At 69.6% G+C, this 56,381-nt stretch carries 56 protein-coding genes and 2 tRNA genes (2 of these 58 running past the window's edge); 22 read left to right on the top strand and 36 right to left on the bottom strand.

Annotated elements, in window-relative coordinates:
- Positions 1-1,559 carry the 5' portion of a long-chain fatty acid--CoA ligase gene (locus VFI59_00925; protein HET6712264.1) on the bottom strand. 178 nt of this gene lie to the left of the window's left edge, so 1,559 of the gene's 1,737 nt are visible here — the first part of the coding sequence; it begins with the start codon at positions 1,557-1,559; its stop codon lies beyond the left edge, outside the window.
- A gap of 59 nt (positions 1,560-1,618) precedes the next feature.
- Positions 1,619-2,566 (bottom strand): YafY family protein, encoded by a 948-nt coding sequence (locus tag VFI59_00920; GenBank protein HET6712263.1) that lies wholly within the window; start codon positions 2,564-2,566, stop codon positions 1,619-1,621.
- 123 nt (positions 2,567-2,689) lie between these two features.
- On the opposite strand from VFI59_00920, the gene VFI59_00915 reads away from it, so the two are divergent.
- The 6 genes from VFI59_00915 to VFI59_00890 all read left to right on the top strand — a co-directional run bounded on the left by VFI59_00915 (position 2,690) and on the right by VFI59_00890 (position 11,083).
- Positions 2,690-3,691 (top strand): ATP-binding cassette domain-containing protein, encoded by a 1,002-nt coding sequence (locus VFI59_00915; GenBank protein ID HET6712262.1) that lies wholly within the window; start codon positions 2,690-2,692, stop codon positions 3,689-3,691.
- On the top strand, positions 3,688-4,473 hold the full coding sequence (locus VFI59_00910) for an ABC transporter permease (protein HET6712261.1): 786 nt from the start codon (positions 3,688-3,690) through the stop codon (positions 4,471-4,473). Before VFI59_00915 ends, VFI59_00910 begins: the two co-directional genes overlap by 4 nt.
- 437 nt (positions 4,474-4,910) lie before the next feature.
- On the top strand, positions 4,911-6,695 hold the full coding sequence (locus VFI59_00905; protein ID HET6712260.1) for an ABC transporter ATP-binding protein: 1,785 nt from the start codon (positions 4,911-4,913) through the stop codon (positions 6,693-6,695).
- Positions 6,692-8,512: an ABC transporter ATP-binding protein gene (locus tag VFI59_00900; GenBank protein ID HET6712259.1), complete on the top strand. Its 1,821-nt coding sequence runs from the start codon at positions 6,692-6,694 to the stop codon at positions 8,510-8,512. The genes VFI59_00905 and VFI59_00900 overlap by 4 nt, the downstream gene beginning before the upstream one ends.
- A complete protein-coding gene (locus tag VFI59_00895) occupies positions 8,509-10,821 on the top strand; it encodes a penicillin acylase family protein (GenBank protein HET6712258.1) in 2,313 nt (770 codons plus the stop codon). The genes VFI59_00900 and VFI59_00895 overlap by 4 nt, the downstream gene beginning before the upstream one ends.
- A gap of 1 nt (position 10,822) precedes the next feature.
- Positions 10,823-11,083 carry a cell division protein CrgA gene (locus tag VFI59_00890; GenBank protein HET6712257.1) on the top strand — a complete coding sequence of 87 codons (261 nt, stop codon included), beginning with the start codon at positions 10,823-10,825 and terminating at the stop codon, positions 11,081-11,083.
- 189 nt (positions 11,084-11,272) lie between these two features.
- Here the strand turns inward: VFI59_00890 and VFI59_00885 are convergent, their stop codons facing one another.
- From VFI59_00885 to VFI59_00865, 5 genes are all read right to left on the bottom strand, one after another.
- Complete coding sequence (locus VFI59_00885) at positions 11,273-11,536, bottom strand: hypothetical protein (GenBank protein HET6712256.1); 264 nt, start codon at positions 11,534-11,536, stop codon at positions 11,273-11,275.
- A gap of 40 nt (positions 11,537-11,576) precedes the next feature.
- Complete coding sequence (gene gdhA / locus VFI59_00880; GenBank protein ID HET6712255.1) at positions 11,577-12,956, bottom strand: NADP-specific glutamate dehydrogenase; 1,380 nt, start codon at positions 12,954-12,956, stop codon at positions 11,577-11,579.
- Positions 12,957-13,047: 91 nt separating this feature from the next.
- Positions 13,048-13,947 (bottom strand): NAD(P)H-binding protein, encoded by a 900-nt coding sequence (locus VFI59_00875; protein HET6712254.1) that lies wholly within the window; start codon positions 13,945-13,947, stop codon positions 13,048-13,050.
- Between the two features lie 58 nt (positions 13,948-14,005).
- The gene (locus tag VFI59_00870; GenBank protein ID HET6712253.1) at positions 14,006-15,814 is read right to left on the bottom strand and encodes a prolyl oligopeptidase family serine peptidase; all 1,809 of its coding nucleotides are present in this window, start codon (positions 15,812-15,814) and stop codon (positions 14,006-14,008) included.
- Entirely contained in the window at positions 15,811-18,165 is a 2,355-nt protein-coding gene (locus VFI59_00865; GenBank protein ID HET6712252.1) for a xanthine dehydrogenase family protein molybdopterin-binding subunit, read from the bottom strand. The genes VFI59_00870 and VFI59_00865 overlap by 4 nt, the downstream gene beginning before the upstream one ends.
- A gap of 251 nt (positions 18,166-18,416) precedes the next feature.
- Between VFI59_00865 and VFI59_00860 the strand changes: the two genes are divergently transcribed.
- Positions 18,417-19,631, top strand: a complete 1,215-nt coding sequence (locus VFI59_00860; GenBank protein ID HET6712251.1) for a PQQ-dependent sugar dehydrogenase — start codon at positions 18,417-18,419, stop codon at positions 19,629-19,631.
- Here the strand turns inward: VFI59_00860 and mshD are convergent.
- Positions 19,628-20,560: a mycothiol synthase gene (gene mshD, locus VFI59_00855; GenBank protein ID HET6712250.1), complete on the bottom strand. Its 933-nt coding sequence runs from the start codon at positions 20,558-20,560 to the stop codon at positions 19,628-19,630. The two genes, VFI59_00860 and mshD, sit on opposite strands and share 4 nt — an antisense overlap.
- A gap of 133 nt (positions 20,561-20,693) precedes the next feature.
- Between mshD and VFI59_00850 the strand changes: the two genes are divergently transcribed.
- Both VFI59_00850 and VFI59_00845 read left to right on the top strand, forming a co-directional pair.
- The gene (locus VFI59_00850; protein ID HET6712249.1) at positions 20,694-20,843 is read left to right on the top strand and encodes a hypothetical protein; all 150 of its coding nucleotides are present in this window, start codon (positions 20,694-20,696) and stop codon (positions 20,841-20,843) included.
- Positions 20,840-21,415 (top strand): hypothetical protein, encoded by a 576-nt coding sequence (locus VFI59_00845; GenBank protein HET6712248.1) that lies wholly within the window; start codon positions 20,840-20,842, stop codon positions 21,413-21,415. The genes VFI59_00850 and VFI59_00845 overlap by 4 nt, the downstream gene beginning before the upstream one ends.
- Before the next feature lies 1 nt (position 21,416).
- Here the strand turns inward: VFI59_00845 and VFI59_00840 are convergent, their stop codons facing one another.
- Positions 21,417-21,917, bottom strand: coding sequence for a hypothetical protein (locus VFI59_00840; GenBank protein ID HET6712247.1), 501 nt, complete (start codon positions 21,915-21,917; stop codon positions 21,417-21,419).
- A 184-nt stretch (positions 21,918-22,101) separates the two neighbouring features.
- Here VFI59_00840 and VFI59_00835 point away from each other — a divergent pair, with 184 nt between their 5' ends.
- A complete protein-coding gene (locus VFI59_00835) occupies positions 22,102-22,887 on the top strand; it encodes a M23 family metallopeptidase (GenBank protein HET6712246.1) in 786 nt (261 codons plus the stop codon).
- A gap of 14 nt (positions 22,888-22,901) precedes the next feature.
- Here the strand turns inward: VFI59_00835 and VFI59_00830 are convergent, their stop codons facing one another.
- From VFI59_00830 to VFI59_00820, 3 genes are all read right to left on the bottom strand, one after another.
- Entirely contained in the window at positions 22,902-23,555 is a 654-nt protein-coding gene (locus tag VFI59_00830; GenBank protein HET6712245.1) for a M15 family metallopeptidase, read from the bottom strand.
- Between the two features lie 2 nt (positions 23,556-23,557).
- Complete coding sequence (locus VFI59_00825; protein ID HET6712244.1) at positions 23,558-24,340, bottom strand: Bax inhibitor-1/YccA family protein; 783 nt, start codon at positions 24,338-24,340, stop codon at positions 23,558-23,560.
- 31 nt (positions 24,341-24,371) lie between these two features.
- Positions 24,372-24,447: transfer RNA gene (locus VFI59_00820), tRNA-Ala, on the bottom strand.
- A 127-nt stretch (positions 24,448-24,574) separates the two neighbouring features.
- Here VFI59_00820 and VFI59_00815 point away from each other — a divergent pair.
- Both VFI59_00815 and VFI59_00810 read left to right on the top strand, forming a co-directional pair.
- Positions 24,575-25,312, top strand: a complete 738-nt coding sequence (locus VFI59_00815; GenBank protein ID HET6712243.1) for a class I SAM-dependent methyltransferase — start codon at positions 24,575-24,577, stop codon at positions 25,310-25,312.
- A gap of 4 nt (positions 25,313-25,316) precedes the next feature.
- Positions 25,317-25,964 (top strand): DUF2461 domain-containing protein, encoded by a 648-nt coding sequence (locus tag VFI59_00810; protein HET6712242.1) that lies wholly within the window; start codon positions 25,317-25,319, stop codon positions 25,962-25,964.
- Positions 25,965-25,977: 13 nt separating this feature from the next.
- On the opposite strand, the gene VFI59_00805 is transcribed toward VFI59_00810, so the two are convergent.
- Positions 25,978-28,029 carry a serine hydrolase gene (locus tag VFI59_00805; protein ID HET6712241.1) on the bottom strand — a complete coding sequence of 684 codons (2,052 nt, stop codon included), beginning with the start codon at positions 28,027-28,029 and terminating at the stop codon, positions 25,978-25,980.
- A gap of 78 nt (positions 28,030-28,107) precedes the next feature.
- On the opposite strand from VFI59_00805, the gene VFI59_00800 reads away from it, so the two are divergent.
- Entirely contained in the window at positions 28,108-28,746 is a 639-nt protein-coding gene (locus tag VFI59_00800) for a hypothetical protein (GenBank protein ID HET6712240.1), read from the top strand.
- Here VFI59_00800 and VFI59_00795 read toward each other — a convergent pair.
- The 11 genes from VFI59_00795 to VFI59_00745 all read right to left on the bottom strand — a co-directional run bounded on the left by VFI59_00795 (position 28,729) and on the right by VFI59_00745 (position 35,860).
- Entirely contained in the window at positions 28,729-29,346 is a 618-nt protein-coding gene (locus tag VFI59_00795) for a hypothetical protein (GenBank protein ID HET6712239.1), read from the bottom strand. The genes VFI59_00800 and VFI59_00795 overlap by 18 nt on opposite strands.
- On the bottom strand, positions 29,343-30,467 hold the full coding sequence (locus VFI59_00790) for a MauE/DoxX family redox-associated membrane protein (GenBank protein ID HET6712238.1): 1,125 nt from the start codon (positions 30,465-30,467) through the stop codon (positions 29,343-29,345). The genes VFI59_00795 and VFI59_00790 overlap by 4 nt, the downstream gene beginning before the upstream one ends.
- A gap of 107 nt (positions 30,468-30,574) precedes the next feature.
- Complete coding sequence (locus VFI59_00785; protein HET6712237.1) at positions 30,575-31,111, bottom strand: hypothetical protein; 537 nt, start codon at positions 31,109-31,111, stop codon at positions 30,575-30,577.
- Positions 31,099-31,608, bottom strand: a complete 510-nt coding sequence (locus VFI59_00780) for a hypothetical protein (GenBank protein ID HET6712236.1) — start codon at positions 31,606-31,608, stop codon at positions 31,099-31,101. The genes VFI59_00785 and VFI59_00780 overlap by 13 nt, the downstream gene beginning before the upstream one ends.
- 48 nt (positions 31,609-31,656) lie before the next feature.
- The gene (locus VFI59_00775) at positions 31,657-32,217 is read right to left on the bottom strand and encodes a hypothetical protein (protein ID HET6712235.1); all 561 of its coding nucleotides are present in this window, start codon (positions 32,215-32,217) and stop codon (positions 31,657-31,659) included.
- 239 nt (positions 32,218-32,456) lie between these two features.
- Positions 32,457-33,569: an o-succinylbenzoate synthase gene (gene menC, locus VFI59_00770; GenBank protein ID HET6712234.1), complete on the bottom strand. Its 1,113-nt coding sequence runs from the start codon at positions 33,567-33,569 to the stop codon at positions 32,457-32,459.
- Positions 33,566-34,399, bottom strand: coding sequence for a hypothetical protein (locus tag VFI59_00765; GenBank protein HET6712233.1), 834 nt, complete (start codon positions 34,397-34,399; stop codon positions 33,566-33,568). Before VFI59_00765 ends, menC begins: the two co-directional genes overlap by 4 nt.
- A gap of 139 nt (positions 34,400-34,538) precedes the next feature.
- Positions 34,539-34,730 carry a hypothetical protein gene (locus VFI59_00760; protein HET6712232.1) on the bottom strand — a complete coding sequence of 64 codons (192 nt, stop codon included), beginning with the start codon at positions 34,728-34,730 and terminating at the stop codon, positions 34,539-34,541.
- A 23-nt stretch (positions 34,731-34,753) separates the two neighbouring features.
- Positions 34,754-34,828: transfer RNA gene (locus tag VFI59_00755), tRNA-Ile, on the bottom strand.
- A 74-nt stretch (positions 34,829-34,902) separates the two neighbouring features.
- Positions 34,903-35,259, bottom strand: coding sequence for a DUF3566 domain-containing protein (locus VFI59_00750; protein ID HET6712231.1), 357 nt, complete (start codon positions 35,257-35,259; stop codon positions 34,903-34,905).
- A gap of 343 nt (positions 35,260-35,602) precedes the next feature.
- Entirely contained in the window at positions 35,603-35,860 is a 258-nt protein-coding gene (locus VFI59_00745) for a hypothetical protein (GenBank protein HET6712230.1), read from the bottom strand.
- Between the two features lie 140 nt (positions 35,861-36,000).
- On the opposite strand from VFI59_00745, the gene VFI59_00740 reads away from it, so the two are divergent.
- Positions 36,001-36,786 carry a peptidoglycan DD-metalloendopeptidase family protein gene (locus VFI59_00740; protein HET6712229.1) on the top strand — a complete coding sequence of 262 codons (786 nt, stop codon included), beginning with the start codon at positions 36,001-36,003 and terminating at the stop codon, positions 36,784-36,786.
- A 39-nt stretch (positions 36,787-36,825) separates the two neighbouring features.
- Here the strand turns inward: VFI59_00740 and gyrA are convergent, their stop codons facing one another.
- From gyrA to dnaA, 6 genes are all read right to left on the bottom strand, one after another.
- Positions 36,826-39,273 carry a DNA gyrase subunit A gene (gene gyrA, locus VFI59_00735; GenBank protein HET6712228.1) on the bottom strand — a complete coding sequence of 816 codons (2,448 nt, stop codon included), beginning with the start codon at positions 39,271-39,273 and terminating at the stop codon, positions 36,826-36,828.
- A gap of 52 nt (positions 39,274-39,325) precedes the next feature.
- Positions 39,326-41,260, bottom strand: a complete 1,935-nt coding sequence (gyrB, locus tag VFI59_00730) for a DNA topoisomerase (ATP-hydrolyzing) subunit B (GenBank protein ID HET6712227.1) — start codon at positions 41,258-41,260, stop codon at positions 39,326-39,328.
- A gap of 158 nt (positions 41,261-41,418) precedes the next feature.
- Positions 41,419-41,760 carry a DUF721 domain-containing protein gene (locus VFI59_00725; protein HET6712226.1) on the bottom strand — a complete coding sequence of 114 codons (342 nt, stop codon included), beginning with the start codon at positions 41,758-41,760 and terminating at the stop codon, positions 41,419-41,421.
- Complete coding sequence (locus tag VFI59_00720; GenBank protein HET6712225.1) at positions 41,760-42,878, bottom strand: DNA replication/repair protein RecF; 1,119 nt, start codon at positions 42,876-42,878, stop codon at positions 41,760-41,762. The genes VFI59_00725 and VFI59_00720 overlap by 1 nt, the downstream gene beginning before the upstream one ends.
- A gap of 26 nt (positions 42,879-42,904) precedes the next feature.
- Entirely contained in the window at positions 42,905-44,017 is a 1,113-nt protein-coding gene (dnaN, locus tag VFI59_00715; protein HET6712224.1) for a DNA polymerase III subunit beta, read from the bottom strand.
- A gap of 233 nt (positions 44,018-44,250) precedes the next feature.
- Positions 44,251-45,687, bottom strand: coding sequence for a chromosomal replication initiator protein DnaA (gene dnaA, locus VFI59_00710; GenBank protein HET6712223.1), 1,437 nt, complete (start codon positions 45,685-45,687; stop codon positions 44,251-44,253).
- 279 nt (positions 45,688-45,966) lie between these two features.
- On the opposite strand from dnaA, the gene rpmH reads away from it, so the two are divergent.
- Genes rpmH through VFI59_00670 form a run of 8 tightly spaced genes read left to right on the top strand, consistent with a single transcriptional unit; the run spans position 45,967 to position 51,408 of the window.
- Positions 45,967-46,110 carry a 50S ribosomal protein L34 gene (gene rpmH, locus VFI59_00705; GenBank protein ID HET6712222.1) on the top strand — a complete coding sequence of 48 codons (144 nt, stop codon included), beginning with the start codon at positions 45,967-45,969 and terminating at the stop codon, positions 46,108-46,110.
- 13 nt (positions 46,111-46,123) lie between these two features.
- Positions 46,124-46,438: a ribonuclease P protein component gene (locus VFI59_00700; protein HET6712221.1), complete on the top strand. Its 315-nt coding sequence runs from the start codon at positions 46,124-46,126 to the stop codon at positions 46,436-46,438.
- On the top strand, positions 46,425-46,739 hold the full coding sequence (yidD, locus tag VFI59_00695) for a membrane protein insertion efficiency factor YidD (GenBank protein ID HET6712220.1): 315 nt from the start codon (positions 46,425-46,427) through the stop codon (positions 46,737-46,739). Before VFI59_00700 ends, yidD begins: the two co-directional genes overlap by 14 nt.
- 1 nt (position 46,740) lies before the next feature.
- Complete coding sequence (locus VFI59_00690; GenBank protein HET6712219.1) at positions 46,741-47,868, top strand: YidC/Oxa1 family membrane protein insertase; 1,128 nt, start codon at positions 46,741-46,743, stop codon at positions 47,866-47,868.
- Positions 47,858-48,358: an RNA-binding cell elongation regulator Jag/EloR gene (jag, locus tag VFI59_00685; GenBank protein ID HET6712218.1), complete on the top strand. Its 501-nt coding sequence runs from the start codon at positions 47,858-47,860 to the stop codon at positions 48,356-48,358. Before VFI59_00690 ends, jag begins: the two co-directional genes overlap by 11 nt.
- Positions 48,291-49,034: a 16S rRNA (guanine(527)-N(7))-methyltransferase RsmG gene (locus VFI59_00680; protein ID HET6712217.1), complete on the top strand. Its 744-nt coding sequence runs from the start codon at positions 48,291-48,293 to the stop codon at positions 49,032-49,034. Before jag ends, VFI59_00680 begins: the two co-directional genes overlap by 68 nt.
- A complete protein-coding gene (locus tag VFI59_00675) occupies positions 49,031-50,515 on the top strand; it encodes an AAA family ATPase (protein ID HET6712216.1) in 1,485 nt (494 codons plus the stop codon). Before VFI59_00680 ends, VFI59_00675 begins: the two co-directional genes overlap by 4 nt.
- The gene (locus VFI59_00670) at positions 50,515-51,408 is read left to right on the top strand and encodes a ParB/RepB/Spo0J family partition protein (protein HET6712215.1); all 894 of its coding nucleotides are present in this window, start codon (positions 50,515-50,517) and stop codon (positions 51,406-51,408) included. Before VFI59_00675 ends, VFI59_00670 begins: the two co-directional genes overlap by 1 nt.
- Positions 51,409-51,425: 17 nt before the next feature.
- On the opposite strand, the gene VFI59_00665 is transcribed toward VFI59_00670, so the two are convergent.
- The 6 genes from VFI59_00665 to trxB all read right to left on the bottom strand — a co-directional run.
- Complete coding sequence (locus tag VFI59_00665) at positions 51,426-52,370, bottom strand: D-alanine--D-alanine ligase (GenBank protein HET6712214.1); 945 nt, start codon at positions 52,368-52,370, stop codon at positions 51,426-51,428.
- Entirely contained in the window at positions 52,367-53,596 is a 1,230-nt protein-coding gene (locus tag VFI59_00660; GenBank protein ID HET6712213.1) for a PLP-dependent aminotransferase family protein, read from the bottom strand. The genes VFI59_00665 and VFI59_00660 overlap by 4 nt, the downstream gene beginning before the upstream one ends.
- A 53-nt stretch (positions 53,597-53,649) precedes the next feature.
- Positions 53,650-54,633, bottom strand: a complete 984-nt coding sequence (locus tag VFI59_00655) for a TIGR03560 family F420-dependent LLM class oxidoreductase (GenBank protein ID HET6712212.1) — start codon at positions 54,631-54,633, stop codon at positions 53,650-53,652.
- Between the two features lie 148 nt (positions 54,634-54,781).
- Positions 54,782-55,810, bottom strand: coding sequence for a peptidoglycan-binding protein (locus tag VFI59_00650; protein ID HET6712211.1), 1,029 nt, complete (start codon positions 55,808-55,810; stop codon positions 54,782-54,784).
- Between the two features lie 95 nt (positions 55,811-55,905).
- The gene (gene trxA, locus VFI59_00645; GenBank protein ID HET6712210.1) at positions 55,906-56,223 is read right to left on the bottom strand and encodes a thioredoxin; all 318 of its coding nucleotides are present in this window, start codon (positions 56,221-56,223) and stop codon (positions 55,906-55,908) included.
- Between the two features lie 104 nt (positions 56,224-56,327).
- Positions 56,328-56,381, bottom strand: partial view of a thioredoxin-disulfide reductase gene (gene trxB, locus VFI59_00640; protein HET6712209.1) — the final stretch only. Its footprint extends 885 nt past the window's final position; 54 of the gene's 939 nt are visible here — the last part of the coding sequence; its start codon lies off the right edge, out of view — the gene reads right to left on this strand; it ends in the stop codon at positions 56,328-56,330.

Here is a 56,381-nt window from a genome sequence, read left to right as displayed (position 1 = left end):
TCGTCTGCTGTCGCGGTCTCGCCGGGCTTCAGCACGATGAACGCCTTCACACGCTCGCCGGTCGTGTCATCGGGCACGCCCACGACCGCGCACTTCAGGATCTTCGGATGGTGGAAGAGGACGGCTTCCACCTCGGTGGGGTACACGTTGAAGCCCGACACCAGGATCATGTCCTTGATGCGGTCGACGATCTTGAAGTAGCCCTGCTCGTCCATGATCGCGACGTCGCCCGTATGCAGCCATCCGTTGCGGATCACGAGACCGCTCTCGTCGGGACGGTTCCAGTAGCCGAGCATCACCTGCGGGCCCTTGATGCACATCTCGCCACGCCCACCCTGAGGCACCTCGCGGTCGGGCTCGTCGAGGTCGACGAGCTTCACGTCGGTGTCGGGCAGGGGCAAGCCGATGAAGCCTTCCTTGCGCTCGCCGACCAGGGGGTTCGCGTGCGTCACCGGCGAGCACTCGCTGAGCCCGTAGCCCTCAACCACCGTCGCGCCGCCCGTGATCTCCTCGAACCGCTTCGCCACCGCCATCGGAAGGGGCGCTGCGCCGGAGATGCAGGCCTTCAGCGAGGCGAGGTCGTGCTTGGGGGTCCGCGGGTCCTGGTTCAGCGCGATGTACATGCGAGGCACGCCGGGGAACAGCGTCGGCTTCTCCTTGGAGATCGCCTTCAACGCCATGTCGATCTCGAAGCGAGGCAGCAGGATCAGCTTCGCGGCCTTCGTCATCGAGAAGTTCATCACGAGGGTGCCGAACGAGTGGAAGAAGGGCAGCGCCGCGACGATGCCGTCCTCGCCCTGCCGCACGACGTTCAGCCAGGCCGACGCCTGCAGGGCGTTCGAGACGAGGTTCGAGTGCGACAGCATCGCCCCCTTCGAGAGACCGGTCGTGCCACCCGTGTAGACGAGGGCCGCCACGTCGGAGGCCGGGTCGTCGACGACCGCCTCGGGCGGCACCGGACCAGCCTGCTTCATCACGTCAGCCCACCACCGCACCCGATGATCGGCCGGGATGAAGGGCAGGGGGGTGCCGTGCTTGCGAGCATCCGACTTGAACTTCAGCGGCGCCAGCCACTTGATCGGGGGCTTCATGTACCGGTTCAGCCTCACCGCGATCACGTCATGCACGCTGACGTCGTCGCGGATCTGCCCGAACCGACGATAGATCTGGTCGAGCACGATCATCACCTTCGCGCCCGAGTCCTTGACCTGGTGCTCGAGCTCGCGCTCGGTGTACAGCGGGTTGTTGCCCACGGCGACGGCCCCGAGGCGCTGGCAGGCGAAGAACGCGATCACGTACTCGGGGCAGTTCGGCAGGATCATGCCGACCCGGTCGCCCTTGCGAATCCCGAGCCCCGCGAGCACCGCCGAGAACCGCTCGACCTCGGCGAGCAGCGCCGCGTACGTCATGTGCGCCCCGAAGAACGCGAGCGCTGGCTTGTCGGGGAACCCGGCAGCCGCGTTGCGCAGCAACGTGTACACGGACTCTCGGGGGAACGGTTCGAGCGAGTGCGGCACGTCGGACGGGTACGAGTCGAACCACGGACGGTGGCTGGTCATGTCGCGCATCATCCCCGGGCGGCTGCGAGCAAGCAAGCCGACCCGCTGGTAGACCGGCGTCAGCCTGCGCCGTAGAGCCGCGTCAGGTGGGCGCCTCGTTCCGCCAGCTCTTCGCGGACCTCGTCGGGCGAGAGCACCTCGACCCACGGCGCGAACGTGACGAGGTCCGAGGCCGCAGCATGGGCCGACCAGCTCCTGATCCGCACCTCGACACGGCCGTCGGAACGTTCCTCGCCGACGGTGAGACGTCGGTCGAACGCGCCGCGCAGCCAGCGCAGCGCCTCGGGCTCGGCGGCCGCCTCGACCTCGAAGGTCGCCCGCTCCCGGTCGAGCCGCGCGACGGTGTCGTTCCAGGCGGCGGCGAGATCGAACCCCACGGGGCGGACGACCGGCTCGTCGAGCACCTCGGCCGACGTGACGCGGCTCACCCGGAACGTGCGCATGCCCGCGTCGGTGCCGGCGAGCAGATACCACACCGATGCCTTCGACACGAGGCCGAACGGGTGCACGACGCGCACGCTGCCGGGACGATCCGGACCCTGATATCCCAGCCGTACCTGACGATTCTCCACGGCCGCGTGCTGCAGCACCTCCAGGTGCTCCGGTGGCCGGGCGGGTGAGCGATCCCAGCTCGTCGGATCGATCACGACCGCGGCGGCGGCGGCTTCCGCCTCGGCGCGGAACGGCTCGGGCAAGGCGCGCACGAGCTTGCGCAATGCTGCCTTGATCTGCGGCGTCGCGGCCGCGGACGGCCCCGCGACGAGGAACAGCGTGCGGGCCTCCGCCGCGGTGAGGCCGCTCAGGTCGGTGCGGGCGCCGCCGACGAGCGACCAGCCGCCGCCGCGTCCAGCCTGGGAGTACACCGGAACACCCGCCATGGCCAGGGCATCGAGGTCGCGGCGAGCTGTGCGCTCGGAGACCTCGAGCTCGTCGGCGAGCTCCGCGGCGGTCACGCGTCCGCGCGCCTGCAGGATCAGCAGGGCGGCCACGAGGCGGTCGGCACGCATGTTCGAACCTTCTCACGGAAACCGGTCAGAGGATGGCCAGTTCACGAGCGATGATGTTCACGACCCAGGGGGGTCTCACCGGACGAGACACGGCCGATCAGCGAGAGTGAGGAGGGGTACGTCATGGGCAACGCAGCGATCGACGTGGAAGGTCTCGTGAAGACCTTCGGCGCGGTGCGAGCGGTCGACGGCATCGACATGGTCGCACGCGAGGGAACCGTCTTCGGGCTGCTCGGGCCCAACGGCGCCGGCAAGACGACGACGATCAGGGTGCTGTCCACGTTGTTGAAGCCCGACGCCGGTCGCGCCACGGTCGGCGGACACGACGTCGTCGAGCGACCCGCCGAGGTGCGGCGCATGATCGGCTTGACCGGGCAGTACGCGGCGGTCGACGAGCTGCTCTCGGGCAAGGACAACCTGGTCATGATCGGGCGCTTGCTCGGTCTGAGGGCTTCGGAGGCCAGGAGTCGCGCGATCCGGCTGCTCGAGGACTTCGATCTCTCCGAGGCCGCCGGGAAGTTCGTGAAGTCGTACTCGGGTGGAATGCGCCGGCGGCTCGACCTGGCGGCGAGCCTGGTGGGACGCCCGGCGTTCCTGTATCTCGACGAGCCGACGACGGGTCTCGACCCGCGGAGTCGGCTCGAGCTGTGGGGCATGATCCGGCGGCTCGTGGCCGACGGCACCACCGTGCTGCTCACGACCCAGTACCTGGAAGAGGCCGACCGCCTCGCCGACGAGATCGTCGTGATCGACCACGGCACCGTGATCGCGGCCGGCACCTCGGCCCAGCTCAAGAGCCGGGTCGGCGGGCACGTGCTGCAGGCGCGGCCGGTCATGCCCGAGGACCTGCCGGCGACCGAGAAGGCACTGACCCCGTTGGTCAAGGCGGGCGAGTCGGCGTTCAACGACGGACAGGTCGTCACGCTCCCGATCGAGGACACGTCGGCGCTCGGGCAGGCGGTGCTACGCCTCGAGGAGGCGCGCGTCGCGGTCGACGACCTGTCGCTGCGACGGCCGAGCCTCGACGAGGTCTTCCTCGCGCTCACGGGTCACGTCGCCGAGGGCGAGGAAGACCCGCGCGACGCGACCGACGGCGATCTCTCGAATCACAGGAGGGCCTCATGAGCACCGTTCCCGTCTCACACATCAACGGCAACGTGATCACGAACACGCTCACGATCGCCCGACGGAACCTGCTGCACATCAAGGCCACGCCCGAGCAGCTCGTCGAGATGACGATCCAGCCGATCATGTTCCTCGTGCTCTTCGTCTACGTGTTCGGCGGGGCGATCGCCGGATCGAGCAGCGAGTATCTGGAGTTCGCGCTGCCGGGCATCCTGATCCAGAGCGTCTGCTTCCTGCCCTTTACGACCGCGCTCGCGCTCAACACCGACTTCTCGCGCGGGGTGATCGACCGGTTCCGGTCGCTGCCGATGGCGCGCTCGGCGGTGATCGGCGGGCGCATCATGGCCGACGGCGTGCGCATCGCGTGGAGCGTCGTGATCATCGTGGGATTCTCGATGATCCTCGGGTTCCGCTTCGGTGGGTCGGCGGCCGAGGCCCTGGCTGCATTGCTCGTGGTCGTCGCGTTCGGCCTCGCGATGTGCTGGCCGCTGGCGTTCATCGGCATCACGGCGCGCAGCACCGAGTCGGTCAACACGTGGGGCTTCATGATCATCCTGCCGCTCACGTTCGCGAGCTCTGCCTTCGTGCCGACCGAGAGCATGCCGGGGTGGCTGCAGGCGTTCGCCGAGGTCAACCCGGTCACCTACGCGATCAACGCGACGCGCTCGCTGATGCTCGGCCTGCCGCTGGAAGGCTGGCTGACCGGCACGATCGTGTGGATCGCCGTGATCGTGGGGCTGTTCGCTCCGCTCGCGATCGTGCGATACCGGCGGCGCATCTGAGAACGGAGGGCGGCGACCTAGGTCGCCGCCCTCCGTCGCGAAAACAGGGAGCGATCACCTGGTCGCTGGCGTCGATTTCCGGCAGCCTGGGATGGCCTCGATCGCGACGTCCAGCCGGGAGGTTGCGCGGAGGCCGTTCCGATGGGAGCATCGGGTCGGTCGGCAGGTCGGCTCGAGAGGAGGTCCGGTGGTTCCATACGCGTCAAGCCGCGACCTCGACGAACCAACGGGATCGGGTGCGGTGACGGTCACGTGACCTGACCCCCGGGCGTCCCCGCCGGTGAGATCGCGGCTCCCGTCGCGGATCCTCCGCGTGCCCGGTGCATGCCCCGATCCTTCCCCGGCCCCGCAGCCATCACCACGCGACGCCGTGCGACGACGCCTCGTCCACACGACGTGCGTCGGCGCCATGGCGCCCGAACACCGAAGGACCATCGATGCAGGTAGCGACATCAACGCCGGTGCCCACCGTCGACCGGGCGATCTTCCGCCGTGGCGTGCGGCTCGTCATGTCGTACGTCCGCATGCACCCCAAGCCGTTCGCGGCCGCGGTCGCCGGTGCCGTGCTGTTCGCGTTCGCCTCGCTCTGGCTCACCGAGGCGCTCGCCCGTGCGACCGACGAGGTGCTCGCTCCCGCCTTCGACGGGGACCTCGACACCTCGAAGGTCTGGCTCGCCGTCGGCGGCCTGATGCTCGGCGGCATCGGACGCGCCCTCGGCATCATGGTGCGCCGGTACTACTCCGGCGTCGCCGGGGAACGGGTGATGGCGACCCTGCGCACCAGGGTCGCCGAGCGCTACCGGGCGCTCTCGCTGCGCTACCACCGCGAGACGCCGACCGGCGAACTGCTCGCGCACATGGAGGCCGACGTGAAGGCGGCGGTCGACGTCTTCTGGCCGGTGCCCTTCGCGATGGGCGTGATCGTGCTGACGGGGCTGGCCCTGATCGCGTTGCTGACCACCGACCCGGTGCTCGCGCTCGTCGGACTGTTCGTGTTCCCGACACTCGCGATCATGAACCAGATCTTCGCCCGTCGCATGGAAGAGCCGACCCGACTGGCGCAGGAACGAATCGGGGAGGTCAGCGCCGTCGCGCACGAATCGATCGACGGCGCGCTCGTCGTGAAGACGCTCGGCCGGGAGCAGGCCGAGACCCAGCGCCTCTACGAGCGGGCGCGGGCGCTCCGCGACGAGCGCGTGCGCTCGGGATCGATCCGCGCGACCTTCGAGGCCGCGCTCGACGCCCTGCCCACCCTCGCGATCGCGCTGCTGCTCGCCGTCGGATCGTGGCGCGTGTCGACGGGCGACATCACGCTCGGCGATCTGATCGGGTTCGTTGCACTCTTCCAGCTGCTGGCGTGGCCGATGCGTTTCATCGGCTGGATCCTCGCCGAGCTCCCACGCGCGGTCGTCGGCTACGACCGCATCGAAGAGGTCTTCCGTGAGCCGGTGACGGTGACCCCGGTGCGGGAGGGCACGCCGCTTCCCGAGGGACCGCTGGGGCTGGAGGTTCACGACCTGCGGCTCGAGTACGAGCAGCAGTCCCCCGTGCTCGAGGGCGTGACCTTCGAGGTCGCTCCCGGCGAATCGGTCGCGATCGTCGGCCCGACCGGCGTGGGCAAGAGCACGCTCACCCAGCTGATGGTGCGCCTGGTCGACCCCGACCAGGGACACGTCGCGATCGGCGGCGTGGACCTGCGCCAGGTCGACGTGGCGTCGCTACGAGCAGCGGTCGCTGTCGTCTTCCAGGAGAGCTTCCTGTTCGCCGAGAGCGTGCGTTCGAACATCGCGCTGGACTCGGGGGCGACCGACGCCGAGGTCGAGCACGCGGCCGTGATCGCGGCGTGCGATCGGTTCATCCGCGCGCTCCCCCAGGGGTACGACACGGTCGTCGGCGAGCGCGGTCTCACCCTGTCGGGCGGCGAACGGCAGCGGGTGGCGCTCGCGAGGGCGCTGGTGCGCAAGCCTCGACTGCTGATCCTCGACGACGCGACGAGCGCGGTCGACCCGTCGATCGAGGCGGAGATCCTCGGCGGGCTCCGGCGGGAGCTCTCGACGACCCTCGTGGTCGTCGCCTATCGCCTGTCGACGATCCGGCTCGCCGACCGCGTGATCTTCCTGCGGAACGGCCGGGTCGAGGCGACCGGCTCCCACGTCGAGCTGCTCGCGACGCAACCCGGCTACGGGGCCATCATCCGGGCGTACGAACGGGGTGAGCGATGAGCGCGGAGCTGACCCAGCTGCGCGGTCGCGGCGACGAGCTCCCCGTGCCCGAGGAGCTCAAGGGCTCGTTCGCCGTGCTCCGGCGCGGGGTGCGCGAAAGCCCCGAGCTCCGCAAGGGCCTGGGGTTCACGCTCGTCGTCTCACTCGGGATCACCGCGATCTCCCTCGTCACCCCCGTGCTGGTCCAGCAGGTCTTCGATCACGGGTTCACACCCGAGTTCAAGCCGAGGTTCGTCTACGGCATCTGCTTCCTGGCGTTCGTGCTGGTGATCATGGCCTTCCTGGCGGCACGGACCGCCGGACGCCGGCTCGTGCGAGCGTCGGAGGAGGCGCTCATGAACCTGCGGGTGCGCACGTTCGCGCATATCCACCAGCTCTCGATCGCCGAGCAGAGCGAGGAGAAGCGGGGGGTCTTCGTCGCCCGCGTGACCGCCGATGCCGACTCGCTGCAGCAGTTCACCGAGTGGGGCGGCATCGCGTGGTTGATCTCGTTCGTGCAGGCGTTCGGCGCACTCGCGGTGATGCTCTACTACTCCTGGCAGCTCTCGATCGTCGTCGTGCTGCTGATGGTGCCCCTGGTGGTGATCATGGGCTCGATGCAGGCACGCCTGTCGGCCGCCTTCGATGCCGCCCGCACCCGGGTGGGCGAGATGCTGAGCGAGGTCAGCGAGAGCGTGATGGGCGCCGCGGTTGTGCGTGCCTACGGGCTCGACGACACGATCCACGACCGGGTCACGGGCGCGATCGGACGCCGTTACGACGCGGAGGTCAAGGCGCACCTGCGGGCCGCGACCCTGTGGCCGATGTCCAGCGTCTTCTACGCGCTGACGCTGGCCGTGGTGATCGCGGTGGGCGCGGTCTTCGGACCGGAGTGGGGGCTGACCTTCGGCACCGCGACGGCGTTCCTGTTCCTCGGTGACGTGTTCCTGAGCGTGTTCGAGGACCTGCCCGAGATCTACTCAGAGACCCAGACCGCGATCGCGGGCTGGCGGAAGATCCTCGCGGTGCTCGACCTGCCGATCGAGATCGAGGAACCTGCCGACGGCGTGCGGCTGCCGAGTCATGGCGCGCTCGATGTCGAGGTCCGCGACCTGACGTTCGGCTACCGCGGAGGGCCGCCCGTCCTCCACGACATCGGGGTCGCGATCCCGGCCGGGGCACACGTGGCGATCGTGGGCGAGACGGGGAGCGGCAAGACGACGTTCGCGAAGCTGCTCACCCGCCTCGCCGACCCTCGGACCGGCTCGATCGAGGTAGGGGGCGCCGACCTGCGAGAGATCGACCCGTCGTCTCGCCGGGTCGCGATCCGTATGGTGCCGCAGGACGGCTTCCTCTTCGACTGGACGGTGCGCGAGAACGTCAAGGTCGGGCGTGAGGGGGCAACCGATCGCGAGGTCGACGCCGCGTTCGAGGAGCTGGGACTCGGCGAGTGGGTGCGCTCGCTCCAGGACGGGCTGGACACCCGCGCCGGTGAGCGCGGTGAACAGCTCTCGGTCGGCGAGCGACAGCTGATCGCGCTCGTGCGTGCGCAGATCGCCGATCCGGGCCTGTTGATCCTCGACGAGGCGACCAGCGCGGTCGATCCGGCGACCGAGGCACGCATCACCGAAGCGCTCAGGCGGTTGTCGGCGGGTCGCACCACCGTGACGATCGCGCACCGGCTCTCCACGGCCGAACACGCCGATCGCGTGCTCGTCTTCGACCGGGGCGAGATCGTCGAGCGGGGGACGCACGACGAACTGGTCGCAATGGGAGGCGTGTACGCCGGGCTCTTCGAGAGCTGGCTCGGGAACATCCGGGACGGTGATCGGGTGTGACCGACGCGGCCGACCCGATGGCCGGGCTCCGCGCGATGGCATCGGCAGCGCTCTTCCCTGCCGAGGGCGAGATCGACGTCGCCGGGCTCCGGGAACCGGTGACCGTTCGCCGCGACGCTTGGGGCGTTCCGTACATCGAGGCGGCATCGTTGGACGATCTCTGGTTCGCGCACGGTGTCGTCACGGCCGGCGAGCGACTCTTCCAGCTCGAGCTCACCCTGCGCGCGGCGAACGGACGCCTCAGCGAGCTCTTCGGCGACCGCACCCTGGACGACGACCGGCTCGCGCGCACGGTCGGCTTCCACAGGGCCGGCGCTCGCATCGCCGCCGCATGGGACGAACGATCGAAGATCATGCACGCCCGGTTCCGAGCGGGGGTGCGCGCCTGGGTCGACGCGATGCCCACGGCGCCGCTCGAGTACACCGTGCTCGACGTCACCCCGTGGGTGCCCGACGACGAGGCGGTGTGGGCGTCGGCGTTCGTCGTCCTCGCGTGGGGACTCTCGGGGAACTGGGACGCCGAGCTGCTCCGTTCGTGGATCGGCGAGGCCGGGGGGCCCGACGCTGTGGAGCGGCTGCTCCCTCCCCTGCCGGCCGATCCGCTCGAAGTCGTGCCCGGCGCCCTCGCCGGTGCCCTGTTCGACGCGAGGCCGCCCGCGAAGGGGCAGGGTTCCAACGCCTGGGTGGTCGCGGGCGTCCGCACCGCGACCGGCGCGCCCCTGCTCGCGAACGACCCGCACCTGCTCGTCATGCAGCCAGGCATATGGATGGAGTGCCACCTCTCGGCTCCGGGATACCGGGCTCGCGGCGTGTCGCTGCCCTTCTCCCCCGGCGTGCTGCTCGGCTGCACCGATCACCACGCCTGGGGCGTCACGAACGTCAGCGGCGACGTGCAGGACCTGTTCGTCGAGCGCCTGAACCCCGAGCGCACGGCCGCAGAACACCTCGGGCGGTGGGAGCCACTGACGGTGCACCCCGAGGAGATCACCGTGCGCGGCGTGGACGAGCCGGTCGTGGTCGAGGTCCGGGAAACTCGCCACGGACCACTGCTCGACACGTTCGTCTCCGGCGCGCTCCACCCTGAGTACGTGGCGCTGCCCGAGGAACCGAGCTATGCCCTCTCGTGGGTCGGCCTCGACCACGGTACGCGCCCGTCGCTCGTCCTCGACGTCGCGCAGGCCGGCTCGTTCGAGGCGTTCCGGGCCGCAGCGCTCGAGGGGCTCGCCTGCCCCGGCCAGAACGTGGTGTACGCCGACGTCGACGGCACGACCGGCTACGCGTGCACGGGACGATATCCGGTGCGCTCCGAGGGCGATGGCACCGTGCCCACGCCCGGTTGGACCGACGAATACCGATGGGTGGACCACATACCCCCCGACGAGCTGCCTTGGGGCACCGACCCCGAGCGTGGATACCTCGTGACGGCGAACCATCGCATGCACGACGAGGGGTACCGCCACCTGATCGGACATGACTTCCACACGTCCTTCCGGGCGCGCCGCATCGCCGAGGTGCTCGCAAGCCGCGACGACCACGACGTCGCCGCCATGGCTGCGCTGCAGACGGACGTCGTCTCACTCGCCGCCCGCCGGAACGTCGGGCTGATGCTCGAAAGGGTGGAGGCTCCCGATGGGCACGATCGAGTGGAGGCGATCGACCGGTTGGCATCGTGGGACGGCTCGATGACGGCGGACTCGAGCGCGGCGGCCCTCTACCAGGTCTGGTGCTCGGGGGTCGCCCATCGAGCGCTCGCGCCGATGCTCGGGGAGGAGCTCTTCCGTCGGTACCACGCGTGGCGAGAACCGTTCCAGTGCGGCGCGCTCCCGGAGATGCTGCGTGCCGGCGAGATCGCCGGTGGGTTGCTCGGCGAGGCGCTCGACGATGCGGTCGCTGAGCTCAGGGCGACCCTCGCCGAGGACCCGGACGACTGGCGCTGGGGAGACCTGCACCGGGTCACGCTCGCGCACCCGCTGTCGGCGATCCCGGGGTTCGAGTCGCTCTTCGTCGCGCTCGAGGCGGGCGTGGGCGGCGACGACCAGACCGTGCTGCAGACGGGGGTGGACGCGCGCGACGGGTATCCGGCGGCGGTGATCCCGTCGTGGCGAGCCGTGTACGACCTCGCCGACCTCGACCGCAGCGTCGGCGTACTGCCCACCGGCAACAGCGGGAACCCGGCGAGCCCGCACTGGAACGACCAGGCGGCGATGTGGCTCGCCGGCGAGACCCACCCGCTGCCGTTCACCGAGGCGGCCGTCTCGAGCGCGACGGTAACCCTCGCACGCCTCGTGCCGGGTACCATCTCGGGCTGAGATGCCGGTTTCCAAGGGACGTCAGAAGAAGAAGACGCCGCGCTACCGCGCCGCACCGCAGCAGCCGAAGAAGCGCCACCGGTCGAGCCCGCGCTGGTACGGCCCGCTGTTGATCACGCTGATGGCGCTCGGGGTCATCGTGATCGTCGCGAACTACATGGGGCTGATCCCGGGCACCGATGGACAGGCGTCGTCGGTCTGGCTGTGGATCGGGCTCGGCATCCTCGGGGCGGGGTTCGTCGGCACCAGCTTCTGGTACTGAGGGGCCGAGAGCGGAATCACACGCGTGTGATCCATCCACCCGTTGCCCACCGCTGTGGACGACCTGCGGCTCCGCCGCGCGTTCCCCCCGCGTTCACGCGTCTGTGGACATCCCGGTGCACGATCGGTGGAAAACTCCCCGAGAACACCTCGATCACGGTGGAACGACTGTGGAGAAGCCGGCGGTCGGTCAGATGCCGGCCGGCCGCCGCTCGACCTGCATCTTCTCCCCGCAGTGGCGCGGAACCTGCATCTCCCCGAGCCGGGAAACCTTGAGCTCGGTGCCGCACTCTCCGCACACGAAGTACACCTCGAGCGCCTCGACGTCCTCCGCCTCGGCGGGCGCGGGTTCCACGTCGGGGTCGGGCGAGAACACGCGCAACGACGCGATGCCGATGCGCCAGATCAGCGCACCGATCAGGACCGCGGTGACCACCAGCAACCAGTCCGGCACGCATCCACGCTAGCAGCGGGTCGTCGAACCGGCTCCGCCCCTAGATCACGCCCTGGGCGAGCATCGCGTCGGCGACCCGGCGGAACCCCGCGATGTTCGCTCCGTGCACGTAGTTGCCCGGTTCGCCGTACTCCTCCGCGGTCTCGCGGCACTGCTGGTGGATGCGGCGCATGATCTCGCGCAGCCGCTCGTCCACGCCTTCCCGGGTCCACGACAGGCGCATCGCGTTCTGCGACATCTCGAGGCCGCTCACGGCGACGCCCCCGGCGTTCGCGGCCTTCCCCGGACCGTAAAGGACGCCCGCCGTGACGAACTGATCGATGCCTTCGGGCACGGTGGGCATATTCGCGCCCTCGCTCACAAGGAACACCCCGTTCGAGATCAGGTTCGCCGCGTCCTTGCCGTTGATCTCGTTCTGGGTCGCGCTCGGGAACGCACAGTCGGCGGGCACCTCCCAGAGCGTGTTGTGGTCGTCGGACGGATCGGCCGGGGTGAACGCCGCCGTCGGGAACCGCTCCGCGTACGCCATGATGCGACCTCTGCGGTCGTTCTTGAGGTCCTTCACCCACGAGAGCTTTTCCGCGTCGATGCCGTCCGGGTCGTGGACGAACCCGCCCGAGTCCGACAGGGTCACCGGCTTCGCTCCCAGGTCGAGCAGCTTCTCCACGGTGTGCTGGGCGACGTTGCCGGCCCCGCTCACGAGGCAGGTCTTGCCCTCGAGGGAATCGTCGCGAGTCGCGAGCATCTCCTGGGCGAAATACACGGTGCCGTAGCCCGTCGCCTCCGGTCTGATCAGGGAACCGCCCGAGTCCAACCCCTTGCCGGTGATCGCGCCGGTGAACTCGTTCGTGATGCGCTTGTATTGGCCGAAGAGGTAGCCGATCTCCCGCTTGCCGACGCCGATGTCACCTGCGGGCACGTCGGTGTTCGGCCCGATGTGCCGGTGGAGCTCGGTCATGAACGCTTGGCAGAAGCGCATCACTTCCTGCTCGTTCTTGCCCTTGGGGTCGAAGTCGGCGCCGCCCTTGCCGGCCCCGAGGGGCAGCGTCGTGAGCGCGTTCTTGAAGACCTGCTCGAACGCGAGGAACTTCAGCATGCCCAAGTAGACGGTCGGGTGGAAGCGCAGGCCACCCTTGTAAGGGCCGATCGCGCTCGACATCTCGACCCGGTAGCCGCGGTTCACCTGCACCTGGCCGCGGTCGTCGACCCACGAGACGCGGAACGTGACCACCCGCTCGGGCTCCACGAACCGCTCCAACACTTTGGCCTCGCGGTACACGGGGAATCGATCGACGCAGAGCTCGATCGAGCCCGCCGCTTCGCGAACGGCCTGCAGGAACTCCGGCTCGTTCGCGTTCCTGGCCGTGACATCGGCCATCAGCCGCCGGACGTACTCACCCACCGGTTCTCGCGCCCCCACCGGTTCGTTCGTTGCCGAACCGACCGCCATCCTGCCACGACGCGCCGTCCGGCGGAACCCTCCGCCGCATCCGCTGTTGCTGCGCAGGCCATCACGCCGCCGCGAGCGCGCGGCGGAGCGCATCTCGCAACGGCATCGGTTCGATCGACGGGAACCGCTTCCGCGCCTCGTCGCCGTGCACGACCATCGGCGTGGTCATGCCCTCGATCAGCGGGCGGGCCAAGGCGGACGAGACCGACGTCGTGAGCCCGCACCAGTACGACGACAGTCTCGGGGTGAGGAACGGCACCCCGACGATCACGGGATGCCGTCCGCGCTCCGCCGCCACCGTCTCGATCATGCGGCGGTACGTGGTCACGTCGGGTCCCCCGATCTCCACGACGGTGCGGTCATGGTCGAGCGGCGTCTCCAGCCCCGCGACGAGATAGGCGAGGACATCGTCCACGGCGATCGGCTGCGAGGGCGTGTCGACCCAGCGGGGCACCACCATCGCCGGGAGCCGGTTCACGAGATCGGTCAGCATCGTGAACGAGGCGCTGTCGGCGCTCACGACCATCGCAGCTCGGAACTCCAGCAAGGGCGGACCAGACTCGGCGAGGATGCGGCCCGTCTCGTGACGGCTCGCGAGATGCTCGGAGAGGTCCGCGTCGTCCCTGCCGAGGCCACCCAGGTAGATCACGCGCTCGACCCCTGCCGCGCGCGCAGCCTCGCCGAAGGACTGCGCCCCCTCGGCGTCTCGCTCCCGGAAGTCCCCGGCTGCCGCGGGTTCCATCGAGTGGACCAGGTAGTAGGCGGCCGTCACGCCCTGAAGCGCCGGTCGGATCGTCGCGGGACGCAGGACATCGAGCTCGACGGCCGCGAGTTCCGGCCACCGATCGTGCAGGGCGGACGGGCGACGGGATGCCACGCGCGGTTCCCGGCCCTCGGCCACGAGCCGGTCGACGAGCCGTGCGCCGACCGCGCCGGTCGCCCCGGTGACCAGGATCGTCATGCGCTCGACCCTACCCGGTCGCCGTCGTGGCGACGCGGGAGAACCCATGCGGCCTGCGCTACGGCACCGCGACGGAGGGCACGTGTCGCTCGAGGAAGCCCATGATCGCTCGCATCTGACGAACCTCCTCGTCGATGTCGTACGAGCCGTGCCCCGCGTCGAACAGCACGACCTCATGCGGGTGGTTCCGCGCAGCGAGCTGGTCGACGAACGCCATCGCCTGTCGCAGGGGGCATCGCGTGTCGTTCTCACCGATCAGGAAGATCACCGGCGCCCGCACGCCGTCGACGAAATGGATCGGGTTGCGGTCGCGCATCAGCTCGGGGACCTGATCGGGAGTGCCGCCGAGCAGGGCCCGATCGTAGGCCTGCAGCTCGGGCGAGAGGTCCTCGTAGCCGAGCTCGTAGTCCCCCACTGGAACGCCGGCCACACCCGCCAGCCACAGGTCGGGGTGCTTGCAGAGCTCCATCACGGTGATGTAGCCGCCCCACGACCAGCCGCCGACGACGGCTCGGCCGGGGTCGGCGACGCCGCGTGCGACGAGGTCGGCAAGGCCGGCGTTCACGTCGACGAGCTCGGGGCCGCCGATGTCGCCGATCAGACGGTCGCGCCACGCCCGGCCGTAACCGGTCGAGCCCCGGTAATTCACCATGCCGACCGCGAATCCCATGTCGACGTAGGCAAGGACCTCCGGATCCCACGCGTCGGTGTCCTGCCCGGTCGGGCCACCGTGCACGAACATCATCACCGGGAACGGCCCGTTGCCCTCAGGTATCACGTAGAAGCCGTGCACCCGGTCGCCCTCACCGTTGTCGAAGTGCCACGAGTGGAACGGGCGTCCGGCCGGCGCGCGATCACCGTCGGCGCGCACCACGTCGGCGCCGGCCGAGTCGAGCGTGACGGGCGGCCGTTCCCCGCTCGAGAGCCGGAACCACACGTCGCCGTCGGGTCGCACGCGGGCCGCGCCGATCGTGCCCGGGTCGTGACCGATCGGAGCGAGCGAGCCCGTCGCGAGGTCGAACCGAGAGAGGCGGTCGCGGCCCTCGTCGTTGTGCACCAGGAGGACCGAGGCGGCGTCCGGCCACCAATCCACGGCTTCCACCGGCCCGGCGAGACCGAGCTCGAGGTCGGTCCAGGCGCCGGTCGTGAGATCCCAGATCGCGGGACGCTCCTCGCCCTCGCGCTCTTGGGTCACGATCAGCCGTTGATCGCCGGGGATCGGCGACCAACACGAGGCGACCAGCGCCATGCCCTCGTCGATCTGCTCGGCGATCGTCGTGCCGGTCCGCGGGTCGACGACCCGCAAGGCGGTGTGCATGCTGTCGCCGTGCTCCGCGTGCTCGAGCGCGAGCATCGACCCGTCGGCTGAGAGTCCGCCGCTGTCACCACGCCCGGATTCGGAACCCCCGATGCCGATGTGCTCGGTGCTGCGCCAGATCTCCTTCGCCGGCTCGCCGTCGGACGAGACGAGCACGGCGAAGCCGTCGGCGTCGCTGATGCCGGCCGCCACCATCCCCGGCACCTGCGCGAGGCCCTGGTTCCACCCCGTCGGCACTCCCGGGAGGAAGGGCACCGGCTCGCCCCCGGAGAACGGCTCGGCGTACCAGCGCCCGGCCTCGCTGCCGGTCTCGTCCTGCCAGAAGAGGACGCGCTCCCCGTCGGGGGTGAGCTCGCCGGCGATCACCCCGATCGGATGGTTGGTGACCCGGCGTCGGAGGCCCGTCACGCGATCCCGGACGTGCACCTGATAAACGCCGCTCTCGGTGCTCCAGTAGACGAGGCGCTCGGGAGCCGATCGCGCCCAGTGGGGCAGGGACACGCTCGGCGTGCGGAACCGGCGTTCCCAGGCAGGGATGTGAGCGTTCATGACGGCGAGCCTACCGAGGATGGGTCGTCTCGGTTCTGCATCCTCGCTCGTGCCGCTTCCAAGGCGCGCCACACGCGCTCTGAGGTGAGCGGCAGGTCGAGATGCCGCACGCCCCACGGAGAGAGCGCGTCGACCACGGCGTTCTGCACCGCAGGTGTGGAGCCGATCGTCGCAGACTCTCCGATACCCTTGGCCCCCAACGGATTCACGGGCGTCGGGGTCTCGGTCCTCGCCGTTTCGAACCGGGGGAACTCGGCCGCCGAGGGCATCGCGTAGGTCGTGAGCGTCGACGTGATCGGCGTGCCGCCCTCGTCGTAGCGCACCTCCTCGTACAGCGCCTGGGCGATGCCCTGCGCGAGCCCGCCGTGGACCTGCCCTTCGACGAGCGCCGGGTTCAGCACCCGACCGCAGTCGTCCACCGCCACGTGTCGCACGAGCCGGACCTCGCCCGTCTCCGTGTCCACCTCCACCACGGCGACGTGCGCTCCGAACGGGAAGGTGGACGCGGGCTCGCGATACACGCCCTCGGCGAGCAGGCCCGGCTCGAGTCCCGGTGGAAGGGTCGACGCCCGCGATGCGCCGGCGAGCTCGGCGAGCGTGAGGCCGCGCTCCGGCGCGCCCCGCACGGCGAAGCCACCGCCGTCGGCTGGCTCGAGGTCCGACGCGTCGGCCTCGAGCAGGTGCGCGGCCAGGGCGCGGGCCCGCTCGAGGACCTCGGTGCTGCGCTCGAACACCGACGAGCCGCCCGCTTGCAACGAGCGCGAGCCCCACGTGCCCGCCCCCCGCCTCACGAGACCCGTGTCGGAGTGCACAACCCGGACCGACCCGAGCGGCACGCCGAGCACGCCCGACGCGAGTTGCGCGAACGCGGTCTCGTGGCCTTGCCCGTGCGGCGAGGTCCCCGTCACCACCGTGACCGTGCCGTCCGCGTGCGCCTCGACCGAGGCGAACTCCTTGGAACTGAACGACGTGATCTCGACGTAGGTCGCGACTCCGATGCCCAGGGCGAGGTGGTCGCCGCGTTCCCGGCGGGAGGTTCGCTCGGCGCGAAGGGCGTCGATCCCGGCCAGGCGCGTCGCCTCGTCCAGTGCTCGTTCGTACTCGCCGACGTCGTAGACGGTGCCCGACGCCGTCCGGAACGGGAAGGAGTCGGGAGGGATCAGGTTGCGGCGACGCACGTCGAGCGGGTCCATGCCGAGCTCGGCGGCGACGAGATCGATCGCTCGTTCGATCAGCGCGGTGGCCTCGGGCCTGCCGGCTCCCCGGTACGGCGCGACCGGTGTCGCGTTCGTGACGACGCTTCGGCCCCTCGAGGCGATGCGCGGGATCGCGTAGACGCCCGAGAGCATCTCGTGGGTCGTGTTCGGGAGGAAGGCCCCGATCGGGTACGCCCCCATGTCCGCGATCAGGTCCGCCCGCAGACCCACGAGCGCGCCGTCGCGCCGGGCCCCGATCTCGACGCGCTGCACCTGCGCTCGTCCGTGGGTGAGGGCGAGGAGCCCCTCCGACCGCGACTCGATCCAGCGCACGGGACGCCCGAGCCTGGCCGCCACTGCGGCAACCACCACGTACTCGGGATAGACCTGGAGCTTCGCGCCGAACCCGCCGCCGACGTCGGGAGCGATCGTGCGCACGTCCTCCTTCTCCACCCCGAGGGCGTCGGCGAGGTCGTCGCGGACATCGAACGGAACCTGCGTCGAGACCCACGCCGTGTACGTGCCGTCGCCGTGCGGCCGCACAGCGATCGCGTTGCCTTCCATCGGGACCGGGGCGACGCGTTGGTTCACCAACCGCCCCCGCGCGACGACCTCGGCTCCCGCGAGCACGTCGTCGTCCCAGCCCGCTTCGAACGACGCGACGACGTTCGAGCCGTGCTCGGGCCACAAGCACGGGGCGCTGGTCCCGAGCGCCGCCTCCACATCGGTCACCGACGGAAGGAGGTCGTAGTCGCCGACGACGGCCTCGGCCGCGTCCTCGGCTTGGGCCAGGGTGTCGGCCACGACGACCGCGATCGCCTCGCCCACGAACCGCACGACGCCGCGGGCCAGCGGCTCCCGACCGAACGGTCCCTCGAGGGCGTCGGACGAGCCCTCCACGACGCCGCTCGCCGGCAGGCAGGCGAGGTCGAGGTCGGCGGCCGTGAACACGCCCGCCACACCGGGCATCGCGCGAGCGACCTCGACCTCGACGGCGCTCAGGCTCGCATGGGCCATGATGGAGCGGACGAACACGGCGCGCAGCGCGCCCTCGATCGGCAGGTTCTCGACGTACCGGCCGCGGCCCGTCAGGAACCGTGGATCTTCAGCACGGAGGGCCGGCACACCGAACATCGAGGGAGGCAGCGTCGTCACGTGAGTCATGCTCCCAGAGGCGCACCGGGGGGAAGGCAACGGCCACGCGACGGCGGCTGACGCACGGCATCGCCGCCATGGCGATCGCGCTGGCAGCGGCACCGTCGGCTGTTCGAACGGCCGCTGCAGGGCGAGCGTCGGCCCCGTGATGCGCGTCCGGTTCGCCCCCGAACGGTGGTCGCTCGCCGGTCCGCCGGCTGAGGTTCCCCTGACGAACCACGTCGGCGCGGTGTATTCCATGGGTGTATTCCATGGAGGTCGCACCCGACGGTCGCATCTCCTTCAGCCGGGCGAGGCATCTGCCGACGCGCTTCGGCGTGAGGCCCGCTGATCGACCGACCACGCACGAGGAGGCCGAGGAGCAGATGCACATCCGAGCCGCGAAGACGATCGCCCTGACGGTCGCGCTCGCCACCACCCTGATCGCCATGGTCGCCGCAGGCCCGGCCGCGGCCGGCGGCGGCGTACGTGCCGTGAAGGTCGCCGGCGGGCTGAACGGTCCCAGCGCGTTCACGTTCACGGCCAAGGGCACGATCGTCTACCTCGAGCGGGGCACGGGCGAGGTCCGCTTCCGAAACCCGAAGACCGATTTCGATCGCCTCTTCTTCCGCATCCCGGGGGTGAACGGGGAAGGCGAGCGAGGAGCCTTGGGGGTGGCGCTGCATCCGCGCTGGCCCGAGAAGCCGTTCGTCTACGTCTACGTGACCCGCCGCGCCGACGGGAGGCTCCGCAACCAGATCGTGCGCATCCGCGACCGAGGCGGCGAGGGGAAGGGCTACACGAAGATCCTGACGACCCCCGCGAGTTCCAGCCCGTACCACAACGGGGGGCGCATCCTGTTCGGTCCCGACGGCAAGCTCTACGTGATCGTCGGCGACGGACACGATGCCTCGAACGCCCAAGACCTCACAGGGAACCTCCGTGGCAAGATCCTCCGCATGAACCCGGACGGCTCGATACCGGGCACGAACCCGACGATCGACGGGCGACGTACCCGCATCTTCGCCTTCGGCATCCGCAACTCCTTCGGCTTCACGTTCGATCCCGAGCAGGGGAACCTCTGGGAGACCGAGAACGGCCCGGAGTGCAACGACGAGATCAACTTCGTGCAGCGCGGTGACAACTACGCGTGGGGACCGAGGCAGGCCTGCCCCGATACGAACAGGGACGGGCCTGCCCCGCGTCGACTCCCGGAGGTCACGATCTCCGACACGATCGGCATCACCGGCGCGGCCTTCTGCGACGGTTGCGGTCTCGCCGGGCGAGACGGAGATCTGCTGTTCGGCGCCAACAACGACGGCGTCCTTCGCCGGGTCTCGCTCGACGCGGCACGCGACGACGTCGTCGGTGGACCGATCACGATGCTGGACGCCCCGGGCGGGACGATCCACTCCTTGGAAGTCGGGCCCAACGGCGCCATCTACTTCAGCGACTACGGGTCGATCTACCGGATCCGCGGCGCCTAGCCTCGGGTGGGCTCGGCGCGCGTCGTCGGCGCCACATCGAGGGCGTACGCACGGTCGACGTGATCGATCGTGAAGGCGAGCGCCCGGTACGTCCGGATCGCCGGCTCGCTGTCGGCGTCGACATAGAGCTGCACCACGACGGCACCCAGGGCGGCAGCGCGCGCGAGCCCCTCCGCGGCCAGAGCCTGTCCCAGCCCGCGACCCCGGGCCGTGGAACGGACGCCGAGGAAGTACAACCAGGCCGTGTCACTCTCAGGCTTCATCCAGCAGTAGCCGGCCATACCGGCGTCGTCCTCGGCGATCACGAACAGCTCGGGGTCGAACCACGGCTCCTCGAGGTGCCATGCGAGATCGGGCTCACGCCAGTTGCCTCCGTCCGGATGATCGACGAAGACCTCGTTGTGCACGGCGAGCCAGGTGGACACGTCGTCGGGCCGGAACGACCGCAGGCGGAAGCCGGCCGGGAGGCGGGGATCAGGCCCGGGCAGCGAGCGAAGCATGCGTGCGATCGTCCGTACGTGCCGCATGGCGAAGCGCGCCGCCAGCCGCGCCTGTGCGGGACCCGGGTTGTAGGCCCACGCGTGCACCGCCCCCCCACCGTCGTCTGCCGCGTGGTCGAGCACGGCGGCGACGAGCGCACGCCCGATACCGAGACGTCGGTGCTCGGGCGCGACGAAGGCCTCGAAGCGCCAGCCGAGGTGCGTCTCACGCTGGGAGAGGTGAGCGTATCCGGCCAGGTCGTCACCGAGACGCGCGGCGAACGCCGCATGCGGAAACTCTCGCGGACCTGCCTGCAGCTCGACGAGCGCATGCTCCCCGATCGGGCGGTGCCCGTCGTGCCTCGCGGTGGCGTCGATCAAGAGCGCGAGCCCCCCGACGGGCGGTTCCTCCTCGTCGTGCAGTCCCTCGATCCTGATCGACGGGTCCATCGGGCGCCAGCGTACGGATCGACGGGCTCGAAGACACGATCCGCGGCAGGGAACCGATTCCCAGAACGCGATGCCGGGAGTAGGCTTGAAGAACGAGCTGTAACAGACCCGGAACACCCCCCGGGGGTGAACGTTGGACATCGGACAGCCCAAACGGATCATCGAGGTCGAGCCCGCGACGCTTCCCCTGCCGGGAGAACTCGTGCCCGACGCCGAGCCCGAGCCCGTCGTCAGGCCCGATCGCGCGCCGGAGCCGGCCGTTCCCGAGCATCGTCCGTCGTGAGCCGCGGAGCGTCGACGCTCGAGGGCCTCACCACCGACGTCGGCACCGAGCCGATCCTCGCATGGCGCGCGTGGGCCCTCACGGGCCGCCGTGACGGCGCCGGTCTGTTGCTGCGGCCCGTGGCCAAGCGTGCACGCACCTGGCAGCCGCGCGAGATCGTGGAAGCCTCGTGCCGGACGTCACGGTGGCACGATGCGCCCGATCCCGGATGCACGTGCGGGCTGCACGCCACGCACTCCGTCGACGTGCTCCGACGGACCAGGTGCCCCGCCGTGCTCGGGCGCGTCGCGCTCTGGGGCCGGGTGATCGAGCACGAGTACGGATACCGAGCGCAGTACGCCTACCCGCAGCGGCTACGGTTGATCTGTCAGTTCTGCTTCTGGATGAGCGATACGCGCAGGTCGACGCCCGACCACGTCGGCTGGTTCCCGCACGACGAGCTGATCCCACTGTGCAAGGAGCACCTGGGGGTCGCTCGACGCAACGGCGTGTCACCGCGGATCGTGCTGCCCGCCTCAGAGGTGGTCCAGCGGTTGCGCGACGCCTACGCCGTCGACCCGCTGGCGGTCTGAGCTAGCGCCGGCCCCTCGCCGCCCGCTTCCGCGCGGCCGTGCGAGCGAGCCGCTCCCGCAGATCGGCGGCCAGGCGGGCGGCGTCATCGGCGGGCTCGGAGGAAGGGTCCTCGGTCGCGTCCTGGTTCGACGGCTCCGGCGTCCCCTCGTGCGAAGGGGCGGCCCCATGCTGTGTGGCGGCGGCGATCCGCTCGCCGATCTCGTCGAGCCGACGTTCCGCGTCGCGGACCCGCCGCTCGGCGATCTCGACCCGCTGCTCGAGCGGGCCGAGCGACGCCAGGCGATCGCGGACCAACCGCTCGCGCTCCTCGGCCTCGGATGCCCGAGCGATCGACACGTCACGCTCGTGGGCCATCTCGACGAGCGCCATGTCGGCGTCGTCGACGGCGGGAGCGTCGGGGACCGGGTGAGCCTCGACGGACGCCTCCTCGCTCTCGGGAGCACCGGACCGCGAGCTCCGAGAACGCCACCACCGCCCTGCAGGGCGCCCCGCATCATCCATGCCTTGCATCATCGGCCGATCGGCCGCGGACCTTCACCACCGAGCGCCCCTCGTGGTGACGGACGTCACCGACCCCGTTCGTCGCGCGGCTCAAGATGCGAGGCCTCTCCTCCGATACCAGGACGGAACACCCGACGGAGGCACCTCGCAGTTCATGACATCCCCCCGATCGATACGTCATGCCTTGACGCTCGTCGCGCTCGTTGTGCTCGTGACGACCGTGCTCACCCCTGTGGTGCCCACGCACGCTCGCTCGGTGCTCGAGGGTCACGTGGCCGAGCGCTCCGCGATCGTCGACACGATCGGGGAGATGCGCGAGCGCCGAGCCCGGAACCTGACCAATCTACGCTCGGTGATCGCCGACACCTCCAGGCGTCTGCGGCACATGCCGAGCCGAGGCGCGATCGCGAACCCCGAACGATTCCTGCACCTCCGCGTGGAGCTGCGACAGCGGCGCCGTGAGGCGGAACGTCGCATCGAACGATCCGGGCGGTTCGTCGAGCGGCGTATCGGCGCGCTCCAGGCGCGCCGACGAGCGATCGACACCTGGGTCGCGACCTGGGGCGTCTTCGAGCACTGCCCCATCCGCGGCTGGCACTCGATCTCGGACAACTTCGGCATCACGGTGCGCTTGCCGGGCGTGCCCGTCCACCGGCACATGGGCAACGACATCCTCGCCACCGCAGGCACCCCCATCGTGGCGCCGTTCGACGGATACGTGACCGCCTCGACCGGCGTGCTCGGAGGGCTCGAGGTCCGGGTCACCGGGTCTCGAGGGTACGTGTACAACGCCCACCTCTCCTCGTACGGCACGCTCGGCGCCGTGCGTGCCGGCACCGTGATCGGCTACGTGGGCGCGACCGGCGACGCGACGACCGCGCACGACCACCTGGAGTGGCACCCCGGTGGCGGCGAGGCCGTCGATCCCTACCCCTACCTGGCCGTGAGCTGCGACGATTCTCCGAGGTAGTAGTCCGTCGTAGACTAGCGGCCGTTGACGGAGAAGTGCTGGTAGTCCTTGTCCCCCGCCCAATCGCCGCCCCACTCCCACCCGACGGCGTGGAACACCCACCACACGCGGTCGTGGCGGTGCACCATGCCACGGCGGTGGTTGGAACGATCGAGGTAGGCCTCGCCCGCGGGCGGTGAGACGCCACCGCTCCACAGGAAGGGGTTCTGCACGGGGTTCAGGTCGAGCGCGCGTCCGTACGCGTGCTGCGACCATCGGCAGCAGGCCCCGGCACGCCACCGGCAGTTGAACCCCGACGTGTTGTTCGCCGTCATCGAGCGCATGTCGTCGGCGCCGTAGTGGTCCACGAGGCGCATCCGCCTGATCGGGAACCGGTCGTCGTAGAGACGGTGGAAGACCCGCGCGATGTCGTCCGCGTACCACCGATGCACGACCATGCGCCCGGCATGAGCCCGGCGGTCGAACCCCCAGTACGTCATACGGACGATGCGCAGATCCGCGAAGCCCACTGGGCAGCCCGGCCGCCACGACCGTCCCGTCATCAGCTCGCGCGTGCCCGGGCCGATCGGCACGATCCGGAACTCGTACTCCGGTGCCCTGGCCTCGGCCGGCGATCCCCACGCCGCGACGGCGGCGGTGAGCAGCACGATCGCGACTAGGCGTCGCACGGTCAGCTGCGCACCTTCCCGAGCAGCCGCAGGATCTCGAGGTAGAGCCAGATCAGGGTCGCGATCAGCCCGAACGCGCTGTACCACGACATGTACGTCGGCGCACCGGCCTTCGCGCCCTCCTCGATGAAGTAGAAGTCCACGAACAGGTTCAGCGCGGCCACGATGCAGATGCCGACGCTCACCGCGATGCCTAACGGGGTGGGGTCGTTGATGAAGCCGAGCTCGACGCCGAACAGGCCGAGGACGATCGCCGCGACGTACATCAGCAGGATGCCGAGCGTCGCCATCATCACGACGGCCACGAACTTCTTCGTCACCTTGACGATGCGCGAGCCGTAGAGGAACAGCGCCCCCGCGAACACGGCGAACGTCGCGAACACCGCCTGCAGCACGATGCCGTCGAATTCCTGCTCGTAGCCGAACGAGATCACGCCGGCCCAAAAGCCCATGACGACGGAGTAGAGCGGCCCCGTGAACGGCGCGATCTGCGGCTTGAACGCGGTGACGATCGACAACACGACGAGGCCCAGCAACCCGACCATCATGATCGTGCCCACCGTGCCCGAGATCTGGTCGCCGAACGACCAGCCGTAGGCCGCACTCGCGATCGCGAGCACGAGCAGGAACGACGCTCGCCAAATCGTGCCGTTCAGGGTCATGACCTTGGGCGCCACGTCGGGTCGACCCGGGATGGTGATCGGTTCCAGGTGCGGCACGTTCTGGAACGTCTTCTCGTTCAGCATCTGTCTGGACACGCGGGCCTCCTGTTCGTGGGGGTCCATCGAGCGATCGTAGGTCCACCGCGGACGAACGTGGTGGAGACGACCGGGATCGAACCGGCGACCTCCGGCTTGCAAAGCCGGCGCTCTACCAACTGAGCTACGTCCCCTCGCCATCCTCGAGTCTATCGGCGCGTCCATCCCCGGTCTCGGTGTGGAACCATGCCGTCGATGCCGAGACCGCGCGGGCAACGATCAGAGGCTGCCTCGCCGTGCCCACTCCGTGAGGACGGTGGGATGAGCGGACGGGACGCCGCCTTCCCCGTGACCGAACGCGGTCTGCTCGAGGAGCAGGTCGCGTACTACCGAGCGCGAGCGCCCGAGTACGAGGAGTGGTTCCGCAGGCAGGGCCGGTACAGCCGGGGGGTGGAGGCCGACGCTCGATGGTTCGCCGAATTCGCCACGGCACGCGATCGGCTCAGGGCATTCGGCGCACGCGGGGACGTGCTCGAGATCGCCTGCGGGACCGGTCAGACGACCTCGATCCTCGCCGAGACGGCCGCCCGGCTGACCGCGCTCGACGCCGCCCCGGAGATGATCGCCGAGGCGCGGCGGCGGCCCGCACTGTCGACCATCGAGTTCGTGGAAGCGGACGTGTTCGCGTGGGAACCTCCGCGGTCGTTCGATGCGGTCGTCTTCACGTTCTGGCTCTCCCACGTGCCGGCCGAACGGTTCGCGTCCTTCTGGAGGCTCGTCGCCGACGCGCTCGCGCCGAGCGGCCGCGTCTTCTTCGGCGATAGCCTGTACGCGCCATGGGCCACCGCGATCGATCACGAGCTGGAAGGGCCGGACGCCGGGTCGGTGACCCGGCGCCTCAACGACGGCAGGGAGTTCCGGATCGTCAAGCGGTTCTTCGAGCCGTCCGAGCTCGAGTCGGAGCTCCTGCGGATCGGCTGGGAGATCGAGGTTCAGGCCACCGGCGATCTGCTGCTCACCGGGTCGGGTCGTCCTCACCCGGGCCAGGGAGATGCGTGAAGTCGTGACGCGGTTCAGGGGATGGCCGGCCGAGGCGCTCGAGTTCTACGTGGGCCTCGAGGCCGACAACTCGAAGTCGTTCTGGCAGGCGAACAGATCCGTGTACGACGGGTCCGTGCGAGCGCCGATGGAGGCGCTGCTCGCCGAGCTCGAGGGCGAGTTCGGCGACGGGAAGATCTTCCGCCCGTACCGAGACCTGCGCTTCAGCCGCGACAAGTCGCCGTACAAGACTCACATCGGGGCGAGGGTCGGTGACGGATACGTGCAGCTGGACGCCGCCCGGCTCGCCGCCGGCGCGGGGATGTGGGAGATGGCCCCGGACCAGCTCGAGCGATACCGACACGCCGTCGACGACACGCGCACCGGGCCCGCGCTCGTCGCCCTGGTGGAGGCGGCCCGCGCCGAGGGGCTCACGGTGATGGGGCACGACGAGCTGAAGTCCGCGCCGCGCGGCTTCCCGAAGGACCACCCGAGGATCGAGCTGCTGCGATACAAGGGGCTCGTGGCTTGGCGCGAGTGGCCGGCCGGGCCGTGGCTCGGCACCGGCAAGGCGAAGGAGCGCGTGGTCCGGTTCCTCCGGTCGTCACGCCCGATCGTCGGCTGGCTCTCGGCGAACGTCGGGCCGTCGACGCTCCCCCCTCGGCGCGCCTGACCGAGCCTGCACGTCAGGACCTGCGATCGACCGTCGAAAGCGGGAAGACTCCGAGACTCCGTTCGGCGCCGCCGGTGTAGGTCACGACCTCCGCGTGCCGAGCGACGCACGTCGCTGCGTCGACGGACCCGGCGCCGCGCATCCACGCCTCGAGCTCGTCCCACCGAGCCGACGAGTCGTCGACCGGGTACGCGAGCGAGAGATGCGGAACCCATCCATCGATCGCGATGCGGTCGCCGGCTCCACCCGGGAGCCCAGCATCGGCGGACGCCGAGCGCAGGTTCGAGATGGCCTCGAGGAGCGACGGCGCCTCGAGGCGGACGACCGGAATGCCGTCCTCGCGGAAGACCTCGAGCCCTGCTGCGCGGAGCTCGAGGCCGCCGCACGACGACGCCCACGCCCCGACGACCTCGACGATATGCCGCTCGTCCTCGTCGCTGAGGGGCGACCGCGTGCCCCCGAAAGCCTTGAGGGTCGCGTGCGCGGACGGGACGGCGCATCGCACCCCGATGCGATCGAGCGCCTGCCCCTGCCACCGGGTGAACGACTCCGCGAGGGCGCCGACCGGCCGCACGATCACGAAGGCAGAGCCCGCCGCCTCGAGCAGCTTCCACCCGTCGACGACGATCGGAGTCTCAGACGGTTCCAGCCGATCCTCGAGATCGAGCCATTGCACGCGAGCCTCGTGGTTCAGTCCGATCGCGACGCGGGCGTCGGCGCCCGCGGTGGAGACGGTCCCACGCAAAGGAGTCTCCGCCTCGATCGTCTCCACATCCAGCTCGCCCGACCTCGCGACCAGCCCCCTCGCGGTATCGGCGCGGCGCTCGTACGCCTCGTCGGCACCGACGTTGTCGGAGAACAGTGCGTCGGCCCCGGCGTCGTCCCACGACGAGAGCAGGGCGACGCCGCGCGTCGCGGCCTCGACGAGGGCGCTCGAGGGCTCGATCCCGCCCGGATCGCCCAGCTCGTCGCGATCGGCGAGTACGTCGAGTGCCTCGATGCACGCGCCGTGCATACTCCCGTAGGTGACGTTCGCGAGGCCGATCACACCGACCCCGTGCTCCGGCAGCCAGCGCATGTGCGAGCCGTAGCCCGGCAGCCCTCCGCTGTGACCGACGGAGGTGCCCAGTCGTTCGTCGATCCGCACACCCAGGCCGACGCCGTAGCCGGTGACGCTCACGCGCGATGGTCCCCCCGGCGACGGGCGGTAGCGGGTCACCTGGTCCACCCTTCGGAGCTGCTGCATCTCGCGGCGGGCCCACCGTGGCAGCGGTCCCTCGTCGGGCCCGTCGCGCGGCGGCCACGCGTCGAGGAAGAAGGCGACCCAGCGAGAGAGGTCGCGCACCGTCGTCCACAGACCGCCCATCGGGGCGATCGTGCCGTCGCCAACCGGATCCCCTTCGTGCACCCACGCGCCGTCCTGCAGGCGGTAGGGTTCGGCGATCGCCCCGGACGGCGGACGCACCCACGTCGTCGACGTCATGCCGAGCGGCTCGAGCAGCACGCGGGCGACGTACTCCTGCACGCGCTCGCCGGCCACCCGCTCGATCACGCGACCGACCAGCCCCCATCCGAGGTTCGAGTACTCGAAGCGCGTGCCAGGTGTCCATGCGAAGGCCGCCCCGGCGGCGATCAGCGCATCCATCGCCTCCGGGGAAAGGTCCAGGTGGCGATCGGCCCAGGCGTCGTCGGTGGGCAGGCCGGCTTCCATCGACACGAGGTGCCGCACGGTGAGCGGCGGCCCGTCGGACGTCGGCCCGCTCCACGGCGCGAGCTCGGGCACGTGCTCGGACACCGGATCGTCCAGCCGGAGCCGGCGGCCGGCGACGAGCGTCATCAGCGCGGCACCCGTGAAGCTCTTGGTCATCGACGCGATACGGAACACGCTGTCGGCGTCCGGCCTGGCCGGCTCTTCGAGTCGCAACGTGCCGAGGCCGCCGGAAGCCGCGAGGTCTCCACTCCGCACGAGGCCCCACGCGATGCCGGGGATACGCTCGCGGCGCGCCCATCGCTCGAACACGTCGGCGAGCGCACGATCTCCCGCTCCATCGGCCCCCGTCTCCATCGCCGTCGTCGTCCCCGTCTCTATCGGATGCGTAGCCTACGTGGCTCCGACGATCGGGCACCCTGCGACGATGTCGCCATGGAGTTCGACGGCCACATCCTCGGTGCGTCGTTCGCGTCGGGCGATCGGATCGTGGCTGGTCGGTGGTTCCGCTCCCCGTTCGGACCGTTCGCCGACATGATGTGGTGCCGGCCGGACGGGCGCCGCGTGCTGCTCGCGCCCGACGAGCGCGTGCGCGACTTCGTGGCCGGACATTACGCCTTCGACGACCTGCGACTCGAGCGGGTCACGGTCGAGCGCACCGGCGACGGCGCGATCGAGGCGTCGGCCGGGCCGGTGAGGATGACGGTGCGACCGAACGAACCCGCATGGGCGTCACGCCTGCTCGCGGTACGCCCGCGGCGGCTCCGCACCGCGAAGACCTGGATCGGTATCGAGGACCGGGTGCTCCGGCCCCTCGTCCGGCGGTTGTTCGCCGCGGCCGACGTGCGGACCACCGGCGTGACGCTCTCGGGCGCCCGGGAGTGGTACGCGGTCCACGACTTCCGCGAGGCGCAGGCGAGCGCCACGGTCGACGGCGCCGACATCGGTCCCACCGCTCCCAGCCCGGCGGCGCGGTTCGGGTTCAGCGAGTTCCCCTCGACGCCCGCGCTCGTCCGCGTGACGTCGATGTTCGAGGGCGAGCCCCGGACCGCTGACTCAGGACTCGCTGGGTGACGGACTGTTCGTCGGCGTCGGCGACATGCCGGGACGCCACTGTTCCACCGCACCGTCGTCGGGTGCCCGGTCGAGGCAGGTGCGCCGGCAGACCTCGCCGGTGAAGCTGGTCATGGCCCACCAGGAGTACGAGGTGCGGAACTGTCCGAACTCGAGCGACCTGATCGGCACCGCGACGGAGACGCCGTCGGTTGACTTGCGCCGCACCTTCACGTTGCGTAGGAACAGGTCTCGGCGATCGCGCCGGTCGCGCCAGAGCGATGCCTGCAGATCGGAGCCCGTGCTGCGGACGACGACGAAGTACTCCGGCTCGTCGCCACCCTCGGTGTCGAGGAAGACGTAACCGTTGCCGCGGTCCCAGATCGATGCGGCCGTCCAGTCCGCGAACGTGATCACCGTGAACTCGGTACCCTCCTCGTGATCGAGGCGCACCTTCCTCACGTCGAGGAGCCCCCGCGTGTCGTTGGGGTCGTTGATGCTGCTGTGGAACGAGGGGGCCGCGATCGCGACGACGGCCACCGCCACGATGAGGCCGGCGACGAGGAACGGGATGGCCGAGCGGAACGGTGAGGTAGCCCACCAGGAGCGTGCCGAGGTCATGTGGGCGCCCCTCGGCCCAGCCACCTGATCGCCGCCCACGCCGTGAAGCCTGCCAGGAACAGCCCTGCGACGACCAGCACCATCGGCAGGAACTCCCCCGTGGTGGGCCATCCTGGCCACGCGATCACCGGCTCGTGGGCGGGGCGCAGCGCGACCACGATCGCGACAGCCGCGAGGGCCGCGTTGCGCAGCAGCAAGGCCCCGGGCTCGACGGCCTCACGCCCGCCGAAGCACCCGCACGGCACCTGGGTGCCGAAGCGGCGCCACGCACGCCCCGTCTCGGCAGTGAACACCGCCACCAGTACGAGCGCCCACACGCCCGCCGCGCGCGTCCATCCCGCCACGACCAGCAGCGGCACCATCGCTTCCGCGGCCGGCACGGCGAACGTGGCGGCGCTCTCGACGCCGCGTGGGAGCGCGTGCTCGTCGAGCGTACGCCGCCACCCTCGGATGTCCACCGCTTTCGACGTCGCCGCCCACGCGAACGCGATCGCGAGGACCGCGGTCGAGAGCGATGCCCAACCGTCGCCGGCCCGGATCGCCAGCGGGATCGACGCCGCGACCACGGTCACGAGCACGACGCCGTTCGCGACGTTGCGCCGGCCCTCCGGGGAGCCGGCCAGCCGGTCGACCAGCCGCTGTGACTCCGGCTGGGAGTGGACACCGGCGGACCGGGCGGCCGTGAGGCCCCGCACGAGCCCGAACGGCGCGACGATGAGCGCTCCCGCCAGCGGATCGCCCGAAGCGAGCGCGGCGACCGCCACGACCACGAGGGTGCCGTGGGAGACGTAGGTGAAGAACCCGATGCCGAGCCCGGCGCCGTACAAGGTTGCAGCGATCGGCCATGAGAAGAACTCCCGCCACCAATCGGGAACCTGGCGTCGGAGCTGCGGCACGGTGGCCGTCACACGGGGAAGCTCGCCCAGCGCGTAGACGGTCGCCGTGACCGCGACGGCGAGCAGGCCGGCGCGGCCCCAGGGCGCCTCCAGCAGGGCGCCGACGGCGCCGAGCGCGGCACCGAAGAGCGCTGCGGTCGCGGTGGCGCCGGCCACGTGTAGCACGAGGGCGACGGCCCACCGGGTGCGCCCCCCGTACACGACGGGGGTGATGGTCTCCACCATCGAGATCCCTCAGGGGCCGTAGAGTGCCGACCACCCGGCGATCGCTGACGCTCCGACGAGGACCAAGAGCAGCGACGCCGCGAGGGCGTCGCCACCGAACGGATCGGTCAACACGTCTTGTTGAGCTCCCGGAAGGAGATGCAGAAGACCTTCAGCGGGCGAGGACAGTACCCACGCACCGCGTAGTCCCCGTTGATGCGGATGTCCGACCGGGAGCAACAGTCCTGGATGTGGCGCAGCCGGCCCGAGCAACACCGGGTCCACCCGCCCCCGTACCGTGGCGACCCGGTGAATGGATACGCCTCGGGCACGACCTGTTCACATGTCTTGCGGCGCGTCTGGCTCCGCGGATCGACGTACTTCTTCCCCTCGTCGTCGACCGGGTATCCGTACTGCGGGTGCATCGGGTAGCCGTAGCGATCGGTCCGCGACAACGGCGAGTAGGGATGGGGGCAGGACCCCGTCGTATAGGTGTGCCCGCAGATGTGATACGCCTGCGCGCGGTCGGGCGCGATCGCGGTCGCGACCAGCCCGCCGCCGGCGAGTGCCACCACCCCTCGACCGACGCGTCCGAGGAAGCTTCGGCGACTGGTCCGCGTGGCGAGCGACCGTTCCGCCCGTTCGATCGAGGTCAGCTTGCCCACTGCTCGCGGTCCTCCGAGATCCTTCGGTTGGCGGTGTCCACGAGCCCTTCGACCTGCTCGAGGTTGTTCACGGTACCCTTCGCGCGCACGATCCCCCGCTCGTCGAGCACCACGACGAAGGGGGTCCCGGGGACATCGAGGACCTGCTCGGCCTCGACATCGTGCACGACGATCGGCTCCAGCCGCCCAGCGGCGGCGGCGGCCGGCACTCCCGGCGAGACCTCGCGACAGACGGCGCACGTCGCCGAGGCGAACAGCACGAGGCGAGGTCGGCCGGCACCGCCGAGCACGACTGCCGCACCATCGGCGGCGTGCGCCGAGAGCGCGGGCAACGGTTCGCCGAGGGCGGGTCCCTCGTCGTCGATCTCGAGGGCGCCCCGCGGGCCGAGTCGCAGATGCAGGGTGCCGACCTGCCGCGCGAGCGCGATCACCACGATGCAGAGCACCACGACGAGCAGCCACAGCACGACGAACGCGAGCGCCCACCACCCCGTCATCCGACCCGTCCTCTGGCCATCACCGTCCGCCCAGTCCGTCCCACGTCCTCAGCGCATCGTCCAGGTCGGCTGCTTCGTCTCATCGAGGAACTGTACGAACGGCGACCCGTCGCCGGCCAATCCGACGATCGCACGGAGCTCGCCGGCACGATCGAGCAGGCGAAGCACCGGCGAGCCCTCGGCGGCCAAGCCGAGCCGCACCCGGACCTTGCCGGAGTGATCGTAGAGGCCGAGCGTCGGCGACCCCTGCTCGGCGAGGGCGTAGACCTGCGAGAGCTCGCCGTCGGTCACCTGCATGCCCATCGTGGGCGACGCCTCGGGGGCGAGGCCGAACTTGGCGCGGATCCGCCCGTTCTTGTCGCCGAACGCCAGGCTCGCGCTGCCGTCGCTCGAGAGCCCGACCGTCGCGCGCACCTTGCCGTTCTCATCACCCACGGCGAGCCCGGCGGCGCCGTCGGCCGACAGCCCGAACCGCATGCGCACCTGCCCGTCGGGAGCGAGGAGCGAGAAGAACGGATCCTCGTCGTTCGAGAGCCCGATGCGCACCCTGACCCGCCCGTCGTCGTCGACGACCTCGAACTCACCCGCCTGCACGACTCGCTTCTTCATGTCACTCCAGGCCCGCCCGAGGTGGGGACGCGACGACCCGGCGGAGTGCCGACGTCACGATGCGTGGCGGACGCGTCTGCGTATGGTCGCCCCTGCGAGCCTTCGGCTCAAGCACGTGGCGCATCACGCGAACGGACCGGAGAAATGAGAAACCGCCGGAACCCGGGGGCCCCAGCGGTCTCTCGTGCAGAACGTTACGGCGGGCGAGGGCGTCGCGTCAAACGCGAACCGGGTTCTTGTCACTCTTTCCCGACCGCCTCCCGGCGCAGCGTCGTCTCGGCGAGCCGCTCCGCACGAGGTACCACCCCGATGCCCGGTCCCGCGGGCACCGGCATCGTGCCGTCCGGTTCCATCACGAACGGCTCGGTGAGGTCGTCGATGAAATAACGGGCGCTCGCGCTCGTGTCGCCGGGCAGCGTGAACCCCGGCATCGCCGCGAGCGCCAGGTTCTGCGCACGACCGATGCCGGTCTCGAGCATGCCCCCACACCAGACCGGCACCCCCGCGGCACGGCACACGTCGTGCACGCGTCTCGCCTCGACGATGCCGCCAACCCGGCCCTGCTTGATGTTCACGATCCGACAACTGCCGAGCTCGAGCGCTGCGGCGGCGTCGGCGGCCGACCGGATCGACTCGTCCAGGCACAGGTCCGTGCGGATCGCGCGCTGCAACGCTGCGTGTCGGACGAGGTCGGCGTGATGCAGCGGCTGCTCGATCATCAGCAGGTCGAAGGCATCGAGCGCCCGGAACACGTCCAGGTCCTCGATCGTGTACGCCGCGTTGGCGTCCACGCTGAGGGCGATGTCGGGGTGCGCGTCACGCACCGCGGCCACCCGCTCGACGTCGATGCCTGGCTCGATCTTGAGCTTGATGCGCCGGTATCCCTCCGCGAGGTAGCCCTCGACCTGCTCCAGCAACGCCTCGGTGGTGTCGGCGATGCCGATCGAGACCCCGCAGGCCACCCGGCCGCGATCGGCGCCGAGCCACGCTGCGAGTGAAACACCGTCCGCCCGTAGCCGGGCGTCGACCACCGCGTCGATCAACGCGGCCTTGGCCATCGGGTTGCCACGGACATGACCGAGCAGGCGGTCCAGATCGTCGACCGCGACACGATCGGCTCGCAGGAGTGCGGGGGCCAGGTGGTCCCGGACCACGAGCCACGCCCCTTCGTTGAACTCCTCGCTGTACGCGGGTTGGATGTCGGCGACGCACTCCCCCCAACCCTCCCCTTCGTCGGTCTCGATCCGCACGAGCACGCATTCCTTCGCGGTCGAGGTGCCGAAGCTCGTGCGGAACGGCCGCACCAGCGGCAGGGCGATCAGCCGCAGCTCGACCGTCCTCACGGTGGTCACGCCGAGGCCTCCGTGGCGAGCAGGTAGGCGGGGCGCCCACCCTGGCGGTCGGGGTCGAAGGCGCCGACGACGAGTCCGGCGGCGAGACAGGTCTCGAGGGTCGCACCGACGGCGTCGCGCCAGGCCGATCCGAGCGCCGGGTCGGCGGATCGCAGCGCCGCGTGGTCGCGCGGGATCTGCACGGCGACCACCTCGTCCCGATGCGGATCGCCCTCGACCTCGGGGACGGGCGCATCGACCGATCCCGTGCTGCGGAGGATCACCCTCGCGCCCTCGAGCACCGCGGGGGCGGACGGCGTCGCGTCGAGCGGCCATCGGACCACGAGCCGGTCGCTGCGGTCGCCCACGTTGATCGTGTCGGGCATCCGTCCGTAGTAGTTGCGATGGAACCGGTCGCACGTGGCGCCCAGCTTGTTCACGTTCAGGTGCGCGTTGCGAGCCACGAGCGGGTCGAACGTCCACCGCACGAGGTGGATGCCGCGATCGAGGCACGACGCGCGTTGCGCGAGCTTCAGCGCGTACCCGACGCCGGCATGCCGTCGATCGGGGAGGGCAGCGAGCATGTGCGAATGCTCGTGGAGCCCGTCGTCCGAGGAGATGGCGGCCCACCCCAGCACGTAGCCGATCAGTTCGTTCCCGTCCCATGCGCCCCACGGCACGTTGCCCGACCCGGCCAGTGCCTTGATCGTCTCCCGGGGGATCGCCTCGCCCCACGTGGCCGCCATCACGCGCAGGAGCGCGTCGGCGTCGTCGAGGGAGGTGAGGGGGCGCAGGTCGACGCCGGCCGCGCCCGCCGCGTCGTTCGCCAGAGCCCACGCGGAACCGTCCACGCGCCGGAGTCTATCGGCGGGTCCGCGCCCGGCGGCCCGCGTGGCCGGGCGTGATCGGGCGCCCTCGAGCAACGGGAAGGCCCGCCGCGAGGCGGGCCTTCCGTGTGAACCAACGCCGGCGAGGCCGACGGAGAACTGATCAGCCGCCGGCGGGCGGCGGCAGCTCCTGCCACTCGACGTCGTCGAGGTCGTCGCCACGGCGGCGCTTCACGAACGCCACGACCGCCGCGATGATCGCGCCGATCACGGCGATCTTCATGAGCTTCTTCAAGAATCCGCCCTTCTTCTTCTCCTCGACGGTCTCGACCGTCACGGTGGCTTCGTCTGTCATGGGAGGAGCCCTCCTTCCGGGGGTGGGCCTGGATGGACTTGAACCATCGACCTCTTCCTTATCAGGGAAGCGCTCTAACCGGGCTGAGCTACAGGCCCCAACTCATCGGGGCCTCTGCCCTCGTGGCAGCGTAGCCACGGCCCGAAACCGGTGTCAAACGAACGCTCGGCCCTCAGTGGTGTGGCCGTTCGGCCAGGGTGACCTCGACCCCGCCGATGATGTCGCTGATCAGGTTGTACAGCATCGCGATGAACACGTTGATCACCGACCACACCGCGACGAAGGCCAGGCCACCGAAGAGCCCCCACATGAAGAGCGATCCACCGTTGATCTCGATCGGCTCCGCGCCGCCGGTGGATGTCGTGCCAGTCCCGAACACGTACCCGAGCACAGTCTCGAGCGAGTCGATCGCCCCGGCCGCCGCCAGCACCCCGTAGACGATCACCATCGCGAACAGCACGATCAGCATCAGGCACAGGTAGAAGAGCAGCGAGAACTTCAGCACGGAGAGCGGGCCCACCTTGCGCACCACCACCCTCGTGCGGCGTGGCGCGGATCGCGCGCGCGGCGCCCGGGTGGGTCGGGACGCTCGGGTGGCGCGCCGCGGCTGTGGGGCCGCGGCGAACCCATCGGCGCCGGGTGGCGGCGTGGGGGTGGTCGGCGCGGGCGACGGTGTCGGCGACGATGCCGGCGCAGGGGCATCGACCGCGGCCGCGACAGCGCGCGGTTGTGGCGTCGGCGCCGGCCCACCCGTGTCGGGGCCGCGCGACTGCGGACGCGGTTCGGCGGTCTCCGGTTGCTCGGCCGTGTGCACCATCTCCTCGGGACGAAGTCCTAAGGGTACGCCCTGGCCAGGCCAAGTACCCGGAGCCTCATGTACGGAACGGGCCCCCTGGCGCGAACAAGACGCGTGCGTGTACGAAGGCCAAGATCGCGCCGGCGATCGGGGCGATGACCCACGAGGCGGTCTCGACCGCGTCCTGCACGAGCAGACACCCGGTCGCGATGCCGGCGCCCGACAGAGCGAGCACCACGGACCACGTACCGACCGAGCGTCTCGAACGCACGCCGAGCAGGCCCGCCAGGAAGGACGCCACCGTCACCGCGATCGTCACCACGCCCGCATCCATCGACCCGCATCATCCACTACGTAGCCCTCATCGACATCAGGCCGAGATGACTACGTAGTTCTCACCCGCATCGCTCAAGGGCCCCAGTCCGCCCTGCCGATACCGCAGTAGGACATCGAGGGGAGAGGGAGCACGAGCTGATGCACAAGCGTACGGCACGACTGATGGCGGTCGCGGTCTCGGGAAGCCTGGTGCTCGCCGGGCTGGTGGTCGCAGCCAACGCGGAATCGTCGGTGCAGGTCGCCCTGCGCCAGAAGCACGATCTCCAGAGGCGGATCGAGGAGCTCCAGGAGACCCGGCGCCTCCGCAGGGTCGCGCTGCACAAGCGCATCCGGTTCACCCAGGCGCGTCTTCGGAACGCCCCGGGCGCGGGCGAGGTCGGCGACCGTGGTCGCTACCGGCAGTATCGTCGGCTCCAGGTCGAGCGGATCCAGGACCTGCGGGCCCAGGAACGGGAGTTGTTCCGCACGACCCGCGCGCGGGTTCGCGACCTGAGGGCCAAGCGCACCGAGCTCGCCGACTGGATCGAATCTCTTCCGTTGCAGCGGTGTCCGGTCGACGGCTCGCCGGTGGTCTCCGACAGCTTCGGTGACATCCGCGACATGCCGGGCACGCCGCGCCACATCCATCAGGGCAACGACATCATGGCTCCCACCGGCACACCGATCATCGCTCCGTTCGACGGAGAGGCCGTCGCCGGCTCCAGCGATCTCGGAGGCAACTCCGTGAAGGTCTACGGTGCGGGCGGCTATGTCTACAACGCCCACCTGTCCGCCTACGGCAAGCTCGGGTCCGTACAGACGGGCGATGTGATCGGGTACGTGGGGATCACCGGGAACGCGACGGCACCCCACAACCACTTCGAGTGGCATCCGGGCGACGGCGCGGCCGTGGACCCCTTCCTGTACCTCGCGGCGGTCTGCTGAGACCAGGAGGTCGGCGTAGGGCGGGGCCTCGGCCCCGCCCTACTCCTCGTCCATCTGGGTGATCACGGGGGCGAGCGCCACGACGGTGGCGTCGTCCTCGACCCGCATCGTGCGCACCCCCTGGCTCGACCGGCCGACCCGTCGGATGTCGCCCGCGCCGACGCGCACGACCTGACCGCTCGACGAGATCACGAACATGTCGATGTCCTTGGACCCGATGTAGGCCCCGGCGAGCAGCCCCGTCTTGCCGGTCAGCTGGTGGCCGATCACACCCTTGCCGCCCCGGCCCTTGGCGGGGTAGTCGGCGAGCCTCGACCGCTTGCCGTAGCCATGCTCGGTGACGCTGATCATCTCCTCCCCGTCGGAAGCGAGCCCGACCGCGAGCACACGATCGTCGTCGGCCAGACGCACGCCGATCACGCCGCCGGCGTCACGGCCCATCGGCCGCACGAGCGACTCCTTGAACCGGATCGCCTGGCCCCTGCGCGAGACGAGGAACACCTCGTCGTCTCCGTCGGTGAAGCGCACGTCGATCAGCTCGTCGTCGCCCCGCAGCTTGACGGCGATCAGACCGGTGCGCGGGGAGTCGTACTCGGGCAGCCTCGTCTTCTTCACGATGCCCTTGCGCGTAGCGAACAGCAGGAAGCGCCCCTCCATGTACTCCTTCAGGTCGATCACGGCGCTGATCTTCTCGTCGCCGTCGAGGGCGACCCCGGGCAGGTTCGCGGCGTACATGCCGCGAGCGGTGCGGCCAGACTCCGGGATCTCGTGGGCCTTGACGCGGTACACACGGCCCTTCGTGGTGAAGAAGAGCATCCAGTGATGCGTGGTCGTCGTGAAGACGTGCTTCACGACGTCTTCCTCCTTGAGGTTCTGCCCACGCACCCCCTTACCGCCCCGATTCTGCTTCTTGAACGCGTCGACGGGAAGACGCTTGACGTAGCCGGCGCGGCTGACCGAGATGATCACGTCTTCCTCGGCGATCAGGTCCTCGACGTCGAGGTCGCCCACGTCGGCCTTGACCGTGGTGCGGCGTGAGTCGCCGTGCTTCTTCTTGATCTCCAGCAGCTCGTCCTTGATGACCCCGCGCAACTTGCCCGGGTCCTCGAGCAGCGAGGTGAGGTACCCGATCCGCTCGAGCAACTCGGTGTGCTCCTTCTCGAGCTCGGTGCGAGCGAGCTTCGTGAGCCGGCGCAGCGGCATGTCGAGGATGTGATTCGCCTGGATCTCGCTGAGCGTGAAGGTGGACATCAGCTTGCGACGCGCGGCGTCGGCGTCGGCCGACGCGCGGATGATCTTGATCACCTCGTCGAGGTGGTCGAGCGCGATCAACAGACCGAGCACGATGTGATCGCGTTCCTCGGCCTTGCGCAGGTCGAACCTGGTGCGCCGGGTGACGACGTCGACCTGATGGTCGACGTAGTAGCCGACCATCTCCGCCAGGTTCAGCGTGCGCGGCACCCCGTCGACGAGCGCGAGCATGATGATGCCGAAGTTCTCTTGCAGCTGCGTGTGCTTGTAGAGCTGGTTGAGCACCACATGAGGGTTCGCGCCGCGCTTGGTCTCGATGACCAGCCGCATGCCTTCGCGGTTGGACTCGTCCTTGAGGTCGGCGATGTCCTTGATCTTCTGCAGCTTCACGAGCTCGGCGATCTTCTCGGCGAGCCGCGCCTTGTTGACCTGGTACGGGAGCTCGGTGACGACGATCTTGTTCTTGCCGCCGGAGCCCTCCTCGATCTGCGTGACCGCCCGGACCTTGAGCGAGCCGCGCCCGGTCTCGTAGGCGTCGCGGATGCCCTGGCGGCCCATGATCGTGGCGCCGGTCGGGAAGTCGGGAGCCTTGATGTACTTCATCAGCTCGTCGGGGGTCGCCTCGGGGTTGTCGAGGTAGTGCACGACCCCGTCGATCACCTCGCCCAGGTTGTGCGGCGGGATGTTCGTGGCCATGCCGACGGCGATGCCCCCGGCGCCGTTCGCGAGCAGGTTCGGGAATCGCGACGGCAGCACCGTCGGCTGCTGTTCATACCCGTCGAAGTTGGGCACGAAGTCGACGGTCTCGGACTCGATGTCGCGCAGCAGCTCCATCGCCATCGGCGCGAGCCGCGCCTCGGTGTACCGGTAGGCCGCGGCCGGGTCGCCGTCGACCGAGCCGAAGTTGCCGTGGCCGTCGACGAGCGGGTACCGCAGCGACCAATCCTGCGCCATGCGCACGAGGGCGTCGTACACCGACTGGTCGCCGTGGGGGTGGTACTTCTTCAGCACGTCGCCGATGACGGCGGCGCACTTGCGATGGGGCCGATCGGGCCGGTAGCCGGCCTCGAGCATCGCCCAGAGGATGCGCTTGTGGACCGGCTTCAGCCCGTCTCGCACATCGGGCAGCGCGCGACCGACGATGACCGACATCGCGTAGTCGAGGTAGGAACGCTGGATCTCGTCTTCGAGCTGGACCTGCTCGACGTTGCCGGCGAAGAGACCTTCCTGGCTCATCCGCTGCGCCTTCGCCTCGTTGACCGACGTGCCACGGTGTGTGATCAGCTCCCTAGACGTCGAGGTTCTGGACGTACTTCGCGTTGGATTCGATGAACTGCTTGCGCGACGGCACGTCGTCGCCCATCAGCACGCTGAAGAGGCGATCGGCGGCGACGGCGTCGTCGAGCGTGACCTGCAGCAGGGTGCGGTGTTCGGGGTCCATCGTCGTGTCCCAGAGCTGATCGGCATCCATCTCGCCGAGGCCCTTGAACCGCTGCGGTTCCCCGACCTTCTTGCCGTTCGCGTTCTGGCGGAACTCGTCCCACTCGCGCTCGGTGTAGAAGTAGTGCTCCTCTTTGCCCTGCTTCAGCAGGTACAGGGGTGGTTGCGCGAGGTAGACGTAACCGGCGTCGATCAACATCGGCATGTAACGGAAGAAGTACGTGAGCAGCAGCGTGCGGATGTGCGCGCCGTCGACGTCGGCGTCGGCCATCAGCACGACCCGGTGGTAGCGGGCCTTGTCGATGTCGAACTCGTCGCCGATGCCGGTGCCGATCGCGGTGATCAGCGCCTGGATCTCGTTGTTCTCGAGGATCTTGTGCAGACGCGCCTTCTCGACGTTGAGGATCTTGCCCCGGATCGGCAGGATCGCCTGGGTCGCGCGGTCGCGCGCGCTCTTGGCCGAGCCACCGGCCGAGTCGCCCTCGACGATATAGAGCTCGCACGAGGCGGGATCGGAGAGCTGGCAGTCGGCGAGCTTGCCCGGGAGCGAACCGCTCTCGAGGAACGACTTGCGGCGGGTGAGGTCGCGGGCCTGGCGGGCCGCGAGCCGAGCCTTCGCGGCCCCCGACGCCTTCGTGAAGATGCGCTTGGCGTCGCCGGGATGCTCCTCGAGCCAGGTCGCAAACGCGGCGTTCACGGTCGTCTCGACGAGCGAGCGCATCGAGGCGTTGCCGAGCTTCGTCTTCGTCTGGCCTTCGAACTGCGGATCGTGCAGCTTGACCGAGATGATCGCGATCAGACCCTCGCGCACGTCTTCGCCGATCAGGTTGTCGTCCTTCTCCTTCAGCAGCCCCTTGGTGCGCGCGTGCCGATTCAGCACGTTCGTGAGCGCCTTCTTCAGGCCCTCCTCGTGCATGCCCCCTTCGTGGGTGTTGATGGTGTTCGCGAAGGAGTAGAGGGACTCCGTGTAGCCCGTGTTCCACTGCATCGCGATCTCGACCTCGCCGTCGTCGGTCGTGCCCGTGTCGATCGAGATGATCCGACCGACCGTCTCCTTGCCCTGGGCGAGGTACTTCACGAAGTCGACGAGCCCTCCGTTGGCCTTGAAGGACTGCTCATGCTTCGGTGTCTCGCGCTCGTCGACGAGCTTGATCTCGACACCCTTGTTGAGGAACGCCAACTCGTGCAGCCGCTCGGCGAGCGTCTCGCGCTTGAACTCCAGCGTCTCGACGAAGATCTCGGGGTCGGGCCAGAACCGAACCCGGGTTCCGGTCTTCGTGGTGGCCTTGCCCTTCTTGAGGGCCGCGAGACGCTTGCCCCGCTCGTACGACTGGGTCCAGGAGAAACCGTCGCGCATGACCTCGACGTCGAGCTTCTCGCTGAGCGCGTTGACGACGCTCACGCCGACGCCGTGCAGGCCGCCCGAGATCGCGTACCCGCCGCCGCCGAACTTGCCGCCGGCGTGCAGCACGGTCAACACGACCTCGACCGCCGGCCGGCGGTCCTTCGCACCGGGGATCGCCTTGACCGGGATGCCGCGGCCGTTGTCGACGACGCTCACCGACCCATCGTCGTGGATCGTCACGACGATCTTGTCGGCGAACCCAGCCATGGCCTCGTCGACGGCGTTGTCGACGACCTCGTAGACGAGGTGGTGCAGACCGCGGGCGCTGGTGGTGCCGATGTACATGCCGGGGCGCTTGCGGACCGGTTCGAGCCCCTCGAGGACCTGGATGTTGCTGGAGTCATATGCGGCTGCGCTCTTCTTGGTTCTGGTTGCCAACGGGCCTCCGTTCGGTACTAGGTCGGACCTCGGGACGAGCCCACGCAGAACCCCCACGCGAGCGCGGGGGGCGTGCGCGGGAAGGTCGCACGAACCGATCACCATCTTACCGCAGCGGACCGACCTCCGACCGGTACCGGAGGCCGAAAAACGCCTATCTACCTGGGATTTCGCACCACGACCCGCACCTGACGGACCCGATCGCCCCCAAGCGCCTCATCGGCCTTACGGCGGATCTCCTCGTGCAGGAACGTCGCCTGTGCCCCCCACGGTCCGGTGGAGACCTCGACCGTCAGGATGCCCTCGTCGAGCGCAGCCGGGGCGGTCTCCGCGGCCAGGCGTTCCCCCACGATCTCCTGCCACCGAGCCGCGAGCTGCGCCACGGGCATGCCCCGGCTGAACACCTGTTCCCGCATCAACCCGTCGACGATGTCGGCGAGCGTGACGACCTCGTCCGAGCGCGGACGCGAACGGCCGCCGAACCCCTTCGCATCGGGCATCAGGCCGCCCCTCCTCGCCCGATCGGGGCGATGCGCGGGATCACGGCGCCGCCATGCACGTCCCACACCGCCTCGGCGTGCGCCGGCACGTCTGCCTCGTCGGCGACCGATACGAAGACCTGCCCGGGGCGTTCCGCGAGCCGGGTGAGCAGCCGATCGCGGCGAGCGGGATCGAGCGCGCTGAACGGATCGTCGACGAGCAGCATGGGTGGCTCTCCCACCTCCTCGGTCACGGCCGACGCGAGTCCGATCCGCAGGCAGAGCGCGGTCGCCCATGTCTCGCCGTGGGAACCGGCCGAGCGGGCGCCCAGGTCGCGCACCTCGAGCGTGAGGTCGTCGCGGTGCGGTCCCACGAGCGACGTGCGCCGGGCGAGCTCGTCGACGCGTCGCTCCGCGATCCGTGCCCGGAACGCGCCGCCGAGGTCGGAGGCGTCCCACACGTTCGGCTGGTAGCGCACGACGAGCTCGTCGCCGGCCAGGTGCCGGAACTCCGCGGCGGCATGGGGGGCCAGACGGTCGACCGCCTCGTGGCGCGCCTGCGCGAGGGCCGCTCCCGCCTGCACGAGCTCCTCGTCCCACGCCTCGATCCCCACCGGCACACCTGGTCGATCCCACTCCTTCAGCAGGCGGTTGCGCTGGCGCAGGGCGCGGTCGTACGCGGCGAACGCGCTCTCCTTCAACGGCCAGAGGGCGGTGACCGCTTCATCGAGGAAGGTTCGTCGCTTCGACGGGTCGCCGATCACGATCGGCAGGTCGAACGGCCCGAACAACACCGTGCGGACCTGGCGGCGCAGATCGCGCTTGCGGCGCACCGGCGAACGATTCACCTTGACGCGACTCGCTCCCTTCAACGGGATCTCGACCTCGACGAGCACCTTACCCCCCGCGGTCTCGAACTCCCCGCGTGCGTACGCTGCATCGTGCCCGTCCTGGACCAGTGCCGAGTTCGCCGAGGACCTCGGCGAACCGAGTGCGTACAGCACGTACATGCCCTCGAGCAGGTTCGTCTTGCCCTCGCCGTTGGGCGCCACCACGACCGTCAAGCCGTCGAGCAGAGGATCGAGGTGCGTGTGATCGTGGTTCCGGAAGCTTCGCAGCTCGACCCAGGTGAGGCGCATCGGGGATGGGGGCCGATCGACGGCGGTCAGGAAACCGCGGCGGGCAGGCGCACCGGCATCACCAGGTAGGTGAACTCGTCGCTCTCTCCCCGCACGACCCCAGGCTTCAGCCCGTCGCGCACGTCGATGCGCACGCTCTCGCCGGTGGCAGCACGCAACCCATCGGCCAGATACTGAGGGTTGAACGCGACCGTGAGGTCCTCGCCCTCGTATCGTGCCTCGACCGTCTCGACGGCCTGTCCGAGATCGGGGCTCGAGGACGACAACTTGACGCCCAGCGCGTTGAACTCCAACCGCACCGGGGTCGTGTCGCGCGCCATGAGCCCCACGCGGCTCACGGCGTCGAGGAGTTGCTGCCTGCTGATCGTCAGCCGGCTCTCGTGCTGGTCGGGCAGGAGCTGGCGGTAGTTCGGGAACTCGCCCTCGATCAGCCGCGACGTGAGCGTGAGTTCGCCGATGCGGAACGCCACCTGCGACTCGTCGACGAAGATCTCGAGCGACGCCTTCTCGTCGGCCGCCGCGCCACGGCCCGCCTCGCTCAGGGCACGCTCGGGCACGATCGCCTTGCCCTCACCGTCAGCGGTCGCCACGAGCTCGCGCACGGCGAGCCGATACGAGTCGGTCGCCACCATCACGACACCCTCGCGGCTGACCTCGATCAACACACCGGTGAGCACCGGCCGCGCCTCGTCGCGGGAGGCCCCCCGCGCGACCTGGTGCACCGCATCGGCGAACGCGCCTGCCTCGGCCGTGATCTTCGTGCCGCTCGGCTCCTGCAGCCCGGGGAAGTCCTCGGCGGGCAGCAGCCGAAGGGTGCCTTCATATGCGGCGCAGCGGATATGAGCCTGCGACTGATCGGTCTCGACATCGACCGGGGCGTCGGACAGCGACTTCACCGTGTCGCCGAGCAGGCGGGCGGGCACGAGGGCGGTACCAGGCTCGCTGACCTGCGCGTGGGTCGCCAGGCGTGCCGACACCTCGAGGTCGGTCGTCGTCAACGTGAGTCGGCCGTCATCGGTCGCATCGATCAGCACACCCGTGAGCGCCGGGATGCCTGGCCTCGACGACACTCCGCGCTGAACGGTCTGCAGAGCCTCGGAGAGCGCGTCGCGGTCACAGCGGAACTTCACTCGGTCCACCCCCTGCATCTACTGTCTGGAAAGAAAGAGGAAACGTCGGTAGTAGGCACTGTGGAAACCTGCACGAACAGCCCGTTCCCGCAGCGTAGCCGGGCCGTCCGACATGTGGGAAACGCGTGGGGAAAACGTGTCGCTCCCCCGGATCCCCTGCAACTGGGCGGCGGTTCCCACAGATCTCGCCGATGTTGTCCACAGGCCGGCGTGCACGCAGTCGAACTGGCCGGTGGGCACCGTCATGCGGCGCGCACCCGGCCGCGGATGATACGGGTGAGGTCCTGCACCTGCCGGAAGGTCGCATCGCGAGCCCGCATCTCATCCTCGACCTTGCGGATGCCGTGCAGCACGGTCGTGTGGTCGCGGCCGCCGAAGATCTCGCCGATCTTCAGCAGGGACAGGCCCGTGCACTCCCGCGTGAGATACATCGCGATGTGTCGTGCCTGGGTGAGCGGGCGTGACCGCGACTTCGACATCAGATCGGCCGGCGAGAGTGAGAAGTACTTCGCGGTCTCGTCGAGGATCAGGGGTGGCGGGATCTCGTTCTGGGTCTGGGGGATCAGGTCCTCGAGGGCTCGGTCGGCAAGCGCATTGTCGATCGGCTGACCGGTGAGTTCGCTCCAGGCGACCACACGCACAAGCGCTCCCTCGAGCTCTCGCACGGACTGGTCGAACTTCGAAGCGACGAACTCGATCACTTCGGGGGGCACGGTGATGTGCTCTCGCTCGGCCTTCAGCTGCAGGATCGCGATGCGCGTCTCGAGGTCGGGCGGCTGCACGTCGACGCAAAGGCCCCACCGGAACCGGTTCACCAGCCGTTCCTCGAGCCCCGAGAGCTCGTGCGGGGGGCGGTCGGACGCGATCACGATCTGTTTCCCGGCCCCGTGCAGGTGGTTGAACGTGTGGAAGAACTCGGTCTGGGTCTCCTCGCGTTTCGCCAGGAACTGGATGTCGTCGACGAGCAACACGTCGACCTCGCGGTAGCGCTGGCGGAACGCGTCGCCGCCCTGACGCTCGCGGACCGCCTTGATGAACTCGGTCACGAACTGCTCCGACGTCACGTACTTCACGCGGAGCGCAGGTGCGAGCCGGTACATGTGGTGGCCCACCGCGATCAGCAGGTGCGTCTTGCCGAGGCCGACCCCGCCGTAGATGAACAGGGGGTTGTAGGCGGTCGATGGAGGCGCCTCGGCCACGGCCATCGCCGCGGCGTGGGCGAACCGGTTGCTGGGCCCAGGCACGAACGCGTCGAACGTGTAGTTCGGGAACGGCAGCCCCGGCGCGCCGGTCGAGCCGGGCGCGGCCGACGGCGCCTCGGGAGCGCCGATCGTGGCGTAGGAAGCGGGAGGCTGGTCCCCCCGATCGATCGACGCGCCCTCGAAGGGTCGGGAGGCCGGCTGTTCGCGCAGGGCCTCGTCGACCGAGAGCTCGATCTTCAACGGGCGGCCGGCGGCCTCGTGCGCGGCCCGCTCGATCAGCGGAAGATGGTTGTGTTGCAAACGTTCACGTACGAGCGGACTCGGGACGGCCAGCGTGATCGAGTCCTCGGCCAGACTCACGGGCCGCACGTCGGCGAACCACATGACGACGGTGGTCTCGGGGAGCTCCTCGCGCGCCCGATCCAGCACGTGGGCCCAGGCATCCCGAGCCTCGTGTTCAGGGGACGCTACCGCCATATGGAATCCACAGCACCTTTCCACACCGGTGGAAACACGGGAAGGTTCGTCGTGGCGCCGCGCCGTGCGAGGGCTCGGGTCGCCGGGGGGAAGGCGGGCCGCACGTTAGCACACCGTCCTCGCGGCCTACCGGCCGCCCGCCGGGTCTTGACACTCTTTCTCGTGTCAAGCCCTTTGTCCTGCGGCGATGCGGAGCCGTATACTCCGACCCGGCCGGCCCGCGCCGGCCCTCCACGCGACACGACCACCCGATCCGATCACGAAGGACCCACGTTCTCGATGGCCAAGGGCAAGCGTACCTACCAACCGAACAACCGCCGCCGCGCACGCCGTCATGGCTTCCGACTGCGCATGCGAACGCGCGCCGGCCGGTCGATCATCTCGTCGCGGCGCCGTAAGGGCCGCACGCGCCTGTCCGCCTGAGAGCGAGCGCCGCGTGCGCTCCCGCGACGTGCGAGCGGTCCTCGATCGTAGCCGACCTCGTCGCGGAAGGCGGGTGGTACTGTTCCTTGCGCCCGGCTCCGGTGAGTGGGCGGTCGTGGTCACGCGCCGCGTGGGCGGGGCCGTCGATCGGAATCGGGCCAAGCGGATCCTGCGGGAGGCTTGGAGACAGGTATCGCCGCAGGTCACAGGGGATTTCGACACCGTCCTGGTGGCCCGCGAGGCGATCCGGGGCGCCACGACGCAGGATCTGGTGAGCGAGATGATCGAGTTACTGCCCAGAGAGGCCGTGCGCGATGTCCGCGCATGAGTTCGCCTGGCACATCGGCGCCCCCATGCGATCCCTGCTGACCGCGGCGATCCATGTGTACCGTGTCCTCTTCTCCGGGTGGCTGGGGGGTCAGTGCCGGTTCTACCCGACCTGCAGCCGCTACGCCGAGGACGCGATCCGTCACCACGGGGCGCTCCGCGGCTCGGCCCTCGCCGTCTGGCGCATCGGCCGCTGTAATCCGTACGGCCGGGGAGGCTTCGATCCGGTCCCGCCGACGCGCCACGGGCAAGACCGGATGTATGACGGCAGCATACATGTGACCGAGGAGGCCAGCGCCTAGCATGCTGGCCGAGATCCCCATCATCTCCCCGATCTTCCAGGGGTTGCTCGACGCCCTGGGTTCGGTCCTGGCGTGGTTGTATGACATCATCCCCAACTACGGGGTCGCGATCATCATCCTCACCCTCGTGCTGCGATTCCTCCTCTTCCCGCTCGGCATGAAGCAGATCAAGTCGATGCAGGCGATGCAGGCGCTGCAGCCGAAGATCAAGGAGATCCAGAAGAGGTACAAGGGGAACAAGCAGAAGGCCCAGGAAGAGACGATGCGTCTCTACAAGGAGGCCGGGGTTAATCCCCTCGGCGGGTGTCTTCCCGTCCTCGCGCAGTTCCCTTTGCTGATCGCGATGTATGCCGTGCTCAGGGCGCCGGGCTACGAGCCCGTCACGGAGAACGATCAGGTGACGGCGTACGTCATCACGAACAACCACCTTCCGACCGACAGCGCGTTGTTCGCGAGCGTCGTGACCCACGAAGGCACCGGGTTCCTCGGGTTGAACCTGCAATGCTCGGCATCGCAAGCGGGAAGCGTTGAGAACAGCACGATCAAGGACAGCCAGGGGAATGTCGTGAACCCCGGGCTGCCGTTGGAGGGTGACGACGGACAGCCCCTGGACTCCTTCGAGTCCAAGCCGGTGCTTCCGTGCGGGACCGACGGGCTGACGTCGAAGATCGGCTACGTGCTGCTGCTCGGCTTGATGATCGCCACCTCCTTCTATCAGACGCTGCAGACCCAGCGGGCGAGTCCCCAGGGTGCCGCGTCCAACCAGCAGCAGATGATCCTTCGGATCATGCCGCTGTTCTTCGGGTTCATCGGGTTCAGCTTCCCCGCCGGCCTGGTGCTGTATTGGACCGTGTCGAACCTGTTCATGATCGGCCAGCAGACGCTGCTCCTTCGGGCGGGCCACATCGGACCGGAAGCCCTGGACCGCCGGATGGCAGAGCAGAAGGCCAAGATGGCCGCCCAGGCCGACAAACCCAAGAAGCAGGGCCTCATGACGCGCATGACGGAGCGCGCCGAGGAGGAGCGGAAGCGCCGCGAGGCCGAGGCCAAGAAGAACCCCCCGAAGAAGGGTGGATCGGCTCAGCGCAAGCCGAAGAAACCGGGGTCTGGAGGCAAGGGTGGCTCCTGAGCGCGACGACGCGCCGAACCTCGACGAGCTCGAGGAACAGGCAGACTCGGCGGCCGACTTCCTCGAGGAGCTCCTCACGCGGATGGACATCGACGCGATCGCTGAGCCGAATCCGCACGAGGGGCACATGTACGTCGACATCGTCGATGGGCCGGAGGAGGACATGTCGCTGCTGATCGGTCGACATGGGCAGACGCTGGAGGCGATCCAAGAGCTCACGCGCATGGTCGTCGGCCGTCGCCTCGACCAGCGGGTGCGAGTGATCGTCGACGTCGAGGACTACCGCAAGCGCCGGGAAGCCAGACTCGAGGAGCACGCTCGCGAGCTCGCCCAACGGGTGCGTGAGACCGGCCGAGAGGAAGAGCTCGAGCCCATGAACTCGTACGAGCGCAAACTCGTTCACGACGCCGTCGCCGATATCGATGGCGTCGAGACCGAGTCCCGCGGCGTCGATCCTGAGCGGTTCGTGGTCATCGTTCCCGCTTCCTGAGTCCCCTACGCTCGCAACCGGCGCTGGAACGCCCGTGCAGGCGCCGCAGGTGGGTTCGGGTCGATGGGAGGCGATGTTTCACGTGAAACATGAGGGTTGGTCGGGCGTCGCCTCACTTGGGGTCGAGCTGGACGACACAGCGATCGATCGCCTCGAGCGGTTCGAGCGGGATCTCCGGGAGAGAGGAGCCCCGAGGGGCATGGTTTCCGCTTCGGATCTTCCACGGTTGCGCGAGCGGCACATCTTCGACTGCCTCAGAGCCGCGCCGCTGCTTCCGGAGACCGGGACGGTCTGTGACCTGGGCTCGGGCGCGGGATTGCCCGGGGTCGTCTTGGCGATCGCTCGGCCCGACCTACGCTTCGTGTTGATCGAGGTACGTCGGAACCGGGCGGTCTTCCTGGACGAGGCAACGGCGGACCTCGATAACGCGGTCGTCCACGGGCGTCGTCTCGAGACCTTTCGAGAACGGGTCGCGGCGTGCACGGCGAGGGCGTTCGCCCCGGCGCCGAAGTCGTGGGCAGCCGCCGAGCCCCTCCTCGGCCCGTCGGGGCGTCTGATCTACTGGGCCGGCGCCACCTTCGACTTCGTCAGAGACGTGCCGACCGGCGTGTCGGCAAGCCTTTTCCAGTCTGCGCTTGCACGGTCGGGTCCACTGGTTATCATGGCTCGGCAGTGACCAAGGCCTCCGTCGGCGCCGGCGCCGCCCCGGACACCTCTACTCGCTCGCCCACCATGGGCGATTCATCCACCGCATCCAGCGCCAGGCGCTCCAAACGAGAGAAGAAGAAGCAGATCCCTGTGCCCCCCGACACCCCCGGCATCGCCCGCGTGATCGCGATCGCGAACCAGAAGGGCGGTGTTGGCAAGAGCACGACGGCCGTCAGCCTCGGCGCCTCCCTCGCCGATCTCGGCTACCGGGTCCTGGTCGTCGACCTCGACCCGCAGGGGAACGCCTCGACCGGGTTGGGGATCAGGCACGAGGCTCGTGAGATCACGGTGTATGACGTCATCGTGTCGGAGGCGTCCGTCGACGATGCGATCGTACCGACCGCGGTGGCCCACCTCTCGGCGATCCCGTCAACCATCGATCTGGCGGGAGCGGAGATCGAGCTGGTCAGCCAGTTCTCGCGCGAGACGCGTCTGAAGAAGGCCCTCGCCACGGTCCGGGAAGGCGCGTACGACTTCATACTTCTGGACTGTCCACCCTCGCTGGGCCTGTTGACGATCAACGCGCTGACGGCGGCGGAGGAACTGATCGTCCCGATCCAGTGCGAGTACTACGCCCTGGAGGGCCTCGGGCAACTCCTCCGCAACGTCTCGCTCGTGCAGCAGAACATCAACCCGGGACTGCGACTCTCCGGGATCGTGATGACGATGTTCGATCCCCGGACGAAGCTGTCCGAGCAGGTGGTCGAGGAGGTCAGACGCTACTTCGGTGAGCTGGTCTACGACGTCATCATCCCGAGGACCGTTCGGCTTTCCGAGGCGCCGGGATTCGGCCAGCCGATCACGGTGTACGACCCGAAGTCGAAAGGTGCAGCGAGTTACCGCGAACTGGGTCGGGAGGTCGCGCTCCGGCCGCCGCCGACCGAGCCGATGCCGACCTTCCACGACCTCCCGACGATCGTCGTGCCGGCGATCGACGCCTCTCCCGCCCCCGCCGAGCCGCTCCGGGAGGAGGAGCTCGGCGAGGTTCCGATGGTGCACGATCTGCCGGAACCCGAGCCGGAACCCGAGCCGGCGCCGGTCCCCGAGCCGGCGCCGGTCCCCGAGCCGCTCCCCGAGCCGCATCCAACGCCCGAGCCGCATCCAACGCCCGAGCCGCTCCCCGAACCGCATCCAACGCCCGAGCCGCTCCCACAGGCCGCTCCCGCCTCGGCCCTCGACGACGAGGACGTGTGGGAGGAGGCTGATGCCGCGACCGAGCCTCCTCGGGTCGCCCCGCCGAGTTCCCCTGCCCCACCCGGGCACCTTCCCGAACGTCGGGTGGTGGTCATCGACGAGGACGCGGAGCCCGTCGCGCCCTCGCAGCCGAGCCGTCACGATCCCGAGGCTCAGCCGTCGGAAGGCCACGCGGTGGCCGACATCGGCGCCACCCTCGAGGACGACCGCTCACACAAGCGCCGATGGCGACTGTTCCGAAAGGGAGGCGAGTGATGTCGAAGCGAGGTGGTCTGGGGCGAGGTCTGTCCGCGCTGATCCCGGGAGCCCCAGAGGCCGGTGAGGGGCTCTCGGGACTGCTCGAAGTGCCGGTGAACGCCGTCACGCCCAATCCGAAGCAACCACGGACCCACTGGGACGAGGAGGAGATCAAGGCGCTCGCTGCCTCGATCAGAGAGGTGGGCATCCTGCAGCCGATCGTGGTCCGTCGCTCGAGCGAGGACGGCTACGAGCTGGTGGCGGGTGAACGTCGGTTGCGAGCCGCCAAGGTGGCCGGGCTCGCAACCGTGCCGGTGGTGCTACGAGAGACCGAGGATTCAGACCTCCTGCGCGAGGCCCTGATCGAGAACATCCACCGGGAGGACCTCGGACCCATCGAGCTCGCTGAGGCGTTCCGACAGCTGCTCGAGGACCTCGGGTTGAAGCAGGAGGAGCTCGCCGACCGGGTCGGTGTGTCACGGTCACACATCGCGAACACGATCCGCCTCTTGCAGCTCCCCCTGGAGACCCAGCAGCTCCTCACCGATGCGAGGATCCAGGCGGGGCACGCTCGTGCGCTGCTCGCGCTCGGCGACGCGGATGCCGTCAACACGCTCGCGCTCCGGGTCGCCGCCGAGGATCTCTCCGTTCGCGAGACCGAGGATCTCGTTCGGCGCTACCTCGAACCGCCACTCCAGGTGGAAGCTTCGATCGACGTCGCCACGACATCTGCAGCCGACGCCGGGATGGCCGAGGTCGAGGAGATCCTGTCGGAGCAGCTCGCCACCCGCGTCCAGATCCAGTACGGGAAGAAGCGGGGCCGCGTGATCATCGAGTTCGGGTCGGTCGACGACCTCGAACGGATCGTCTCGGAGATCGTCGGTTCGGGGCCCGGGCTCTCCCCGGAGTGACGCAGCTGCAACCACCGTCAGCGGCCGAGACGCCTCGATGTGACCGACTGGATGACCGCGTCACACAGCTGAGCCAATTCCATGCCGGCGGCGCTCGCGCCCATCGGCAACAGGCTGGTCTCCGTCATGCCTGGTGAGACGTTCACTTCGAGCACCCAGGGCACACCGTCGCGGTCGACGATCATGTCGACCCTCGTCACGTCGCGCAGGCCGAGCGCCCTCCAAGCGGCCATGGCCGCATCGCGACAGGCCGCGGTGGCATCGTCACCGAGGCGAGCGGGTGCGAAGTAGTCGGTCGCTCCGGCCGTGTAGCGTGCGGCGTAGTCGTAGGTGCCGCCCTTCGGCACGATCTCGACCGCCGGTAGTGCCTCCCCCGGCGTGCCGACGACGCCGACGGCGATCTCCGTGCCCACGATCGCCGTCTCGACGACGGCTCCCCCGCTGAACGACAGGGCCGCCATCACCGCGGCCGGCAGGTCGCCCTCCCGCGAGACCGACGTCACCCCCAGGGCGGAGCCGCTCCTTGAGGGTTTGACGACGCATGGCAGGCCGACCCGCTCGATGGCCCTGCCCAGCGCAGCCCCGGCGCCCAGGTCCCGCAGCGCCGTCCCCTCGATCGGGGCCCAGGTCGGCGTGCGCACACCGGCCCGGTCGAGCGCATCCTTGGCGAGCAGCTTGTCGAACGCCACCTCGCAATCGAACGCAGCCGTGCCGGTGTACGCGAGGCCGAGCAGGTCCAGCAGACGCTGCACGGTGCCGTCCTCGCCCTCCTTGCCGTGCAGGGTGAGGTAGCACAGGTCCGGGGATCGTTCCTGCAGGGCCTCGGCCAGCGCGGTCTCCCCCGGATCGATCAGGGTGACGTCGTGGCCGAGGTCCGGCAGTGCGCCCGCGACGCGGTGTCCGCCCCGTAACGAGACATCGCGTTCGGGCGTGCGCCCACCGGCGAGCACCGCGACGTTCACGGGTGCAGGCTCCGGTACAGGGCTTGCTCGTCCTCGAGCAGGCTGCCCAGCCTGGCGATGCCCTCGCGGATGCGATCCACGGGCGGGTAGCAGAACGCCAGGCGCATCTGGTTGCCGCCGCGCCCGTCGGGGTAGAAGGCGGTGCCGGGCACATAGGCGACGCGTCGCTCGACGGCCGTGGCGAGCATCGCCCGTGTGTCGAACCAGTCGGGCAACGTGACCCAGACGTAGAAGCCGCCGCCCGGGTTCGTCCACAGGGCGCCGTCCGGGAAATGCTCGTCGATCGCCTCGAGCATCGCATCGCGCCGCGAGCGGTAGATGTCGGTGAGGGCGGCCAGGTTGGCGCGCCAGCGTTCCTCCTCGGCGAAGTACCGCTCGGTGACCAGCATCGTGAACGATGAGCCGCAGAGGTCGGCTGCCTCCTTCGCGAGCACGAGGCGCTGGACCACCGACTGCTCGGCGAGCGCCCACCCGACGCGGACGCCGGGGGAGAAGACCTTCGAGACCGTGCCGAGGTAGATCACGTTGTCGGGGTCGAGGGTTCGCAGCGCCGGGAGTGGCTCGCCCTCGAAGCGGAGCATGCCGTACGGGTTGTCCTCGACGATGGGGATGCCCGCCTCCCGGCACAAGGAGACGAGGTGCTGCCGCCGTTCGTATGATAGCGTCACACCACTTGGGTTCCCGAAGTTCGGGCAGGTGTAGACGAACTTCGGCCGCTCGCCCCGCACGAGGGCCTCCTCCAGCTGGCCCACGATCATGCCGTCGTCGTCGATCTCGACCTGCAGGTAACGGGGCTCGTACTGGCCGAACGCGGTCAGGGCCCCCACGTACGCCGGCGCCTCGACCGCGATCAGGTCTCCGGGGTCGATGAAGATCTTGCCGACGAGGTCGAGCGCCTGTTGTGCCCCGGTCGTGATCACCATGTCCTCGGGATCGCCCTCGACGCCCTCGGCCGCCATCAGCCCGGCCAGGCGCTCCCGCAGGCCGGGGTCCCCCTGGCCGCCGCCGTACTGCAGCGACATCGAGCCGTGCTCATCCAGCACGCCGCGGACGACCTCGAGCACGTCGTCGGTGGGCAAGGCCTGCACGAACGGCATGCCTCCCGCGAGGGAGACGACCTCGGGGCGCGACGCCACGGCGAACAACGCCCGCACCTCCGACGCGGACATGCCCGAGGTGCGGTGGGCGTAGAGATCGACGAAGCGATCGATCGAGAACTCGGCCATGGGAAGGTCCTCAGGCTAGCATCGGCATGCCGCGTGCCCGGCAGGAGCATCGATCACGGCACGCGGGACGTTCCCGTCGACCCCTCCACCTGAGGGAAGACGCGCTCGGCGAGCACCTCGAGCATCTCCAGGTCGTCGAAGAGCTCGTGGTTCAGCATGATGCGCTGCACGCCGGCCGAGGCGTACGCGTTCAGGCGCTCGACGGCCTGGTCGACCGACCCGACCACGCAGTGCGCGCGCAGCTCGTCGAGCTCGTCCTCGAACCTCGCGACGCGCATCGCGCGAGAGCGCGCCTTCTCGATCACCCGCATCGCGTCCCGCTCGGTCTCCCCCACGTAACACCACGTCATCACCGAGGTCGTGAGCGAGTCCTGCGCCCGGCCGTCGGCGTCGAGGCGGTCGCGCACCTTGCGGAACCGCTCACGAGCCTGCTCGGGAGACGGGCCCACCGTGTTGAACTCGTCGGCCCATCGCGAGACGAGGGCCGCGACCCTTGGACCGCCGTTTCCGCCGACCACGATCGGCGGATGCGGCTCCTGCACGCCTTTGGGCGCGAAGGGTACGGCATCTAACTGATAATGCTGGCCCTGGAACGAGAATCGTTCCTCCACCAACAGGCCGTGGACGATCTCGAGCTGCTCCTCCAGCATGTCGAACCGGGTGGGCGTGTCCGGGAACGGGAACCCATGGGTGCGGTGCTCGTCCTCCCACCAGCCCGCGCCCATGCCGATCTCGACGCGACCCCCGCTGACCCGGTCGACCGTGACCGCGGCCTTCGCCAACACGGCGGGCAGTCGGAACGTGATGGGGGAGACCATCGTGCCGAGCCTGATCGTCTCGGTCGACGCCGCGAGCGCCGAGAGCATCGTCCACGCATCAGAGGACCCGCGGTCACGATCGCGATGGCGGATCACGCTCAGGTAGTGGTCGGAGGTGAAGATCGCCTCGAACCCCAGCCGCTCCGCGGCACGCGCCGCCCCGAGCCAGTCGGGCCACGTGACGCCTTCCTGTCCCTCGAGCATCAGGCAGAAGCGCATCGGCGCGTAGCATAGCCCCCGATGCCGAACGCCCCGGAGAGACCTGCACCCGACACTCCCGGTGCCGGCGCCCGTCACCCGACCGAGCGAGAGCGCGCGATCCGCGCCTCGGTAGCCGGGGTCACGCTCGGGCTGTTCCTGCGGCTCGTCAGTCGGCGAAGAAGCGCTTGACGCCGTTCGCGACGGCGCGGCCGACCCGCTCGGCGAAGGCCGGGTCGACGATCATCGCCGCTTCGCGCTCGTTCGTGATGAACGCGGGCTCGACCTGCACCGCCGGCATGCGCGTTTCGCGCAGCATCGAGACGGTGAGACGCTGCAGACGCCCCCGAGTGTGGAGGGCGGCTTCGAGCTCCTCGAGGATCAGCTGCGCCAGCAGCATGCCGGCTGGCGAGTGGGTCTGGTCGCTGCCGAAGTAGGAGACGGTCGGTCCCGACGCCTCGGGCAGCCCGGTCGCGAGCTCGACCGAGACGCACATCGACGCGCCCATCTCGTTGGCGAGCTTCGCCCGCTCGGTCGGGTCGAGCGGCTCGTCCCGAGCCCTGAGCAACGATGGCTTCCCGCCCATCGCCGCCAGCTCGTCACGGAGCACCTCGGCGATCGAGTACGTGCAGGCACTGTCGGGTTCGCCCGCGTCGCCTGGGTCGATCGCGAGAACCCGGGCTGCGATCGAGGTCCGCAGATGCCGGAGCTCTTCCTCTTCGCGGACCAAGGCGCGGCTCAGACCAGACTCGATCGGACGCATCCGCTCGAGCATCTCGATCGCGTGGAGGCCCACGATGCCGTCGGGCTCCTCGCCGACGTTGCGCTGGAAGTCGCGCATCGCATGATCCGTGTTCACGCCGAACATGCCGTCCTCGCGGCCCGCATCGAACCCGAGGGCATTCAGCTTGCGCTGCAACGTTCGGACGTCGTCACCGCGGAAGTGCGGCGAGTGCAGGTAGAGCGTGCGGTCGCCGAGGCGGTATCCGGCCTCGACGAGTTGCCCCCAGGTGTCGGGCCCGACGAGCCCGTCGACCCGCAGGCTGCGCCGAGCCTGGAACGCGCGGACGGCCGCATCGGTCGACGGCCCGAATCGGCCGGGGACCTCCTCGGCATCGACCGGATGGTCGAGTCCGGTCAGGCGCTCCTGGATGTCGCCGACTTCCGGGCCCTCGTCACCGAGGTGGTAGATGCGCACACGATGAGTCTGCGCCGGTGGCCTTCACGGCGGCAACCGGCCGGGTGCTGGAGGGTCGAGCGGGCCACGGCACCGAGAGAGACCGTGGCGAGTGTTCAGGACAGGTGAGGCTCGATGTCGCGCAGGATCGCGTCCTTCGGCTTCGCGCCGATCACGCGTGCGACCTCCTGGCCGCCCTTGAACAGGATCAGGCTGGGGATGCTCATCACTCCGTAGGTGCGGGTCGCCTGTGGGTTCTCGTCGATGTTGAGCTTGACGACCTTGAGGGTCTCACCCTTGTCCTGTCCGATCTCCTCGACCACCGGCGACACCATGTGGCAAGGCACGCACCATTCCGCCCAGAAGTCCACGAGCACAGGGGTCTCGGAGTCCAGGACCGAGGTCTGGAACTCCTGGTCTGTCACGCTGTTCATGTCCGCCATCGTCGTTCTCCTCATCGGTGGTGCCTCACAGTCCTCTGCGGCGTCGAACCGCCGAGACGTGCAACGCGCGCGCGCCTGCCCGGGATTCCCGCAGCTCAGGTCGGCGCGTGCGCCAGTTCCTCCAGGAACCGCTCGGCATCGATCGCCGC

The organism is Actinomycetota bacterium, assembly GCA_035697485.1.
Taxonomy (GTDB): Bacteria; Actinomycetota; UBA4738; order UBA4738; family HRBIN12; genus JAOUEA01.
Note: the sequence above shows the minus strand (reverse complement) of the source record. Positions and strands in the feature narration are given on the sequence as shown.

Excerpts from the sequence above, each read along its gene's own strand:
- VFI59_00870 (HET6712253.1), bottom strand. The coding sequence starts at position 15,814 with ATGAACGCTCACATCCCTGCCTGGGAACGCCGGTTCCGCACGCCGAGC.
- VFI59_00875 (HET6712254.1), bottom strand. The coding sequence starts at position 13,947 with ATGACGATCCTGGTCACCGGGGCGACCGGCGCGGTCGGCGCACGGCTC.
- VFI59_00725 (HET6712226.1), bottom strand. The coding sequence starts at position 41,760 with ATGCCCGATGCGAAGGGGTTCGGCGGCCGTTCGCGTCCGCGCTCGGAC.
- VFI59_00910 (HET6712261.1), top strand. The coding sequence starts at position 3,688 with ATGAGCACCGTTCCCGTCTCACACATCAACGGCAACGTGATCACGAAC.
- VFI59_00655 (HET6712212.1), bottom strand. The coding sequence starts at position 54,633 with ATGCGCTTCTGCCTGATGCTCGAGGGACAGGAAGGCGTCACGTGGCCC.
- rpmH (HET6712222.1), top strand. The coding sequence starts at position 45,967 with ATGGCCAAGGGCAAGCGTACCTACCAACCGAACAACCGCCGCCGCGCA.
- VFI59_00670 (HET6712215.1), top strand. The coding sequence starts at position 50,515 with ATGTCGAAGCGAGGTGGTCTGGGGCGAGGTCTGTCCGCGCTGATCCCG.
- VFI59_00800 (HET6712240.1), top strand. The coding sequence starts at position 28,108 with ATGGAGTTCGACGGCCACATCCTCGGTGCGTCGTTCGCGTCGGGCGAT.
- VFI59_00780 (HET6712236.1), bottom strand. The coding sequence starts at position 31,608 with ATGACGGGGTGGTGGGCGCTCGCGTTCGTCGTGCTGTGGCTGCTCGTC.
- gyrA (HET6712228.1), bottom strand. The coding sequence starts at position 39,273 with ATGAGCCAGGAAGGTCTCTTCGCCGGCAACGTCGAGCAGGTCCAGCTC.
- VFI59_00740 (HET6712229.1), top strand. The coding sequence starts at position 36,001 with ATGCACAAGCGTACGGCACGACTGATGGCGGTCGCGGTCTCGGGAAGC.
- VFI59_00745 (HET6712230.1), bottom strand. The coding sequence starts at position 35,860 with ATGGATGCGGGCGTGGTGACGATCGCGGTGACGGTGGCGTCCTTCCTG.
- VFI59_00890 (HET6712257.1), top strand. The coding sequence starts at position 10,823 with ATGCCGGTTTCCAAGGGACGTCAGAAGAAGAAGACGCCGCGCTACCGC.
- yidD (HET6712220.1), top strand. The coding sequence starts at position 46,425 with ATGTCCGCGCATGAGTTCGCCTGGCACATCGGCGCCCCCATGCGATCC.
- VFI59_00775 (HET6712235.1), bottom strand. The coding sequence starts at position 32,217 with ATGAAGAAGCGAGTCGTGCAGGCGGGTGAGTTCGAGGTCGTCGACGAC.
- VFI59_00825 (HET6712244.1), bottom strand. The coding sequence starts at position 24,340 with ATGGACCCCCACGAACAGGAGGCCCGCGTGTCCAGACAGATGCTGAAC.
- VFI59_00660 (HET6712213.1), bottom strand. The coding sequence starts at position 53,596 with ATGGCCGAGTTCTCGATCGATCGCTTCGTCGATCTCTACGCCCACCGC.
- VFI59_00805 (HET6712241.1), bottom strand. The coding sequence starts at position 28,029 with ATGGAGACGGGGGCCGATGGAGCGGGAGATCGTGCGCTCGCCGACGTG.
- VFI59_00690 (HET6712219.1), top strand. The coding sequence starts at position 46,741 with ATGCTGGCCGAGATCCCCATCATCTCCCCGATCTTCCAGGGGTTGCTC.
- VFI59_00790 (HET6712238.1), bottom strand. The coding sequence starts at position 30,467 with ATGGTGGAGACCATCACCCCCGTCGTGTACGGGGGGCGCACCCGGTGG.
- VFI59_00860 (HET6712251.1), top strand. The coding sequence starts at position 18,417 with ATGGAGGTCGCACCCGACGGTCGCATCTCCTTCAGCCGGGCGAGGCAT.
- trxA (HET6712210.1), bottom strand. The coding sequence starts at position 56,223 with ATGAACAGCGTGACAGACCAGGAGTTCCAGACCTCGGTCCTGGACTCC.
- mshD (HET6712250.1), bottom strand. The coding sequence starts at position 20,560 with ATGGACCCGTCGATCAGGATCGAGGGACTGCACGACGAGGAGGAACCG.
- VFI59_00840 (HET6712247.1), bottom strand. The coding sequence starts at position 21,917 with ATGGATGATGCGGGGCGCCCTGCAGGGCGGTGGTGGCGTTCTCGGAGC.
- VFI59_00900 (HET6712259.1), top strand. The coding sequence starts at position 6,692 with ATGAGCGCGGAGCTGACCCAGCTGCGCGGTCGCGGCGACGAGCTCCCC.
- VFI59_00920 (HET6712263.1), bottom strand. The coding sequence starts at position 2,566 with ATGCGTGCCGACCGCCTCGTGGCCGCCCTGCTGATCCTGCAGGCGCGC.
- VFI59_00680 (HET6712217.1), top strand. The coding sequence starts at position 48,291 with ATGGCGTCGAGACCGAGTCCCGCGGCGTCGATCCTGAGCGGTTCGTGG.
- VFI59_00815 (HET6712243.1), top strand. The coding sequence starts at position 24,575 with ATGAGCGGACGGGACGCCGCCTTCCCCGTGACCGAACGCGGTCTGCTC.
- VFI59_00720 (HET6712225.1), bottom strand. The coding sequence starts at position 42,878 with ATGCGCCTCACCTGGGTCGAGCTGCGAAGCTTCCGGAACCACGATCAC.
- VFI59_00915 (HET6712262.1), top strand. The coding sequence starts at position 2,690 with ATGGGCAACGCAGCGATCGACGTGGAAGGTCTCGTGAAGACCTTCGGC.
- VFI59_00905 (HET6712260.1), top strand. The coding sequence starts at position 4,911 with ATGCAGGTAGCGACATCAACGCCGGTGCCCACCGTCGACCGGGCGATC.
- VFI59_00760 (HET6712232.1), bottom strand. The coding sequence starts at position 34,730 with ATGACAGACGAAGCCACCGTGACGGTCGAGACCGTCGAGGAGAAGAAG.
- VFI59_00795 (HET6712239.1), bottom strand. The coding sequence starts at position 29,346 with ATGACCTCGGCACGCTCCTGGTGGGCTACCTCACCGTTCCGCTCGGCC.
- dnaA (HET6712223.1), bottom strand. The coding sequence starts at position 45,687 with ATGGCGGTAGCGTCCCCTGAACACGAGGCTCGGGATGCCTGGGCCCAC.